We start from the raw sequence: 57671 nt of genomic DNA, 5'->3' as shown, positions 1-57671 counted from the left end.
ACAACAGGTGGGCGTTCTTGAACGAGGCCGGCAACAGCGCGGCAATCGTCGCGACGCCGTCTGCCAGGGCGAAGTTCTTGGTGATATCGCGGGTCTTGTAGCGGTAGACAAAGGACAGGCACGCCTGCTCCTTGACCGTCACTGCCTTGATGATCAGGCGTTGCAGCTCAACTTCATCGCCCACGTACTTGGCCAGCACCAGCTTGATAAAGGCATTCTGCTCGAGGCTTGCGCGCAGCAATTCGATGAACTGGGCGTGATGATCCGGCGCGGGGCTGGCAGGTTTAGCGGTGACAGACATGAACAAAAACGCCTCGGGCAGGGAATGCCGGGCATTTTAGGGGGGATGGCGCGCCAGGGCACGGAGTTATTTGCCCAACGGTCAGTGCGATTGAAAATGCCGCTTGTGTAGGAGCTGGCTTGCCTGCGATGCGGGCACCTCGGTCTATCAGTCACACCGGGTTGATGCTATCGCAGGCAAGCCAGCTCCCACACAAGCCAGCTCCTACAGGTTATTTCAGGACGACCAGGCGGTTGGGCAGTTCATTGCGCGTGTGGGTCTGGGGCACATGCACCTTGAGCAGTTCGCCGCAGGCCTCAATGCATGTGATAAACCCCGCCAATGTCTGCCCCTGTTTCACCTGCTGGGTAAACGTCTTGACGATAGCGTCCCAACTGCTGTCATCCAGCCGCTTGGAAATCCCGTCGTCCACCAGGATCTCCACATAGCGCTCGGCCTCACTGACAAAAATCAACACCCCGGTGCTGCCCAGGGTGTGGTGCAGGTTCTGCTCCAGGAACTGCCGGCGCGCCAGGTTCGATGCGCGCCAATGCCGCACCGAGCGCGGGATCAGGCGAGTGGTGATGGCCGGCAGGCGGAACACCAGGCACAGCACAATGAACGTCGCCCATTGCGCCAGCAGCAAGGTGTGCATGGTCAACCAGCCCGACAGGTAATGCACGATCCCCGGCACCACCAACGCCACCACACTGGCCCACAGCAGCGGGATGTAGGCGTAGTCGTCGGCGCGGGCGGCGAGTACGGTCACCAGTTCGGCGTCGGTCTGTTGCTCGACCCTGGCGATCGCTTCGGCGACCTGGCGCTGCTCGTGTTCTGTCAGTAAAGCCATGGTTGTAGATGCTCTTTAGTTATTGTCATTACCAGCCACCCGAAGCCCCGCCGCCGCCAAAACCGCCACCGCCGCCCCTGAAGCCACCGCCCCCGCCGCCACCGCCGCCACGCCCGCTGCTGCTGAGAATCGCCAGCAGGATAGCGCCCACTGGCAGGCCCATGCGGTTGCACAGCCACAACACCACCAGCAACAGGATGAACAGGCCGATGGAAAACACCGGGTTGTCCTTGGCAAAGTTGGGGTCCGCCACATGGGCAGGCACCGCCAACGGCTCGCCGCCGACCACCTGGATCATGGCCGCCACGCCGTCGCTGATGCCCTGGGTGAAATTGCCCGCCTTGAACTTGGGCGCAATCACCTGGTTGATGATCACCCACGACTGCGCATCGGTGAGCACGCCCTCCAGGCCGTAGCCCACTTCGATGCGCAACTGACGCTCGTCCCGGGCCACGATCAACAGCGCGCCGTTGTCCTTGCCCTTCTGGCCGATGCCCCAGTGCCGGCCCAGTTGATAACCGTAGTCTTCAATGGGCAGGCCTTGCAGGTCGGGCACCGTGACGACCACGATCTGGTCGCCGCTGGTTTGCTCCAGCGCCTGCAATTGCTGGCTCAGTTGCGCACGCACCGGCGGGTCGATCATCTGCGCGTTGTCGACCACCCGCCCAGTCAGCGCCGGGAAGTCCGGCGCCGCCTGGGCAGTCAGGCTAAAGGCCAGCAGCAGCGCCGCCAGCCACCCAGCACGCCAGGTCATCAGAATTTCACTTGCGGCGCTTTATCGGCATCGGCACTGGTGGCCTCGAAGTTGGCGCGCACCGGCAGATCGCTGTACATCACGCTGTGCCACAGGCGGCCTGGGAAGGTACGGATCTCGGTGTTGAAGGCCTGCACGGCGGCGATAAAGTCGCGACGGGCCACGCTGATGCGGTTTTCGGTGCCTTCAAGCTGCGATTGCAGGGCCAGGAAGTTCTGGTTGGCCTTGAGGTCCGGATAGCGCTCGGACACCACCATCAGGCGGCTGAGGGCACCGCTCAGGCCTTCCTGGGCCTGCTGGAACTGCTTGAGTTTTTCCGGGTTGTCGAGGGTGCTGGCATCGACCTGGATCGAGGTCGCCTTGGCTCGCGCCTCGATCACCGCGGTGAGGGTGTCCTGCTCATGGGCTGCATAGCCCTTGACCACTTCCACCAGGTTGGGGATCAGGTCGGCACGCCGTTGATACTGGTTCTGCACCTGGGCCCAGGCCGCCTTGACCTGTTCGTCCAGGGTCGGGATCTTGTTGATGCCGCAACCGCTCAGCACGCTGCTGATCAGTAGCAGGGCCGCGGCTTTCCAGCCCCATCGAATAGTCTGTGCTGCTTGCATGGTGTGTCTCCTGACCAACCTTATGGAATTTGACGACTGACCCTATACATCACGCGCTTGGGGCATAATCCGCCACTACTGGATTACAGCGAGCCAATCAGCTAAAAGATGCCCTTCTTTATGGATAGTTCATAAAGAGCTGAGAAGTGTGCGGTATTTATCCACACAACACCCGAACAACAATAGTCGCTCCCCACATTTTGGCCGAGCCGTGTTTTTTACCTGAACACTGCGCAGTTCGCCGAAAAAGGATATTCATGAAAAAGCTGTGTTTGCTGGGCCTTGTTGCCACTCTGGCCAGTCAATCCGTCGTTGCCGAGACCAAGCCCGCTGCGCTTAAGGACAAGGACGCGTTCGTCAGCGACCTGCTCGGGCAGATGACCCTGGATGAAAAGATCGGCCAGTTGCGCCTGATCAGCATCGGCCCGGAAATGCCGCGCGAGATGATCCGCAAGGAAATCGCCGCCGGGCGCATTGGTGGCACGTTCAACTCCATCACCCGCCCGGAAAACCGTCCGATGCAGGACGCGGCGATGCGCAGCCGCTTGAAGATCCCGATGTTCTTCGCCTATGACGTGATCCACGGCCACCGCACTATTTTCCCGATCAGCCTGGCCCTGGCCTCGAGCTGGGACATGGACGCCATCAGCCGCTCCGGGCGCATTGCCGCCAAGGAAGCCGCCGCCGACAGCCTCGACATCACCTTCGCGCCGATGGTCGATATTTCCCGCGACGCGCGCTGGGGTCGGACATCCGAAGGGTTTGGCGAAGACACCTACCTGGTGTCGCGCATCAGCGAAGTGATGGTCAAGGCCTTCCAGGGCCCGAGCCCGGCCCAGGCCGACAGCATCATGGCCAGCGTCAAGCACTTCGCCCTGTACGGCGCGGTGGAAGGCGGGCGCGACTACAACGTGGTCGACATGAGCCCGGTCAAGATGTACCAGGACTACCTGCCGCCCTACCACGCGGCAATCAAGGCCGGCGCCGGCGGGGTGATGGTGGCGTTGAACTCGATCAACGGCGTGCCTGCGACCGCCAACACCTGGCTGATGAACGACCTGTTGCGCAAGGAGTGGGGCTTCAAGGGCCTGACGGTGAGCGACCACGGTGCGATCTTCGAGCTGATCAAGCACGGCGTGGCCAAGGACGGTCGCGAAGCGGCCAAGCTGGCAATCAAGGCCGGCATCGACATGAGCATGAACGACCAGCTCTACGGCAAGGAACTGCCAGGGCTGCTGAAATCCGGCGAGATCGAGCAAAGCGACATCGACAACGCGGTGCGTGAAGTGCTCGGTGCCAAGTACGACATGGGCCTGTTTGCCGACCCATACCTGCGTATCGGCAAGGCCGAGGATGATCCGGCCGACACCTATGCCGAAAGCCGCCTGCACCGCAGCGAAGCCCGCGACATCGCGCGGCGCAGCCTGGTGTTGCTGAAAAACCACAACGACACCCTGCCGCTGAAGAAATCCGCGACCATCGCCCTGGTCGGCCCGCTGGCCAAGGCCCCCATCGACATGATGGGCAGTTGGGCCGCCGCCGGTAAGCCCGCGCAATCGGTGACCCTGCTGGACGGCATGAACGCGGTGATCGGCGAAAAGGGCCAGGTGATCTACGCCCGTGGCGCCAACATCACCAGTGACAAGGCGGTGGTGGACTACCTGAACTTCCTCAACTTCGATGCCCCGGAAGTGGTGGATGACCCGCGCTCGGCCCAGGTGCTGATCGACGAAGCGGTCAAGGCCGCGAAAAGCGCCGATGTGGTGGTGGCCGCCGTGGGCGAGTCCCGTGGCATGTCCCACGAATCCTCGAGCCGTACCGATCTGAACATCCCGCAAAGCCAGCGCGACCTGATCAAGGCCCTGAAAGCCACGGGCAAGCCGCTGGTGCTGGTGTTGATGAACGGCCGGCCACTGTCGATCCTCGAAGAGCACCAGCAAGCCGACGCGATCCTGGAAACCTGGTTCGCCGGCACCGAAGGCGGCAACGCGATTGCCGATGTGCTGTTCGGTGACTACAACCCGTCGGGCAAGCTGCCAATCACCTTCCCACGCTCCGTGGGGCAGATTCCGACCTACTACAACCACCTGACCATTGGCCGGCCGTTCACCCCGGGCAAACCGGGCAACTACACCTCGCAGTACTTCGACGACACCACTGGTCCCCTGTATCCGTTCGGTTATGGCCTGAGCTACACCCGTTTCAGCCTGTCGGACATGGCGCTGTCGTCCACCACCCTGAACAAGACCGGCAAGCTCGACGCCAGCGTCACCCTGAAAAACACCGGCAAGCTCGACGGCGAGACCGTGGTGCAGCTGTACATCCAGGACGTGGCCGGCTCGATGATCCGCCCGATCAAGGAACTGAAGAACTTCCAGAAGATCCTGCTCAAGGCCGGTGAATCGAAGGTGGTGCACTTCAGCATTACCGAGGATGACTTGAAGTTCTACAACACCCAGCTCAAGTTCGCCGCCGAACCTGGCCAGTTCAATGTGCAGATCGGGCTGGACTCCCAGGATGTGCAGCAGCAGAGCTTTGAACTGCTCTGATTGAAGCTGTAAACACGGTCAATGTAGGAGCTGGCTTGCCTGCGATGCAGGCACCTCGGTCTATCAGTTACACCGAGGTGCTGCCATCGCTGGCAAGCCAGCTCCTACAGTTGATTGCGGTGTGTTCCCTACCCTCTTCGATCCAGCAGATTGACCACCAACCGATCGATCCACCCCCACACCCGCTGCTTGACCCGCCGCCACAACGGTCGGGCCTTCCACGCCTCCAGGCTGACCGCCTGGCTCTGGGCGAAATCACGCTCGAAACTGCCCGCCACCGCCAGCGTCAACTCAGGGTCCAGCGCTTCCAGGTTGGCCTCCAGGTTGAAACGCAGGTTCCAGTGATCGAAATTGCACGAGCCGACGCTCACCCAATCGTCCACCAGCACCATCTTCAGGTGCAGGAAACACGGCTGGTATTCAAAGATCTTCACCCCCGACTTGAGCAGGCGTGGGTAGTAGCGGTGGCCGGCGTAGCGCACCGAAGGATGGTCGGTGCGCGGCCCGGTGAGCAGCAGGCGCACGTCCACACCACGCCCGGCCGCCCGGCGCAGGGCCCGGCGTACGCCCCAGGTGGGCAGGAAGTACGGCGTGGCCAGCCAGATACGGCGCTGGCCGCTGTTCAAGGCGCGGATCAGCGATTGCAAAATGTCCCGGTGTTGGCCGGCGTCGGCATACGCCACCCGCCCCAGGCCGGGGCCGGTCGCCGGCACTTTGGGCAGGCGCGGCAAGCCAAAATGCGTCGCCGGCTTCCAGGCGCGACGGTGGTCGTTGACCCGCCATTGGCGGTCGAACAGGGCTTGCCAGTCCTGCACCAGCGGGCCGCTGATTTGCACCATGACCTCGTGCCACTCACAGGTGTCCTGCCCAGGGGTCCAGAACTCATCGGTGACCCCAGTGCCGCCCACCACGGCGATGCTCTGGTCGACCAACAACAGCTTGCGGTGGTCGCGGTAGAGGTTGCGCATCCAGCGGCGCCAGCGCAGGCGATTGTAAAAGCGCAACTGCACCCCGGCCTCGAGCAAGCGGCGCCGCAGGCTGAGGGTAAATGCCAGGCTGCCGTAGTCATCGAACAGGCAACGCACCTGCACCCCGCGCTCGGCCGCCTGCACCAGGGCCTTGACCATCTCTTCGGCGCAGGCGCCCGCCTCCACCAGATACAGCTCAAGCTCTACCTGGCGCTCGGCACGGGCGATCGCCACGAGCATCTGCGGGAAAAAATTCGGGCCGTCGATCAGCAATTCGAAGCGGTTGGCGCTGCGCCAGGGGAACACCGCGCCGCTCATGTCAGCGCGCCGTGAAAATCAGCACCGCACCCACCGGCACCGACAGGCTAATCGCGTCCAGGCCAGCGGCCTTGCGCAGAGTCTCGACACCGGTGAGCAAGTCAAAATCCTTGGCGTGCAGCACCAGTGGTTCCAGGGTCACCACCTGGAACCGCCGGTCATCCAGGCGCGTTGCCAGCAGTTCGGCGTTGTAGGTCTGGGTCTTGCCATGCAGGGTGACCGACAGCGGCAGGCGCAACTCCAGTTGTGCGCCGGTAGCCAGGTCGTTGATCGGCTGCAGATTGATTTGCGCGTTGATCAGCGCATCGGGGTAGGTCTTGATCTGGAACAGGTCGTTGCGCATGCGCTCATCGCGCAGCGGGATGCCGCTGTTGACCGACTCCAGTTCAACCTGCAACTGCGCCGCGCCGTTCTCTTCGACCTTGCCATGCAGCACCAAGAAGCGCTGGACTTCGGAGATATCGGTGTTTTTGGTGGTGACGAACGACAGCCGTGAGGATTCGTTATCCAGGTACCACGCAGCCTGCGCGGGCATGGCGGCAGCGGCCAGCAGCAAGAGGGCCAGGGGTTTGAGGATGGATGTGTTGAACATTAAACACTCGCGCGCAGAAAAACCTGCTCGAACATTAACTGGCCGGCCTGCTGCACGCAATGTAACGGTCCCGGCAATTTAACTGTGGGAGCGGGCTTGCTCGCGATAGCGGTGGGTCAGTTAATGGATATTTGACTGACCCACCGCTATCGCGAGCAAGCCCGCTCCCACACAAACCAGCTTGCACCTTAGGCCAGTGCCTGCTGCACGCCTTGCACGGTGGCCTCAAGGCTCGCCAGATGCAAACTCAGCACCCGCTCCACCGGCGCCTGGTGCATCGGCCAGTGCAACGCCATGCTCCCTACCAATCGGCCATTGGCCCGCACCGGCAGCGCCACCGCGCGGATCAGGAACGGCAGGCGCACCGGGTATTCCCAGTACCCTTCGGTACGCTGGCCAAACCCCTGGTGCTGGGATTGCTCGCAGGCGCGGTATTGATCATCGGCCGCCACATGCTCGCGGCTGGCCAGGCGCTGCACTTCTTCTGCGGCAAGTTCAGCCAGGCATGCCTTGCCCATGGCCGAATGAAACAGGCTGGCATGCTGGCCAACGATCTGGCAGTTGTTCGGGTACAGCTTGCGCAACACCGTGGGGATCGCGCTTTCCATGACTTCCAGGCGTTCACCGTCAAAGTTCGACAAGTCCGCCACCAGCCCGGTGCGTTCGCTGAGTTCCAGCAGCCAGGGCGCCGCGCACTCCACCAGGCGCCGCTTGAAGCGTTGCTGGGTATCGCCGAACAAGCGCTGGGCGCTGAGACGGTAGCGCCGGTCGCTCAGGCCGCGATAGATCCAGCCCTGTTCTTGTAGGGTCAGCAGCATGCGCGAGACCGTGGCCTTGGGCAGGCGTGTCAGGTAATGCAGTTCCTCAAGCCCCAGGGCCTGGTGTTCACCGAGCAACTCGATGATGGCCAGTGCCCGCTCCACGGAGCGCACAGTCCCTGTGTCGACGTTGCTGCCCATGGCTGACCTCCCGGTTGCTGATGGTTGAGCGAATTTCACAGCAAGATACAGGCCGTCACCCGCTCAAGCATTCCGGAGGGCGACGCTGCACCCAGTGCGTCAGTTGTTCGTGGGCATACGCCAGTTGCAGCACCGCGCGATCCGCCTGGGCCGGGCCGATGATTTGCAGGCCCATGGGCAAGCCTTGCGGGTTGAAGCCCACCGGCACACTCATGCTCGGCAGGCCAGCCAATGTGGGGCCGATCACCACCTCCATCCAGCGGTGATAAGTGTCCATGGCCTGCCCCCCGACGACGCGTGGCCAGGGCTGTTGTGCATCGAAAGGGAACACTTGTGCCGTGGGCAGCAGCAGGAAATCGTAACGTTCGAACAACTGGGCCAGGGCGCGGTACCAGTCACTGCGCGCCAGCGACGCCTGATACACATCCGCCGCCCTCAGGCCCAGGCCGCCCTCGACTTCCCACTGCGCTTCAGGCTTGAGCAACGCACGTTTTTGCGGATCGGCATACGCCGCCCCCAGCGTGCCCTGCACCAGCCAATGGCGATGGACCAGCCAGGTTTGCCACAGGCGCTCCATGGAGAAATCCGGCTGGCAGCTTTCCACCTCGCAACCCAACGCGCTGAAGTCGCCGAGGGCCGATTCACACAGCGCCATTACGCCGTCGTCCATCGGCAGATAGCCGTTGTAGTCACCCAGCCAACCCAGACGCGCGCCCTTGAAATCACGGGCCAACGGCGCGCCGAATACGCTGGGGTCGTCCTTGAGCGACAACGGCACCCGCGGGTCATAACCGGCCTGGGTGCCCAACAGCCGCGCCACGTCCGCCACACTGCGCCCCATCGGGCCTTCGGTGGCCAATTGCTGGACAAACACCTCCGGCGCCGGGCCATGGGGCACGCGGCCCTGGGACGGGCGCAGGCCGAATACGTTGTTGAACGCCGCCGGGTTGCGCAGCGAGCCCATCATGTCGCTGCCATCGGCCACCGGCAGCATGCGCAGCGCCAGGGCCACCGCCGCCCCGCCGCTGCTGCCGCCCGCGACCAGGGTCGGGTCGTAGGCATTGCCGGTGGTGCCGAACACCCGGTTGTAAGTCTGCGAGCCGAGGCCGAACTCCGGCACGTTGCTCTTGCCGATGATAATCGCGCCGCTGGCCCGCACCCGTGCCACGGCGATCGCGTCTTCAGTGGGAATCTGTTCGGCGAACAGTGGCGAACCCAGGGTGGTGCGCAGGCCCTGGGTCGCCGCCAGGTCCTTGATGGCCTGGGGCATGCCGTGCATCCAGCCGCGGGAACGGCCCTGCTTGAGCTCAAGATCACAGGCGCGGGCTTCGGCCAGCACATCGGCTTCGTCGCGCAGCGACACCAGGGCATTGACCAATGGATTGAAGCGCGCGATCTGCGCCAGATAGGCCTGCATCACTTCGTGGCAGGACACCTGCCGGGCATGGATCGCCTGGGACAGCTCCAGCGCATCCAGTTCAACGATGTTCAAGGTTTCACCCCCTTGGCAAACCGCGCCGGCGCTGCAGCCCTTGGCGCCTCATGCATGCAGTAAGTGCCCAGCAGCGTCAGGACGCAAGCGAACAGCACATAAAACGCCGGAGCTACCGGTGTCTCCAACACCTTGCTCAGCCACGTCACAATCAGCGGGGCAAAACCGCCGAACAACATCACCGCCACGTTGTAGGCCACCGACACGCCGGTGGAGCGCACCTCGATGGGAAACTGCTCGGCCAGGGCCGTCGGCGCCGGGCCGAAGAAGCCGCCGATGGCGATGCACAGCATCACCTGCATCACCAGCAAGCGCTCGATGGACGGCGCCGCCGCGACCCATACATACAGCGGGTAGACCATCACGAAAAACGCCAGGGTGAAGGCCATCAGCACCGGCCGCCGGCCCAATCGGTCAGAGAGCAGGCCCGACAAAGGGATGACCACGGTCATCAGCGCCACGGCGAACATCTGCACCATCAACACCTGGTCCAGAGGCAGGCCGAGGTTCTTGTGGGCGAAGGTCGGCATATTCACCAGCACCACGTAGAACGACACCGTCGCACCACAGGCCAGGCCCATGCTCACCAGAATGCTGCGCCGATGCTCACGCAGCACTGTCATCAGGCTTGGCGCCGGGCCGGTGGCCTGTTTGCGTGCTTCGATAAATTCCTCGGGGTCTTCCATGTGCCGGCGAATCCACAAGCCCACCGGGCCGATCAGCAGGCCGAACACAAACGGCAGGCGCCAGCCCCACAGGTCGAGGGTCTCTGGGGAAAAGAAATGGGTGACCAACGCCACCATCGCCGCGCCACCAAACACTGCCAAACACTGCCCGACCAATTGCCAGGAGCCGTACAGGCCCTTGCGATGGGCCGGTGCGCTTTCCACCAGGAACGCCGTGGCGCTGGCATATTCGCCGCCGGTGGCAAAGCCCTGGAGCATCCGCGCCACCACGATCAACAGCGGCGCGCCCATGCCGATGGCAGCGTAGTTGGGCGCAAACACGATCAGCGCGATAGACACGGTCATCAAGCGGATAATCAACTGCATGGCGGCCTTGCGGCCTTTGCGGTCGGCATACATACCGAGCAGGATGCCGCCCACCGGGCGCATGAAAAAGCCCACGCCGAAGGTGGCCAGGGCCATCAGCAGCGACGCGTATTCATCATCCGAGGGGAAAAACTGCCGGGCGATGATGCTGGCAAGAAAGCCATAGACGATGAAGTCGTACCACTCCAGCGCGTTGCCGACCACCGCCGCTACCACTTGCCGGGTGCGGGACACGCCTTTTATTGAAGTCTGCATGAGAACACTCCATTCAACCTGTTGAGGAAAGGTCCAGCGGCAGGAAAAAGGCAGGTGGTCAGGCCGGCTTGAGCCAGCTCTCGGCCAGGGCGCCCCAGTAGGCGGCACCGGTCAGCAGGATCTCGTCGTTGAAGTCATAGGCGGGGTTGTGGACCATCGGCCGCGACACGCCGTTGCCGATAAACAGGTAGCTGCCGGGGCAGCGTTGGAGCATCCAGGCGAAGTCTTCGCTGCCCATCAGCTTGGGCGTGTTGGCGTCAACCGCCGCTTCACCGAGCAAGGCAACGCCGACCTGGCGGGCGAACTCGGTTTCATCGGCATGGTTGACCAGCACCGGATAGGCCGGGCGGTGTTGGATCTGCGCGGTGCAGCCAAAGCTGGCGGCCTGGGTCTGGATGATCGCCTTGACCCGCTCCAGCATCTGCTCGCGCACCGGCGCATTGAGGGCGCGCAGGCTCAGGCGCAGGATGGCCTGCTGGGGAATCACGTTGGCGGCCTGCCCTGCTTGCAGGGCGCCGACCGTGACTACCGCCGCTTCTTGGGCATTGATGTTGCGCGCGACCACCGTCTGCAAGGCCATCACCGTACTGGCGGCGGCCACCAGCGGGTCCACGGTCAGGTGCGGCATGGAGCCGTGGCCGCCGACGCCTTCGAGGGTCACGGTGAGCAGGTCCTGGGAAGCCATCATCGGCCCGGTCCGCAGGCCCAGGTGGCCGGCAGGCAAGCCGGGCATGTTGTGCATGCCGAACAGGGCGTCACAGGGGAAGCGCTCCAGCAAGCCATCGGCGAGCATCGCTTCAGCGCCGCCCTGGCCTTCTTCGGCCGGCTGGAAAATCAGGTTGAGGGTGCCGTCGAACCGGCGCGTCGCCGCCAGGTAACGCGCGGCGCCCAGCAGCATGGCGGTGTGACCGTCGTGACCGCAGGCATGCATGCAGCCGGCGTGCTGGCTGCTGTAGGCGACGCCGGTGTTTTCAATAATCGGCAAGGCGTCCATGTCGGCGCGAATCCCCAGGGTACGCGGGCTGCTGCCATTGCGCAGCACGCCCACCACGCCGGTGTGGCCGATGCCGGTATGTACTTCAAACCCCCAGTTCTTCAGGGATTGGGCGACCAGGGCCGAGGTGCGGTTTTCTTCGAACCCAAGTTCAGGGTGGGCGTGGATGTCCTGGCGTACGGCGTGCAGGTCGCTGGCGACATCGCTCAGCCAATCCAGGATGTGCTGGTGTGGGCGCATGGTGACTCTCCTCGCAGGCGGGTATTCCCGTTCTTTTTTGTGGCACCGCCACAGATAACCGCGATGGGCGGGCGAGGACAATCAAAGGTGGTTCCACCCTGTGGAACCTTGTGGCAATAGGTGAGCACGCTTGCTTGAACTGAACTACGAACTGCCCCCAACAGGCTCATCCCTCACAGCGGAATCGCCTATCAGAGTGATAAAGAGCCAGTTTATTCACGTAGCAACATCTACACCATGAGTTCTGGGCACCAAACAACCAGGAGCGATGGGCACGTGGAGGAAAGTTATCCAAATCTCTCAAGCAAAAAACTCTAAAGGTTCAAGAGAAAACAAAAAAACAATATAAAAAACTGTCACTTTTCACAGTATTCAAAATACGCACAAAAAAATAAAACTACCTTCGAGCCACAACATCACAACCCACACCTAGGAAAAATCATCATGAAAAACTTCAGCACAGAAAAATGCCTATTGGCTTGCTTCGTAGTTTTGACTGCAATCACAAACGCCAATGCAGCACTAGACCCGAAATGTTACGACAACATCCAGGTCGCCAAAGGTATCAGCGACACCCCGCTAAAAAACCCCGATGGCAGCGATAAGATGGTAGGTACCAAAAAACCCATCAGCATCGATATTGCGTTTCCAAATCCCTTACCCGCAGGCGGCACCGCCACTTTTGACCTTTCTAAATCAAAAGTACCTAGTGTGGAAATGGAAACCCCTGCCCCAGTGCTTCATCCAGAGTTCACACTAATCTCTTCCACCAAATACACCTACACTTACAAAATCCCCATCCGTGCAAGTGACTATCACGGAAAGTTTACGGTAATAGACACTTACTGCGGCTTTTCAAACTCACAAACCAAGTTGCTCATGCCTGTCAGGTAAATCACCACATCACATATTTGGAAGTGCGGGTTTATGACCGATATTGAGAACCTTCTATCGGACAATCACATCATCGATTTACGATCCTGTCCGCCAATCTGCTTCCCTTGGCTGTTGGTCAGCGCCGAGCCTGCAGTTCTTTACCTTGCGCAGTGGTGAGCTAAACATCACAACAATCGACACCCCTGCCGTTCCCCTATCCACCGCGCCGTATGCGTGCGCCCCAACCCACTCGCCGTCACTTCACTGCGTTCCGGCGTGTCGACCAACGCACTGGTCGGCACGTACTGCTTCACATACCCCAGGCAATAGTCAGCAGGATTGCCCGCCACATACCGACACGAGCAATACTCCTTGGCCGTATACGCCGCGATGATGTCGGGGAACGCTTGCAGGTTGACGCGCTCATGCCAGGCCCACCCCAGCAAGGCGAGCAACAGCAGGAGAAACAGGCTGATAAACGGACGGCGCCGGATCATGGTTGCACCGCCGCGAGCACGCGCTTGAGCAGTTCGTTGTGGCGGTAGCTGCCGTCGCGGTCATCGCCATAGCGCACGATCACCAGCCTTGCCTCGGGCAACACATACAACGCCTGGCCCCAGTGACCCAGGGCCGCGAAGGTATCGTCGGGCGCATCCGGCCAGGGTCGGGCTGCGCCCTGCACTTGACGGTTGAGCCACCAGTGGCCGCCGGGCACCGCTTCGTCCTGACCCGCGATGTACTGCGCCAGGGGTTGGCGATTGAAGTCGACCCAGGCCTTGGGTAGCAACTGCCGCTCGCCCCAGCGCCCGTCCCGCGCCATCAACAAGCCAATTCGTGCCAGGTCGCGGGCGGTCATATAGGCATAGGACGAGGCAACAAAGGTTTCATTGGCGTCGCTTTCCCAGGTGGCGCTGCGAATGCCCAGGGGCGTGAACAGCGCGGTCCACGGGTAATCGACATAAGCCTTGTGGCCGAGCATGCCCTTGAGGGCGGCGGACGCCAGATTGCTGTCGCCGCTGGAGTAGCGAAACGCCTGGCCCGCAGCGCTGAAGGCGTGGGTGTCGGCGGCAAACTCTGCCATGTCGGCACGGCCACGGGTGTAGAGCATGGCCACCACCGAGGATTTCAGCGGCGCGTATTCGTAGTCTTCCTGCCAGTCCAGGCCCGAGGTCCAGTTCAGCAGGTGCGCCAGGGTGATGTTCGGGTGCTGTTTCATCGGTGGATAAAAGCGCGCGACCGGGTCGCTGAGCTTGAAGCGGTTTTCGCCGTAGGCAACGCCAAGCACCGTGGCCAGCAGGCTCTTGCTGATGGACCAGGTCAGGTGCGGCGTGCTTGCGCTAGTGGGTGCGGCGTAGCGTTCATAAATGACTTCGCCGTCGCGGATCACCAACAGTGCGTCGGTGCGGATGCCTTCGCGGGTGATGTCATTGCGGGCCGGAAACGCATAGTCCTCCAGCGCCTTGACGGCGGGACCGGCCAACTGTGGGCCCAGGGACCACTCCCGCACCGGCCAGGCCTGGGCATGTGCGGTAGCGGTGAACAGCAGCAAGGCGACGCACAACAGGCCTTTGACCATGGACTAGCACTCGGGGGCATTCAGGCCCGCGAGCCTAATGCAGATAAATGACGGTTTGGCGACAGGCCTGGGAGCCACTATATAGCTCCTGTGGGAGCGGGCTTGCCCGCGATGACCATAGGTATCTACACAACTCTCTTCTCGGTCTGTGTACATATCCATTGCTGCGGTAACGGCCACTTGGGGTTCCGCCCTGACGGCGGCTCACTTTGGAGAAGCGCCAAAGTAAGCAAAACGCTCTTGCCCCACCACTCGGCACCTCGCCTAGGCTCGGCATGCCCGCAGTCAGGCATTGCTCCGTGGGCCCGCCGCGATCGGCCATCCATGGCCGTGTCGCGGCTACCCCGGCATCCATGCCGGGGTGCCCACTGCGCAATACCTGCCTGCGGCCATCGTGGTTTAACGGGGCGCTTAAGATCAAAAGCCAGATCAAAAGCAGAGCAACAGCAAAGCCGGGACGCGAAGCTGCATTCCCCTGTAGGAGCTGGCTTGCCTGCGATGGCGGTGTATCAGTCGATAAATGTATTGGCTGATGCACCGTCATCGCAGGCAAGCCAGCTCCTACAGAGTCCGCGCACGCTTCGATGATCAGGTCGGCTGTCAGGCCGCCTCGCTTTGCTTTTGATCTTAGGCGCCCCGTTAAACCACGCTGGCCTTCAGGGCGGAACCCCAAGTGGCCATGACCGCAGCAATGGATATGTACACAAACCTAAGAATCACTAAAGAGGTGTGTAGATACCTATGCCCCGATGGCGGTATATCAGTCACCGCCTGTATTGCCTGTCCCCCTGCTATCGCGGGCAAGCCCGCTCCCACACACGCTCATCCCACAGTCAGCGAGGTGCTGGGTTCAGGGCTTTTTCCAGGCGTTTGGCCCGGGCGCTGGCGGCGAGGTCCAGCACAGCTTGGTCGCGCTGCCACATGGCGGCCCACGCCCCTTGAGCCATCGCTTGATTGACCTGCGGCTTCAGCGCTTCGAACTGCGCAAACAATCCTCCCAACAACACATGCCCCGCCGCCGATGCGCTGGGCTGGCGAATGACCTCGGCGCAGCCGGCCAGCAGCGCCAATAACTGCAGGCGCAGGGCCTGGGGCCAGTCGCACTCCTGGCCGATGCCATGTAGCCAGGCGGTCATCGCGCTCAGTACATAGCTGTCCTCCAGGGTGCGGAAGGGTTTGACGTAATTGTCCCAACCATCCCCCGGCAAGCGCTCGCAGGCGGCGTGGTCGAGGTGGACGCGGCCGTGGCTGATGTCGGGCATCAAGGCGATCGCGGGCAAGGGTTCTACGCGTACGCCGGGCTCGCCGGCCAGCACCACGGCCAGGGTCAGGCGTGGCTTTTCATCGGCGGCCTCGCAGCGGGCGGCGATCAACAGCCAGTCGGCCGCATCGCCGGCGGTGACGAAGTCTTTGCGCCCGCTCAGGCGCAGGTCGTCCAGGCGCGTTTGCATGTCCAGCGGGCGCAGGCTGCGCTGTTCGGTCGCACACAAGGCGCCCAGGCTGTGGGGCGCGCTGGGCCATAACGCACGCAACGCCGCTTGATAGCCCACCAGGAACGCCAGGCCGGGCGTGGACACCAGGCGCGCACCCTGGGTTGCCAACTCGAAAGGGGTGACAGGCCCCAGGCGTTGCAATAAAACGCTGTAGCCCTCGGCCAGGTTGGCGTGGACGGGCAGTCGGTCGGGTCGATCGAGCAAAGCGTGCCAGGGCATGGAGGGCTCCTTGGGGGCTGTCATCTAAGCGTCACCGTAGATTCATGGAGATGACACCGGGGGTACATAGCCTGACTTTGCACAACAAAGTCGACTGGCCGCAACCCTGGCCGGCACCTGGAGACTCGCCATGACTCAGATCGCCCGCATCAGTGACACCGGCAATGAACGCCGTCTGCAAGCCGAACGCCTGATCGGCGCCCAGGCTTTGCAGGAAGCCCAGGCCTTGCGTTTCAGCGTTTTCAGCGGCGAGTTCAATGCCAAGCTCAAAGGCGCAGAACTGGGCTTGGACATGGATGACTATGATGTTCACTGCAGCCACATTGGCGTACGGGACTTGAACACCGGGCGACTGGTTGCCACCACCCGGCTGCTGGATCACCAGGCGGCCAGCACCCTGGGCCGGTTCTACAGCGAAGAAGAATTCAGCCTCCACGGCCTGTTGCATTTGCAGGGGCCGATCCTGGAAATCGGCCGTACCTGTGTCGACCCAGCCTACCGCAACGGCGGCACTATCGCGGTGCTTTGGGGCGAGTTGGCCGAAGTCCTCAACCAGGGCGGCTACAGCTACCTGATGGGCTGCGCGAGCATCCCGATGCATGACGGTGGCATCCAGGCCCACGCAATCATGCAGCGCCTGCGCGAACGCTACTTGTGCAACGAACACCTGCGCGCCGAGCCGAAAAAGCCCCTGCCGAGCCTGGATTTGCCGTCCAACGTCATCGCCGAAATGCCGCCGCTGCTCAAGGCCTACATGCGCCTGGGCGCTAAGATCTGCGGCGAGCCGTGCTGGGACGAGGATTTCCAGGTGGCCGACGTGTTCATCCTGCTCAAGCGCGACGAGTTGTGCCCGCGTTATGCCCGTCACTTCAAGGCGGCCATGTGATGGGCCGCCTGCGGGTCTACGGGCGGATCGCCCGCGTGCTGCTGGTGGTGGCGCTGGGCTTGAGCATGGCCGGGGTGTTTGGCCTGTTCGAACGCTTGGGCGTGGCCAATTCCATGGTGCGGCGCCAGCGCTGGTCGCGGTTTTTCATGGCGCGCCTGAGCAATGCCCTGCCCTTTCGCGTGAGCGTGCACGGTGAGTTACCGCAACAGCCCATGCTGTGGGTCAGCAACCATGTGTCCTGGACCGATATCCCGCTGCTGGGGATGGTGGCGCCGCTGTCTTTCCTGTCCAAGGCCGAAGTGCGCACCTGGCCAGTGGCGGGTTGGTTGGCCGCCAAGGCCGGCAGCCTGTTTATCCGCCGGGGCTCGGGGGACAGCCAATTGATCCGCAAGCAGATGACCCGGCATCTAGAGCAAAAACACCCGCTGCTGATGTTCCCCGAAGGCACCACCACTGATGGCCGCAGCCTGCGCACCTTTCATGGCCGGCTGCTGGCCAGTGCGATTGATGCCGATGTGGCGCTGCAACCAGTGGCGATCCGCTATCTGCGCGATGGGCAGATTGATCCGCTCGCGCCGTTTATTGGTGACGATGATTTGCTCTCGCACCTGATGCGTCTGTTTGGCAACGATCAGGGCGACGTTGAGATTCATCTGCTCAAACCCATTGCCTGCGCCGGGCAGGAGCGTGCGGCGCTGGCGTACCAGGCGCAGCAGGCGGTGCAGAAGGCGTTGTTTGGAGCGGTGCCGCAAAGCGAGCAAGTGCCGGTTCGGCCGGCGTACGCGGCCTGAGGCAAACACGCAAAAAATGTAGGCGCTGGCTTGCCTGCGATAGCAGTGGCGACTGATACACCGCTATCGCAGGCAAGCCAGCTCCCACATTAGATCGGCGTGGATATTTGACTATCTGCATAGGCCTGCAACTGGGGATAGAACACCCGGAAATCCTCGCTCAACGGCTCATACAGCACCCGCAGTTCCTGCATCGCCCGGTCCAGTTCCTGAGGTTGGCTCAGGCGCCGGGCAATCCCCCGCAGTACGTGCTCCATTACCGCGAACTCGCGGTAAGAACCCAGCCAGTCATCGGCCGCCATATACGGTGCAATCTGCGCCAGGCGCCCTGGCAGCTGCGGTTCGGCCGCCAGCACCCGGTACACCTGGGAGGTAAAGCGTTCCAGCGGCTGGTCGGCATACTGTGCCCAATCGCGCGCCAGGCAATGGTCGAAGAACACGTCGAGGACGATCCCCGCATAGCGGCGCCGGGTCAGGGTGAACCGTGACAACGCCTGCCCGACCAACGGGTGGCTGTCGGTGAAACGGTCAATGGAGCGATGCAGCTGGATCGCCGCCTCGATTTGCGGGTGGTACTGGCCCTGCAGGCGGCCTTTGACGAAATCGCCATAGAGGCTGCCCAGCAGTTGTGCAGGAAGTTGGCCGCCGAGGTGTAGATGTGCGAGATAATTCATGACGCGCAGTTTAGCACTGCCGCCAACGTATCGTTATAACCCGATATACCGATTTATCTGGTAACAAGATCAAAATCGTATTGGTATATCGGGATACAGCGATTTAAAGTTCGCCTCATCGCGATATAACGTTTTACCCACACCGAGCCCTGCCATGTCCATTGACCTCGACGAAATAATAAAAGCCCTGGCACACCCAGTACGGCGAGACATTCTCAACTGGCTGAAAGACCCGAAAGTGCAGTTCCCCGAACAAGTGCACAACCACGAGTACGGCATCTGCGCCGGCCAGATCGATCAACGCTGCGGCCTGTCGCAGTCTACCGTCTCGGCGCACCTGGCCACCCTGCAACGGGCGGGCTTGATCAGCAGCCAGAAAGCCGGGCAGTGGCACTTTTTCCGCCGCAATGAAGACGTGATCCAAGCGTTTATCCAAGCCATCACCGAAGAACTCAGCCCACCGCTGTAAAGGACCCCACAATGCCTCTCTCGCTACTCATACTGGCCTTAAGCGCCTTCGCCATCGGTACCACCGAATTCGTCATCATGGGCCTGTTGCCCGATGTGGCGGCCGACCTCGGTGTGTCGATTCCAGGCGCCGGCTGGCTGGTGACCGGCTATGCCCTGGGCGTGGCCATCGGTGCCCCCTTCATGGCACTGGCCACCGCCAAGCTGCCGCGCAAGGCTGCCCTGGTAGCGCTGATGGGCATTTTCATCATCGGCAACCTGCTCTGCGCCCTGGCCATTGACTACAACGTGCTGATGTTTGCCCGTGTGGTGACCGCGCTGTGCCACGGTGCCTTCTTCGGCATCGGCTCGGTGGTGGCCGCCAACCTGGTGCCGGCCAACAAGCGTGCTTCGGCGGTGGCCCTGATGTTTACCGGCCTGACCCTGGCCAATGTGCTCGGCGTGCCCCTGGGCACCGCGCTGGGCCAGGAAGCCGGCTGGCGCTCGACCTTCTGGGCGGTGACGGTGATTGGTGTGATTGCGCTGATCGGCCTGATCCGCTTCCTGCCGGCCAAGCGTGATGAAGAGAAACTCGATATGCGCGCCGAACTGGCGGCCCTCAAGGGTGCCGGGATCTGGTTGTCGCTGAGCATGACCGCGCTGTTTGCCGCGTCGATGTTCACCCTCTTCACCTACGTCGCACCGCTGCTCGGCGATGTCACCGGCATCTCGCCCAAGGGTGTGACCTGGACCCTGCTGCTGATCGGCCTGGGCCTGACCGTGGGCAACATCATCGGTGGCAAGCTGGCGGACAAGCGCCTGGCGGCCACCCTGATCGGCGTGTTCATCAGCATGGCCGTGGTGTCCACCGCACTGACCTGGACCAGCGTCGCCATCATCCCCACCGAAATCACCTTGTTCCTCTGGGCCACCGCGTCGTTTGCCGCCGTGCCGGCATTGCAGATCAACGTGGTGACCTTCGGCAAGGCCGCGCCCAACCTGGTGTCGACCCTCAATATCGGCGCGTTCAACATCGGCAACGCCCTGGGCGCCTGGGTTGGCGGCAGTGTGATTGCCCATGGTTTCGGCCTGACCAGCGTGCCATTGGCCGCTGCCGCCCTGGCGATCCTGGCGCTGCTGGTCACGCTGATCACGTTCCGCCAGAGCGGCGATGCCGACCTGGCCCCCGCCACTAATTAACCACTTAGAACAGACGAGTGTTTGCGATGACGACTATTTTCGATCCAATCAAACTGGGTGATGTGCAGCTGTCGAACCGCATCATCATGGCGCCGCTGACCCGCTGCCGTGCCGATGCCGGCCGCGTGCCGAATGCGCTGATGGCTGAATACTATGTGCAGCGGGCCTCTGCCGGGCTGATCCTCAGCGAGGCCACCTCGGTGACGCCGATGGGCGTGGGCTACCCGGACACCCCGGGCATCTGGTCCAACGACCAGGTGCGCGGCTGGACCAACATCACCAAGGCCGTGCACGGCGCCGGCGGCAAGATCTTCCTGCAACTGTGGCATGTGGGGCGGATCTCCCACCCGTCGTACCTGAACGGCGAGACCCCGGTAGCACCGAGCGCCATCCAGCCTGCCGGCCACGTCAGCCTGGTGCGCCCGCTGGCCGACTATCCGACCCCGCGCGCCCTGGAAACCGCAGAAATCGCCGATATCGTCGACGCTTACCGCGTGGGTGCCGAGAACGCCAAGGCCGCCGGCTTTGACGGGGTACAAGTGCATGGGGCCAATGGCTACCTGCTCGACCAGTTCCTGCAAAGCAGCACCAACCAGCGCACCGACGAGTACGGCGGTTCTGTGGAAAATCGCGCACGGCTGTTACTGGAAGTGACCGATGCAGTGATCGAGGTCTGGGGCGCTGGCCGTGTGGGGATGCATTTGTCGCCACGGGCCGACCTCCATGACATGGGCGATGCCAACCTGGCAGAAACCTTTACCTACGTCGCCCGTGAATTGGGCAAGCGTGGCATCGCCTTTATCAGCGCCCGCGAGAAAGACGCCGACGACAGCCTGGGCCCGCACTTGAAAGCTGCGTTCGGTGGCCCGTTTATCGCCAACGAGCGCTTCACCAAGGACAGCGCCAATGCCTGGCTGGCAGCGGGCAAGGCCGATGCGGTAGCCTTCGGCGTTCCGTTTATCGCCAACCCGGACCTGCCGGCGCGCCTCAAAGCCGATACACCGCTGAACGAAGCCATTGCGCAAACCTTCTACACCCCAGGCCCGGTCGGCTATATCGACTACCCGACCCTGGCGCTCTGACCCGCAACAACGCAAAAGCCCCGGCTCACAAGAGCCGGGGCTTTTTATTGGATCTTCAAAACACCGCTGCCCAATGTCGAAGCGGGCTTGCCCGCGATAGCGGTGGGCCAGCCAGCACATCACCTAGCGATAGTTCGCTCCCACAGGTTCGGTAACATTCCTTCACAGCAATGCAACAATATCGCTACAAAATACTTAGCCGGCTACCTTTCAACCTGGCGCCAGCGCGTATATAAAGTCACCCCACAAATAAGCCGGAAGGACGATTGACCGTCCTTGGGCTTTACTATTGACACAAACAGACGTAATTACGCATTTTGTATCAATTGCGCAGGCTGGGGCTCAAGCGCAGCATGTCCAGCCCGATATCCACCAGGCGCTCGGCCTGCTGATACAGCTCGAAACTGTCAGGCACCAGAAGCCACTGGCCAACAAGCCCGTTGATGTAGGCATGAATGCACACCGCCCCACGAGCGGTGTCGAGGTTTTCCGGAAGTTGCCCGCGGTGGACTGCATTGCGCAGCGTCAGGCCGATACGCAGGTTGCACTCAAGGCTATGGGTCTGGCGTTGACGGCGCATGTCGCACATTTCGTCGGTAAATTCGCACTTATGGAACAGGATCTCATTAATGCGCCGAGTCTTCGGGTCCAGGGCCACCTGATGAAAAAGATGGATCAGCAGCTTGCGCATGCAGCCCAGCGGATCTACCTCATCCTCGCTTTCACTGGCCCTGGCCAATTCGTCCAGGGGTTCGTGCAGCGTGTCGAGCAGTGCCTGCAACAGGTCCGACTTGTTGCTGAAGTGCCAATAGATCGCGCCCCGCGTCACGCCCGCCCGCGCCGCGATATCCGCCAGCGTAGTGCGCGCAACACCGCGCTCATAAAAGGCTTGCTCGGCGGCTTCAAGTATCTGGCTGCGCGTTTCCTGAGCTTCCTCTTTGGTACGACGAACCATGGCAGTAACACCTCAATCAGGACACGGGCGGTGGTGGATAACCACCTTCTGAATAATTATGGGACGACGCCTTCATGGGCATCGAACGTACTAGAATCGAGGCTTTGGGCATTGCTTTGTAAGGAATCCGCGAAGCCTGTCAAGAGTTTACAAACAACCATGAACGTAAGTATATTGCCTAGCAAGCTACTTATCTACTCACTGTCTGTTTTTTACCCTTCCACACTTCTTGTGCGCATCAAGCGCGCCTGACCCGAGGATCTTCATGCAACTTAAGCCAGCTGTTACCGCTCTGGTCACTGCCGTCGCCCTGGCATCGCTGCTCAGCGGATGTAAAAAGGAAGAAGCGGCGCCGCCCGCTCAAACCCCTCAGGTCGGCGTGGTCACCCTTCAACCTCAAGCCTATACCCTGACCTCCGAATTGCCGGGCCGCACCACTGCGTTCCGCATCGCGGAAGTCCGCCCCCAGGTCAATGGCATCATTCTCAAGCGCCTGTTCAAGGAAGGCGGCGACGTCAAGGAAGGCCAGCAGCTCTATCAGATCGATCCGTCGGTGTATGAGGCGACCCTGAAAAGCGCCCAGGCCAACCTGCAACAGACCAAGTCGATTGCCGACCGCTACAAACAACTGGTCAACGAGCAGGCGGTCAGCCGCCAGGAATACGACACCGCCGTATCCAACCGCATGACTTCCGAAGCCAACCTGCAGACGGCTCAGATCAACGTGCGCTACACCAAGGTGTTCGCCCCGATCTCCGGGCGTATCGGGCGTTCCTCGGTCACCGAAGGCGCATTGGTCAGCAATGGCCAGGCAGACGCCATGGCCGTGATCCAGCAACTGGACCCGATCTACGTCGACGTCACGCAATCCTCCGCCGAGATGCTGAAACTGCGTCGCGACCTGGAAAGCGGCCAACTGCAGAAAGCCGGTGAAAACGCGGCCATGGTCAAGCTGACCCTGGAAGACGGCAGCGAATACACCCAGCAAGGCCGCCTGGAATTTTCCGAAGTGTCGGTCGACCAGACCACGGGCTCGGTAACCCTGCGCGCTGTGTTCCCCAACCCTGATCACACCCTGTTGCCGGGCATGTTTGTCCACGCACAATTGCAGGCCGGCGTGAACAGCAAGGCGATCCTCGCCCCACAACAAGGCGTGACCCGCGACATCCGGGGCATCCCGACTGCGCTGGTCGTCACCGCCGACAACAAGGTCGAACAGCGCGTGCTGGTGGCCAACCGTACCGCCGGCGCCTACTGGCTGGTGGAAAAGGGCCTGAATGCCGGTGACCGTGTGATCACCGAAGGCTTGCAGTTCATCAAGCCGGGCATCACGGTTGAAGCGAAGGAAGCCACCAACGCCAAGCCCGCCGGTTCTGCTCCTGCCGCCGCCGCTGGCAAAGGGGAGTAATACATGTCGAAATTTTTTATCGACCGTCCCATTTTCGCCTGGGTAATAGCCCTGGTGATCATGCTGGTCGGGGCACTGTCGATCCTGAAGTTGCCCATCAACCAATACCCGGCCATCGCGCCAACCGCCATTGATATCCAGGTGACCTACCCAGGCGCGTCCGCACAAACCGTGCAGGACACCGTGGTGCAGGTGATCGAGCAGCAGCTCAACGGTATCGACAACCTGCGTTATGTCGCCTCGGACAGTAACTCCGACGGCAGCATGACCATCACCGCGACGTTCAACCAGGGTACCAACCCGGACATCGCCCAGGTTCAGGTGCAGAACAAGCTGAACCTGGCGACCCCATTGCTGCCGCAAGAAGTGCAGCAGCAGGGGATCCGCGTAACCAAGTCGGTGAAGAACTTCCTGATGGTGATCGGCCTGGTGTCCGAAGACGGCACCATGAGCAAGGATGACCTGTCCAACTACATCGTTTCCAACATCCAGGACCCGATTTCGCGGACATCTGGGGTGGGTGACTTCCAGGTCTTCGGTTCCCAGTACGCCATGCGTATCTGGCTGGACCCGGCCAAGTTGAACAACTTCCAGATGACCCCGGTGGATGTCAGCAGTGCCATTGCGGCGCAGAACGTCCAGGTGGCCACCGGCCAGTTGGGTGGCCTGCCAGCCCTGCCCGGCACTCAGTTGAACGCCACCATCATCGGCAAGACTCGCCTGCAAAGCGCCGAGCAGTTTGAAAAGATCCTCCTGCGCGTGAACAGCGATGGTTCCCAAGTGCGCCTGGGCGATGTCGCCCGTGTCGAGCTGGGTGGCCAGAACTACAGCATCAGCGCCCAGTTCAACGGCAAGCCGGCTTCCGGCATGGCGATCAAACTGGCATCGGGCGCCAACGCCCTGGACACCGCCAAGGCCATCCGTGCCACGGTCGCGTCCCTGGAGCCGTTCTTCCCGCCAGGCATGAAAGCCGTGGTTCCGTATGACACCACACCGGTGGTGACCGAATCGATTTCCGGGGTAGTCGATACCCTGGTCGAGGCGATCATCCTGGTGTTCCTGGTGATGTACCTGTTCCTGCAAAACTTCCGCGCCACTATCATCACCACCATGACGGTACCGGTGGTGTTGCTGGGTACGTTCGGCATCCTCGCGGCCTTTGGCTTCACCATCAACACCTTGACCATGTTCGGCATGATCCTGGCCATCGGCTTGCTGGTGGACGATGCGATCGTGGTAGTGGAAAACGTCGAGCGGGTGATGGCCGAGGAGCACCTGTCGCCCAAGGAGGCGACGGTCAAGTCCATGAGCCAGATCCAGGGCGCCCTGGTGGGTATTGCCCTGGTCCTGTCGGCGGTATTGCTGCCGATGGCGTTCTTCGGCGGCTCCACCGGCGTGATCTATAAACAGTTCTCCATCACCATTGTGTCGGCGATGGCCCTGTCGGTGCTGGTTGCACTGATCTTCACCCCGGCCTTGTGCGCCACCATGCTCAAGCCGATCGACCCCGAGAAACACGGCCAACCCAAGCGTGGTTTCTTCGGCTGGTTCAACCGCACCTTCGACCGTGGCGTACTGAGCTACGAGCGTGGCGTGGGCAACATGATCAAGCACAAGGCGCCTTCGTTCCTGGTGTACCTGATCATCTTCGCCGGCATGATCTGGCTGTTCACCCGTATTCCAAGCGCGTTCCTGCCCGAGGAAGACCAGGGTGTGATCTTCGCCCAGGTGCAGACACCGGTTGGTTCTTCGGCCGAACGCACCCAGACCGTTATCGACGACATGCGTGCCTTCCTGTTGAACGACAAGGAAGGTGAGCCCGGTGAAGGCAAGGCCGTGCAATCGGTATTTACCGTAAACGGCTTCAACTTTGCCGGTCGTGGCCAAAGCTCGGGCCTGGCATTCGTCATGCTCAAGCCATGGGACCAGCGCGACGCATCGATGTCGGTGTTCGAAGTGGCCAAGCGTGCCCAGGGTTACTTCTTCCAGACCTTCAAGGACGCCATGGTGTTTGCCATCGTGCCCCCATCGGTACTGGAGTTGGGTAACGCCACCGGTTTCGACGTGTTCCTGCAGGACCAGGGCGGTGTGGGTCACGATGCCTTGATGAACGCACGTAACCAGTTCCTCGGTATGGCCGCGCAGAGCAAGATCCTGGCCGGCGTACGTCCCAACGGCGTCAACGATGAGCCGCAGTACGAGCTGACCATTGATGACGAGAAGGCCAGTGCCCAGGGCATCAGCCTGTCGAGCATCAACCAGACCCTGGCGATTGCCTTGGGTGGCAGCTACGTCAATGACTTCATCGACCGCGGTCGAGTGAAGAAGGTCTACATCCAGGGTGAGGCCGCTGGCCGGATGTCCCCTGAAGACCTGAACAAATGGTTCGTGCGCGCCAACGACGGGAAGATGGTGCCATTATCAGCAATTGCCTCTGGTAACTGGATCTTCGGCTCGCCGAAACTGTCGCGGTACAACGGCGTAGCGGCGATGGAAGTCCTCGGGACCCCGGCGCCTGGCTACAGCACCGGTGACGCGATGGCGGAAGTCGAGCGCATCGCCAAGCAATTGCCGGCGGGTGTGGGCTATGCCTGGACCGGTCTGTCGTATGAAGAACGCTTGTCCGGCTCCCAGGCGCCTGCGCTGTATGCCCTGTCGTTGCTGGTGGTGTTCCTCTGCCTGGCAGCGCTGTACGAAAGCTGGTCGATCCCGATTGCGGTGGTGTTGGTAGTCCCGCTGGGCGTGATCGGTGCACTGATGGCCACCAGCCTGCGAGGACTGTCCAACGACGTGTTCTTCCAGGTGGGGTTGTTGGTGACCGTGGGCCTGGCCTCGAAGAACGCCATCCTGATCGTGGAATTTGCCAAGGAGCTGCATGAGCAGGGCAAGGGCATCGTCGAGGCGGCCATCGAGGCGTCCCGCATGCGTCTGCGTCCGATCATCATGACGTCCATGGCGTTCGTCCTCGGCGTACTGCCGCTGGCGATCTCCTCGGGCGCAGGTTCAGGCAGCCAACACGCAATCGGTACCGGGGTGATTGGCGGTATGATCACTGCCACCGTCCTGGCGATCTTCTGGGTGCCACTGTTCTTCGTGACCGTGTCCGCCATGGGTAGCCGGAAAAAAACTGACAAGTCCGATACACCGAATACTCCTAAAGAGGCTGGCTAATGCGCAAGTCGCTACTCTCCCTGGCAGTCACGGCATTCGTGCTCAGTGGCTGCTCGCTGATCCCTGATTATCAGCAGCCTGAAGCGCCGGTTGCCGCCCAGTTCCCGCAGGGGCCGGCGTACTCGTCGGCCCAGGCGCCGAGCCAGGCCGCTGCCGAGCAAGGCTGGAAGCAGTTTTTCCACGATCCTGCCCTGCAGCAACTGATCCAGGTCGCACTGGTCAACAACCGTGACCTGCGTGTCGCGGCGCTGAACATCGACGCCTTTGCCGCGCAGTACCGCATCCAGCGTGCCGACCTGTTCCCGGCCGTCGGCGCCAATGGCAGCGGCAGCCGCCAGCGCGTTCCGGCACGGGCCTCGCAAACCGGCGAATCGAACATCACCAGTTCCTACTCGGCGACCCTCGGGATCAACGCCTACGAACTGGACCTGTTCGGCCGGGTGCGCAGCCTGAGCGAAGAAGCGTTGCAGAAATACTTCGCCACTGAAGAAGCACGCCGCAGCACGCAGATCAGCCTGGTGGCCAGCGTGGCCAATGCCTACCTGACCTGGCAAGCGGACAAGGAACTGCTCAAGCTGACCCAGGACACCCTGGCCGCCTACGAGCAGAGCTTCAAGCTCACCTCGCGCAGCAACGAAGTCGGCGTGGCCTCGGCCCTGGACTTGAGCCAGGCGCGCACCTCGGTTGAAAGCGCCCGTGTGCAACTGGCCCGCTACACCCGCCAGGTGGCCCAGGACGAAAACAACCTGACCCTGCTGCTGGGCACCGGCCTGCCGGCGAATCTCGCCACTCAGCCGCTGTCCGACGACCTGTTGAGCGAAGTACCGGCCGGCCTGCCCTCAGACCTGCTGCAACGTCGCCCCGACATCCTGCAGGCCGAGCACAACCTCAAGGCTGCCAACGCCAACATCGGCGCGGCACGGGCTGCGTTCTTCCCGAGCATCAGCCTGACCGCCAATGCCGGGACCTTGAGCCCGGACCTCGGTGGCCTGTTCAAGGGCGGCTCGGGTACCTGGTCGTTCGCGCCGCAGATCAACATCCCGATCTTCAACGCCGGTAGCCTGCGCGCCAGCCTGGACTACTCGAAGATCCAGAAAGAGATCAACGTCGCGACCTACGAGAAGTCGATCCAGACCGCGTTCCAGGAAGTCTCCGACGGCCTGGCGGCACGTGCGACCTACAACCAACAGTTGCAGGCCCAGCGTGATTTCGTCGCGGCCAACCAGGACTACTACCGCCTGGCCGAGCGTCGCTACCGCATTGGGGTTGATAGCAACCTGACCTTCCTCGACGCCCAACGCCAGCTGTTCGCTGCCCAGCAAACGCTGATCACCGACCGCCTGGCCCAACTGACCAGCGAAGTGACCTTGTACAAGGCCCTCGGTGGCGGTTGGAACGAACAGACGGCGAAGAATGAGCCGGTGAAAGAAGAAGCGCCGAAGCTCAAGTTGTTCTGATCGGCGTAGCAACACATGAAGCCCACCCTTTGGTGGGCTTTTTCATGGGCGCACAGTTTCGTGCGATCACCGCCCAAAACCCGCCCTCCCCCAATTGAACCGCCCCACACACGCCCCGCACCATGGCCCACACCTGAAAACCACCAATAACAACAGGTCCCATGCCATGAGCACCTTGCACCCTCGCCGGCTATTGCTGGCTACCGCTGTCGCCAGCCTTGCCCTCCCAGTTGTTGCCCAGGAACACGGCTTTCTGGAAGATGCCAGCGCCAACCTCAACCTGCGCAATTTCTTCTTCAACCGCAATTTCACCAACCCGACCAAGGCCCAGGGCAGCGCGCAGGAGTGGACGCAGAGTTTCATCCTTGATGCCAAGTCCGGTTTCACCCAGGGCACCGTGGGGTTCGGGGTGGATGTGCTGGGCATGTATTCGCAAAAGCTCGACGGCGGCGGCGGCTCCGGCGGCACCCAATTGCTGCCCCTGGACCACGATGGCAAGCCGGCCGATAACTTCGGGCGCCTGGGGGTGGCGTTCAAGGCACGGATTTCCCAGACCGAGTTGAAAGTCGGCGAGTGGATGCCGGTACTGCCGATCCTGCGTTCGGACGATGGCCGCTCCCTGCCGCAAACCCTGCGCGGCGGGCAGATCACCTCCAAAGAGATCGCCGGCCTGACCCTGTATGGCGGCCAGTTCCGCGCCAACAGCCCGCGTGACGACAGCAGCATGACGGACATGTCGATGTTCGGGAAAACCGCGTTCACCTCCGATCGCTTCAACTTCCAGGGCGCCGAATACGCGTTCAACGACAAACGTACCCAGGTCGGCGTGTGGAATGCCCAGCTCAAGGACATCTACCGCCAGCAATACCTCAACCTGACCCACAGCCAGCCCCTGGGCGACTGGACCCTGGGGGCCAACCTCGGCTTCTTCTACGGCCAGGACGACGGCAGCGCCCGGGCCGGCAACCTGGACAACAAGACCTGGTCCGGCCTGTTCTCCGCCAGGTACGGTGGCAACACCTTCTACGTCGGCCTGCAAAAACTCAGCGGCAACAGCGCGTGGATGCGAGTCAATGGCACCAGCGGCGGCACCCTGGCCAACGACAGCTTCAATGCCAGCTATGACAACGCCGAGGAAAAATCCTGGCAGGTACGCCATGACTACAACTTCGCCGCCCTGGGCGTGCCCGGCCTGACCTTGATGAACCGCTACATCAGCGGCAGCAACGTGCACACCGCCACTGTCAACGATGGCAAGGAATGGGGCCGGGAAAGCGAAGTGGGCTACACCGTACAAAGCGGCAGCCTGAAAAATCTTACAATGCGCTGGCGCAATTCCAGCATGCGCCGCGACTACAGCAACAATGAGTTTGATGAGAACCGGTTGATCGTCAGCTATCCAATCAGCTTGTTGTAGTGACAGGGCGAACGGCAAAAAGCCCGCGCCGTCCGACGACTTTTCTGCACCGGGTGCGCCTACTTTATTACGCCCGGTAACAAAGGATCGACGGCGGCGACGGAACACTTTCATTCAATCGCACGACATACCTACCGCCCCTCCCCCCCCTGGAGGGGCGTTTGCGTTGAACTGAAAGGTACTGACCATGAACACGATCGCGCCACATCACGCCATGCCTGCCCTCCCCCCTCACACGCCGCAGGCCGAGCCCGCCGCCGTGCCAGGCAAAGGCCAACACCAGCCGTTTCCTTCTGCGCGAACCCCTTCACAGGCGCAACCGGAGCTTCCGAATTTCTCCTCGCAGGACAAGCAACTGACGTTGGTCGATGACGGCAACCTCAGAGTCCGCCAGTCCCTGAGCGAAGTACCTCTGGCGCCGGGAAAATCGATCATTGTGAGCGACGCCCTGACATTTGAAACCGGCAACAGCGCCGACACTATTCATCTGAGCAACCACCCTGATGGCCGACTCAAGGTCGAGGTCAACGGTAAGCCCTACCTGTTTAATGTCAGAGACCCCAAGGACAGTGCGCCCACCAGCCTGCATATCAAAAGCCATGGTGGTGACGACAAGATAAAAATCGACCCCGGCGTCATGCTCCCGGTCAAGGTCGAAGCCGGCGATGGCGACGATGACGTGCAAGCGGGCGGCGGCCCCACCCAGCTGTTTGGCGGCAAGGGCAACGACACCCTGCGCCTGGGCAGCGGCAACGGGTATGCCGAAGGCAACGAAGGTGATGACACGATAGTGGGAGGCACGGGCTCCAACGTCATGTACGGCAATAACGGCAATGACCGGCTGTACGCAGGTGCCGGGGCCGCCCAGAAGCAAAGCTACCTGGATGGCGGCAACGGTGACGACCAGCTATACGCTGGCGATGGGCATACGGTGATAAACGGCGGCCAAGGTGACGATGTGCTGGTGGGGCACGACCGCACGACCTTCTACAGCGGCAAAGGCCACGACACGATCTGGTCCAACCGGCCGGACAACCGCATCTATGCAAAACCCACTGATCGGCTCTTGGGCGGGTCTGATGCAACGATCACCCCGGTGACGCCAAGCAACGCCGGTAAAGAAGGGTTCCAGGCCCAGGGCACGCAGGCGTTCAAGCAACGGGTCGAAGATGACCTTGAATTGCTGCGCGGCTCGCCCGTGGGCCAGCAAATGCTCGCGGGGATGGACGCCGTGGCTCGACAAAACGGCGCGCCGTTGCCGATTATCGAAGGTTCCAGCAGTCATTTTGACGACCATCTGTCGCCAGAACAGACAAAACAAAGCCATATCAAAGAAGGGGCTGCAGGTCGCCGAATCAACAGCGGCACCCTGCAGTACAATCCGTTCGATATCTACGCCGACCCCAATGTCCCTGCCGCACCCATCGTCACCCTGCAACATGAATCGGCCCATGCCTGGAACGCCGGCACGGGCACCTTTTTCAGCGGCCACACCCAAGAGCAGGTAGGCGCAAACCCTCCAGTGGATACACCCAATGTAGAGCGCCAGGCCGTTGGCCTGCCGACTACTGCCGCACCGTTCGACTTTGACAACGACCCACTCACGCCGCCTACTTCAACCAATCCCAAGCCGTTCACCGAGAACGGCTTGCGTGAGGAAATGGGCTATGGCCCGCGTGAGCACTACGCAGACTGACAGTGAACGGGGTACGCGCTTGCTGTATGTTGCCGGCCTCCATACCCCGATCACAAGGATGTGCATCATTGACCCCAGAGCCCCATGAAACTCATTGCCCTCTTGCTTGCCACACTATTGATCAGCCTCAGCGGCTGCATCGGCGCGCCCGTGGCATTGACCCCGCAGACCGCACAACGCCTGCAAAGCCAGGCGCCGATCCGTTTCCTGCTGACGTTCGATGATGGCCCCAGCGCCTCGGGCTACGCCAATCCCAGCCGCTCGGTAATCCAGGACCTGGCTCAAAACCCGGTGCTGCCGGGGATCAAGGCAATTTTCTTTTTGCAGACCCAGGCCTGGCGTTCCGGCGGCAGCCCGCGCGGGCGCAAGACCATGGAACGCGAACACGCCGCCGGGCATATCCTGGCCTTCCACACCGCCACCCGCTGGCATAGCAACCATCGCCTGATGAACGACGAAGACCTGGCACAGACCCTGAGCCTGGGCGCCGCAAGCATTGCCTCGATCACTGGCACCGCCCCCAGCCTGGTGCGCCCGCCCTTCTGGAACTATGACAAGCGCACCTTCGCCGCCTATCAGCACCACGGCATGCAAATCCTGCTGACCGACTTGAGTGCCAATGACGGCAAGATCTGGGGCTTCAATGCCAGCCCGAGGCGGCGGGCCAACCTGCTGCGGCAACTATCGCTGGTGCGCGAACGCATTGCGCTGGGCGAACTGCCGACCGTGGACGGGGTGATTCCGGTCGTGGTGACCTTTCACGACATCAACCGCTACACCGCCCGGCACCTGCCGGAATACCTGCAGATCCTGATGGACAGTGCCCAGGCCAATGGCCTGAAGACTGCCGCCGCTCCCTTCTACACCGACCGCGCGAGCCTGGAACGCGCAGCCCTGGCGCGCACGGTGAAGGATACCAACGAGGTGGTGCACTTGCCGGGAGTGTGGAACTGGGTGTGGGACGCCGACGCTCACTGAACGCCACCCTGCTACGGGTCCCGAAAAAACCGGCATCGGTTCCCTTGGGAATCCTTGGCCACCGCTCAGCCACTAGTACTCAACGCACACACTAAAGCGAGAGTACGTAATGGCAATATCAACTGGCTTACAACCGTTAAATCTACCGCCACCAAGCACGCACCCGGTAACACTGGCGGGTAACTCCGTATCGAACCCCATTACGATTCAAAGCCCGCCATTGAAAAAATCACATACGCTCTTTACGCCACATTCAACATTGACAATCGATCAGAACTACGTTGAAAAATATCCCGTCTATACAAACGCATTCGCCCTATTTAGCGACAACACTATAAAAATAACCCATCAAGTCACATGGGAGAAATCCACGGATGATGGATATCTAAACAGAAGCAACGCGCTGCAAGTCGTTACAGGTAATCATTCAGACGTCATAAAGGTTAATCCCGCTTCAGGCGACAACATTCACTTGGAAGTCAATGGCATTCATTACCTATTAAAAATCAACAACCACGAAGATTACCCTGAAGAACTGCACATCAAGTCCAAAGGCGGTGATGATCACATCAGGGTTGATCCTCGCGTCACTATGCCGATTGTCATTGAGGGCGGCAGGGGGCGAGACAGGATTGAAGCCCTTGGCAGTGGTGAAACCCGTGTCTATGGCGGTGCGGGCGATGACGATATCACTCTGGGCAGCGCCAACAGCTACGCCGAAGGCAATAGCGGCAATGACACAATGCGCGGCGGCACAGGTAAGACCGTCATGTATGGCAACAACGGCAATGACCTGATGCTCTCCGGCCCCGGCAGCAAGGGAACGTTCAGTTACATGGATGGTGGCAAGGGCAACGACACCATGATCGGCGCCAGCCCGATTAACCTGATGCATGGCGGCCCCGGTGAAGACGTGATGTACAGCACAAGGCCGACCACCTTCTACACCGGCCGAGGCCGGGACATCGTCCTGGCAAACCATGCAAGCGACCAGATCTACGCCGACGCGGGGGATCGGGTTGCCAGGGTTGCCGGCTCAACCCTAAGACAAGTGCGCATAAGCGACGCCGGGCACAAAGCCTTTAAAGTCGAAGGTTCAGACAAGTTCAAGCAACACACCCAAGACAATCTTGAATTTTTCAGAAACTCGCCGACCGCACAAAATATGCTCTCTGAACTAGACCAGGCAGCCGAACTCAATGGTTCCCCCGTTACTATTCGAGAGACCACCGGCAACACTAGTTATTCATACGGCAACAACTTCACGAGAGAGCATGACAAACAACTAAAAGAATATGACGACCTCGCAGAGTCACCCTTGATAGGTTACATCCAAGGTAATACCAAAGGCTCGGTAGCAACTAGCGCAGCAATCAACAGCAACCCTGGTTTTATCTTCCGAGAGCCGCCGGTCGTTATCCTCTACCATGAAATGGCCCATGCCTATAACGGCGCCCACGGCACCTTCCTCCCAGGCAAAACCGATGGCGAGTCCAATATGGAGCGCCAAGCTGTTGGGTTGCAGACCACTGCTCCCGCCTTTGATTTTGACAACGACCCCACGACGCCCCCCACTCCCACCAACCCCAAGACCTTTACCGAAAATGCGCTTCGTGAAGAAACCGGTTTTCCACGGCGTAACACCTACATTCCAGCGGCTGAAGAGTGACTTGGCATAAGGGCGGGCAAATTGTCGTCAGTCCCGCGACTCCACCCCCAACTCGTCCCACACCGACTCTGCCAGGTGAAACGTCGCATTGGCCGCCGGGATCCCGCAGTAGATCGCACTTTGCATCAGCACTTCCTTGATCTCGGCGCGGGTCACGCCATTGCTGGCGGCGGCGCGCAGGTGCAATTTCAGCTCTTCGCTGCGGTTCATGCCGATCAGCATGGCGATGGTGATCAGGCTGCGGGTGTGCCTGGGCAAGCCCGGGCGGGTCCAGATATCGCCCCAGGCATGACGGGTGATCATTTCCTGGAACTCGCTGTTGAACTCGGTCAGGGCATTGAGACTGCGATCGACATGGGCATCGCCCAGCACTGCACGCCGCACCTCGAGCCCCTCGGCATAACGTTGTTTCTCGTCCACAAAAACGCCCTCAGCGATCCAGCAGGAAGGTCAGTACCCGGTCGCTGAACGCAGCCCCGGCTTGTACGTTGGATAGATGCGCCGCGTAGAACTCGGCGTATTCGGCGCCCGCTACACGCGCCTGGATAAAGTGCCCGCCCGCCGGGGGTGTGACGGCATCTTCAGTGCCGGCAATCACCAACGTCGGCACCTTGATGGACGCCAGTTGCTCGCGCAGATCCGCATCGCGCACCGCGCCACAGTTGGCGGCATAGCCCTGGGGCGATGTGGCCGCGAGCATGTCGGTGATGCGCTTGGCCTGGTCGGGATGAGCCTGGGCAAAATCGGCAGTGAACCAGCGGGCAATCGATGCATCACGCAAGCCCACCATTGCCGCCTGGCCATCGCGCAGGACCATGTCGATCCGCGGGTTCCAGATTTCAGGGGTGCCGATCTTGGCCGCCGTGTTGCACAGCACCAGTTTGAGCAAGCGCTCACCGGCGTTGATGCCCAGCCACTGGCCAATCAACCCGCCCATGGACAGGCCACAGAAATGCGCACGCTGGATATCCAGGGCGTCCAGCAACGCCAGCACGTCACGGCCCAGTTGTTCAATGCTGTAGGGGCCCTCGGTGACCAGGGATTTGCCGTGGCCACGGGTGTCCAGGCGCAGCACCCGAAAATGCTCGGTGAAGGCCGGCATCTGGGTATCCCACATCTGCAGGTCGGTGCCCAATGAGTTGGACAGCACCAGCACCGGTGCGCCTTCAGGGCCTTCCAGTTGGTAGTTCAGTTCGCCATCGGCGAGTCGTACAAATCCCACAGCAGTCTCCTCAGGCAGACAATGCAAAGTGCTCGGCCACGGCGCGGCTGACCCAGGTCTGTGCCAGGCCCAGGTAATGCGCCGGGTCCAGCAGGCGATCCAATTCCAGCGCCGACAGCTCGGCGGTGACTTGCGGCTCATCGGCCAACACTGCGCGCAAATGGCGCTGCTCGGCGACCGCGCGTTTACAGCACTGTTGCAGCAAGTGATGGGCGGTTTCACGGCCCAAACGCTGGGCCAAGACGATGCTTACGGCTTCGGCCAGCACCAGGCCCTGGGTCAGGTCGAGATTGCGCGCCATGCGCTGCGCATCGACTTCCAGGCCTTCGCCCAGCAGCAGCGCCTGATGCAACGCCCCGGACACCAGGCGGCAGATCTCGGGCAGGGTTTCCCATTCGGCATGCCACAGGCCCAGGCTGCGCTCGTGCTCCTGGGGCATGGCGCTGAACATCGTCGCCACCAGGCCCGGCACGCGCGTGGCAGCGCTGATCAGCACCGCCGCGCCAACCGGGTTGCGCTTGTGCGGCATGGTCGAGGAGCCGCCCTTGCCCGGCGCCGAAGGTTCGAACACTTCCCCCGCTTCGGTCTGCATCAACAGGCTGATATCCCGCCCGAGCTTGCCCAGGCTGCCGGCGATCAGGCCCAGCACGGCGGCAAATTCCACCAAACGGTCACGCTGGGTGTGCCAGGGTTGCTCGGGCAGCGTCAGTTGCAACTCTGCCGCAAGGGCTTGCGCCACCGGCATGGCGTGTTCGCCCAGTGCAGCCAAGGTGCCGGATGCGCCACCAAACTGCAGGACCAGCAAGCGCGGCTTCAACTCCAGCAGCCGTTGGCGATTGCGTGTCACCGCCCCCAGCCAACCGGCGATTTTCATCCCCAGGGTGACCGGCGTTGCGTGCTGCAACCAGGTGCGCCCGGCCAATGGCACATCGGCATAGCGCTGCGCCTGGGCCGCGAGCACCGTGCCCAGGCGGGCCAGGTCCGTATCGAGCAGCTCCAGCGCCCGCCGCAGTTGCAGGACCAGGCCAGTGTCCATCACGTCCTGGCTGGTGGCGCCCAGATGCACATAGCGCTCGGCGCCAGCGTCTTCACTGGCAATCAACTTGCCCAGGGCCTTGACCAGCGGGATCGCCGAATTGCCCGCCGTGGCAATCGCCGCGCCGAGGGCGTCCACGTCGTACAACGAGGCCAGGCACGCCTGGGCAATCGGCGCCACGGCGGCCTGAGGAATCAACCCGACCCCGGCCTGCACCCGGGCCAATCCGGCTTCGAAATCCAGCATGCCCTGCAAGCGTCCCTGGTCACAGAACACCTCGGCCATGCTGTCGGCGGTGAAGTAAGCGTCGAACAATTGGTTGCTCGTGCGCAGTGTCATAACTCATCCCTTACAGATCGTGGTGCAGGTACTCCGCCTGTTTCGGCAGGCGCAGGCTGAACAGGAACGCGATGGCCATCATGCCGGTCACGTACCAGTAAAAGGTGTTTTCCAGGCCGATGGATTTCAGGCCCAGGGCCACGTATTCCGCCGAACCACCGAAGATCGCGTTGGCCACCGCATAGGCCAGGCCCACACCGAGGGCGCGCACTTGTGGCGGGAACATTTCCGCTTTTACCAGGCCGCTGATGGAGGTGTAGAAACTCACAATCGCCAGCGCCAGGGTAATCAGCACAAAGGCCAGGAACGGGCTGGTCACGGTTTTCAGGGTCAGCAGGATCGGCACCGTGCACAGGGTACCGAGGGCGCCGAACCAGAGCATCGAGTTACGGCGGCCGATCTTGTCCGAGAGCATGCCGAACAGTGGCTGCATGCACATGTAGAGGAACAGCGCGCCGGTCATGATGTAGCTGGCGGTCTTGGCGTGCATGCCGGCGGTGTTCACCAGGTACTTCTGCATGTAGGTGGTAAAGGTGTAGAAAATCAGCGAGCCGCCAGCGGTGTAGCCGAGCACGGTGATAAACGCAGCCTTGTGATCGCGAAACAGCGCGGCAATGCTGCCGGCGTCCTTGTTTTCACGCATTTCCTTGCTGGTGGTTTCTTTCAGGGAGCGGCGCAGCAGCAGCGAAATCACCGCCGCCACGGCCCCGATCACAAACGGAATGCGCCAGCCCCAGGCCCGCAGTTCGTCTTCGGTGAGCAGTTGTTGCAGGATCACCACCACCGACACCGCCAGCAGTTGCCCGCCGATCAGGGTCACGTACTGGAACGAGGCAAAGAAGCCGCGCTGGCCCTTGAGCGCGACTTCGCTCATGTAGGTTGCCGTGGTGCCGTACTCGCCGCCCACCGACAGGCCCTGGAACAGTCGCGCCATCAGCAGCAGGGCCGGGGCCCAGGCGCCGATGTCCTTGTAGGTGGGCAGAAAGGCGATGACCAGGGAGCCGGCACACATCATCAGCACCGAGATCATCATCGAATTCTTGCGCCCATGCTTGTCGGCGACCCGGCCAAACAGCCAGCCGCCGATGGGGCGCATCAAAAAGCCTGCGGCGAACACGCCAGCGGTGTTGAGCAGTTGCACCGTGGGGTCGTCGGAGGGGAAAAACGCCGGAGCGAAGTAGATGGCGCAGAAGGCGTAGACGTAGAAGTCGAACCATTCGACAAGGTTGCCGGAAGAGGCCCCGACAATCGCAAAAATCCGTTTGCTGCGTTCTTCTCCGGTGTAGTGACTGGTATTGGTTGTCATGTTGTTTTCACTCGTGGGGAACGGGTTAGAGTCTAGACATACTTTGCAACAACCTCGTTCCGCAAGCAGACCTTTGGATAGCAGTTGCCTGTGCCGGCCCTATCGCAGGCAAGCCAGCTGCCACAGGTGAACGCATTCCACTGTGGGAGCGGGCTTGCCCGCGATGGCGCCCTTGCAGCCAACTCAGTAATCGAAAAACACCGTTTCTTCATCGGTGCCCTGAAGAATCACATTCCACTGATACACCCCCGACGCATCCGCCTTGGCAACCAAGGTGCGGCGCCGCTCTGCTGGCACACACGCCAGCAACGGGTCATCGCCATTGGCTGCCTCGCCGTCGAAATAGATCCGCGTCAGCAAGTGCTTGACCAAACCACGGGCAAACACCAGCACCACCAGATGTGGCGCCTGGGTCGTGCCCTTGAGGCCCGGCACACTGCCCGGCTTGATGGTGCTGAAACGAAAGCGCCCTTGCGCGTCCACCGGCACCCGGCCAAAGCCTTCGAAGTTAGGGTCCAGGGCTTTGTCCTGGTCATCCTCGGGGTGGTCATATTTGCCTGCAGCGTTGGCCTGCCAGACTTCGAGCATGGCATCGTTGACCACCTCGCCATTGCCATCGAGCACTTGCCCGGTGATGGCCACGCGCTCGCCAAGGGTGCCCGTATTCGCCAGGTCTTCGCGGTTCAGCCAGGTCAGGCCGATGTGGTAATACGGCCCGACGGTGTGGGACGTGGTTGCGTTGAGGGTCATGTCATTTCTCCATCGGCGTGGCGTCGCGGCCGCGCAGGACGATGTCCCAGCGGTAGCCGAGGGCGTAATGCGGCACGGTCTTTTCCAGGTCGAAACGGGCGATCAGGCGTTCCTTGGCCGAGGTGTCCGGCACACAGTTGTAGATCGGGTCGTAGGCCAGCAGCGGGTCGCCGGGAAAGTACATCTGGGTCACCAGGCGCGTCAGCACACTGGGGCCGAACAGCGAAAAGTGGATATGCGCCGGGCGCCACGCGTTGTGGTGGTTGCCCCACGGATAAGCGCCGGGCTTGATGGTCTGGAACTGGTACCAGCCATCGGCATCGGTGACGGTGCGACCGGTGCCGGTGAAGTTCGGGTCCAGGGGCGCGTCGTGCTGGTCGCGCTTGTGGTTGTAGCGCCCGGCGGCGTTGGCCTGCCAGATCTCCACCAGGATGCCCGGCACAGGCAGGCCGTTTTCATCCAGGACCCGACCGTGAATGATGATGCGCTCGCCTTGCGGCTCGCCATCGTGCTGGGCAGTCAGGTCGTTGTCGTGCTCGGCAATGCGCTCGGCGCCGATAGTCGGGCCGGTGATTTCCGACAGCGAATGGGGCAAAAACACCAGCGGCTTGGACGGCGAACGCAGGTTCGTCGACTGGTATGCCGGGTGCAGGTAATCAGGCTGAGTACCCGCTTGCGGGCGCCGGTATCCGGGCTTGTCACTCATGGAGCAATCCTCTTTATTCTTGTAGGTCTCAAACGCGTTCGATCGCCAGCGCCAGGCCTTGGCCGACGCCGACACACATGGTCGCCAGGCCTTTGCTGCCGCCGGTTTTTTCCAGTTGATGCAGTGCGGTCAACACCAGGCGCGCACCGCTCATGCCCAACGGGTGGCCCAAGGCAATGGCGCCACCGTTCGGGTTGACCTGCGGCGCATCGTCCGCCAGGCCCAGTTCACGCAGCACCGCCAAGCCCTGGCTGGCGAAGGCTTCGTTGAGTTCGATCACATCAAAGTCGCTGACCGCCAGGCCCAGGCGCTCCACCAATTTGCGCACCGCAGGCACCGGGCCGATGCCCATCACCCGGGGTTCGACCCCGGCACTGGCCATGCCCAACACCCGGGCGCGGGCGGTCAGGCCGTGTTTTTTCACCGCTTCAGCACTGGCCAAAATCAAGGCGGCCGCACCGTCGTTGACCCCGGAAGCGTTGCCGGCAGTGACGGTCTTGTCCGGGCCGTTGACCGGTTTGAGCTTGGCCAGGGCTTCAAGGGTGGTGTCGGCACGCGGGTGTTCGTCGTGCTCCACCAGGGTCTCGCCTTTTTTATGGGCGACCCGCACCGGTACGATTTCTTCGGCAAAAAAGCCAGCGGCCTGGGCCGCGGCAGTGCGCTGCTGGCTGCGCAAGGCAAAGGCGTCCTGGTCGGCGCGCGAGACGCTGTAGTCATCCGCCACGTTGTCAGCGGTCTGCGGCATGGCATCCACGCCGTACTGCGCCTTCATCAATGGGTTGATAAAGCGCCAGCCGATGGTGGTGTCTTCCAGCTTCATGTTGCGCGAGAACGCCGCATCCGCCTTGCCCATTACGAACGGCGCCCGGGACATCGATTCGACGCCACCGGCAATCGCCAACTCCATTTCGCCACTGGCGATGGCGCGAAAGGCGGTGCCGATGGCGTCCATGCCCGAGGCGCACAAACGGTTGAGCGTGACACCAGGGATGCTCGGCGGCAGGCCGGCCAGCAGCGCGGCCATGCGCGCCACGTTGCGGTTGTCTTCGCCGGCCTGGTTGGCGCAGCCGAGGAACACTTCGTCGACCACGGTCCAGTCTACCGACGGGTTGCGCGCCATCAGTGCCTTGATCGGCAAGGCCGCCAGGTCGTCGGCGCGCACCGTGGACAGGCCACCGCCAAAGCGGCCGATGGGGGTGCGGATGGCATCACAGATAAACACGTCGCGCATCAGGCTTCTCCTGGGGTTTGGCCATGGGCGGCGGCCGTACGGGCTTCTAGGTCGCGCAAGGCGTTCAGTTCGATGTCGGTGGGTTCGGCGCTGATGCTGAGCTGGTCGGCAAAGCGGATCGCCCAACCAGTGGCGGCGACCACTTGCTCGCGAGTAACGCCGGGATGCAGGGCGGTGACCACGAATTCGTGGGTGCCCTCCTCCGGCTCCATGATGCACAGGTCGGTAATGATTCCTACGGGGCCTGCGCCCGGCAGGCCGAGGCGCTTGCGCGAATCGCCGCCTTCGCCATGACCGACCGAGGTGATGAAGTCCAGTTTGTCGACAAACGAACGGGACGACTGCTTGAGGATGATCAGCACGCTCTTGGCAGAACCGGCGATTTCCGGCGCGCCACCGGCACCCGGCAGGCGCACCTTGGGCTGGTGATAGTCACCGACCACGGTGGTGTTGATATTGCCGAAGCGGTCGACCTGGGCTGCGCCGAGAAACCCGACGTCGATGCGCCCGCCTTGCAGCCAGTAGCGAAAAATCTCACCGGTGGGGACTACCGTGTCAGCGGTTTCCGCCAACTCGCCATCACCAATGGACAGCGGCAATACCGAGGGCTTGGCGCCAATCGGACCGGACTCGTAGATCAACACCACATCCGGCGAAGACGTCAGGCGTGCCAGGTTGGCGGCCTTGGACGGCAGGCCAATACCGACGAAGCATACCGAGCCGTTTTTCAGGCGGCGCGCGGCGGCGACGGTCATCATTTCATTGGTCGAGTAAGTCATTACTTGGCCTCCTGCGCGGCCGCCAGCTTGGCCTGGAATTGACTGAAGTCAGCGGTGCCATGGATGTATTCATCGATCCAGGCGGTAAACGTCCCACGGTCCCGAGCGATTGGGTCCCAGGCTTGATAGAAGCGATTGTCACGCTCGGTGTAACCGTGGGCGTAGGACGGATGCGCGCCACCCGGGACATGGCACACCGCGGTCAGGGCCCAGGTCGGCAGCACGCAGGCGTTCATCGGGGCGTTGAGGTCATCGACGATTTCTTCGACGGTGACGATGCAACGCTTGGCCGCCAATGCCGCCTCTTTCTGCACCCCGAGGATCCCCCACAACAGCACGTTGCCCTTGCGGTCGGCCTTTTGCGCATGGATCACGGTGATGTCCGGGCGCACCGACGGCACCGCCGCCAGCACTTCGCCAGTGAAGGGACAGGTCACGGTCTTGATCAGCGGGTTGACCTTGGGCAAGTCGGAACCGGCATACGCCCGCAGCACAGCAAACGGCAGGCCGGATGCGCCGGCCACATAGGCGTTGGCCAGGTCCGCATGGCTGTGTTCTTCGATCTCCAACGGTTGCGGCCATTGCTTCTCGACCGCGTCCCGCAGGCGGTGCAGGGACCCTACGCCAGGGTTGCCGCCCCAGGAGAAAATCAACTTGCGCGCACAGCCGGCCCCGATCAGTTGGTCGTAGATCAGGTCGGGCGTCATGCGTACCAGCGTCAGGTCTTTCTTGCCCTGACGAATGATTTCATGACCTGCCGCTGTAGGGATCAGGTGGGTAAAGCCTTCGAGCGCGACGGTGTCGCCATCATTGACGAACTGCTTTACCGCATCAGCCAGCGAAAGGATTTCAGCCATGGGGTTGGGCTCCCGATGTAGGTCGAAAAAGGCGCTGGAGGCAGCGCCGAAGTGCTTGAAGAGTAAGCCGGGGTCAGGGGCCAAACAATCCGATAATCGACTAACCGTTCGATAATCGAACAGATTGTTGCCTGGCTATCAATCACCTCAAATCCCCTGTAGGAGCCGGCTTGCCGGCGATGGCGATCCTGAAATCACTGCAAGGCTCCAAGGCCTCATCGCCGGCAAGCCGGCTCCTACATCAGGTGGCGTCGGCGTGGCTGACGAAGCCCTTGATCAGCACCGCCGTGGTGGCCAATGCAGCGGGAATCACCAACGCCGTCAGTACCTGCTCGAAATTCCAACCCAACCCCAACAGCGTGGCGCCCATCCACGCGCCGAGGATCGCGCCAAAACGCCCAATCCCCAGCATCCAGGACACCCCGGTCGCCCGCCCCTGGGTCGGGTAAAACCGCGCAGCCAGCGAAGGCATGGCCGATTGCGCGCCGTTGACACACATCCCGGCGATCAACACCAGGGTGGCCAGGAGAGTGATGTTGCCCAGGCTCTGGCCCACCGCGTAGGCAAACACCCCCGCCAGTAAGTAGAAAGTACCGATGACCTTGTGCGGATTGAACCGATCCATGGCCCAACCCACGCCCACAGCGCTGAGCACGCCACCAAACTGGAACAGCGCTCCGATGAACGCTGCCTGTTCCATGCTGGCGCCGCTGTCGCGCATCAGGGTCGGCAACCAACTGGTCAACAGGTACACAATCACCAGGCCCATGAAGTAAGTCAGCCACAGCAACAGGGTGCCGGCGCTGTAGGTGCCGGAGAAGATCACCGCGAACACATTGCGCGCCTTGACGGTTTTCTGTTCCGGGACACTGAAGCTGGCGGCCTGGGCGACGGTGACCGGATCGATGGGTGCCAGGGCCTTGCGCACCTTGTCCGTGCCACGATTGCGCACCACCAGGTAGCGCGCCGATTCCGGCAACCACAGCACCAGTACGCCTACCAGGATCAATGGCAGGATGCCGCCGAGCAGCAGCAGGCTGTGCCAGCCGAACATCGGGATCAGCTTGGCCGAGATAAACCCGCCACCGGCCATGCCCAGGTTGAAGCCGCAGAACATGCTGGTCACCAGCAACGATTTATGACGCTCCGGGGTGTATTCGGACAGCAGGGTCGTCGCATTCGGCATACCGGCGCCAAGGCCCAGGCCGGTCAGGAACCGCAACACCAGCAGTTGATCAACGTTGCTGCTGTAGGCCGAAGCCAGGCTGAACGCGCCGAACACCAGCACCGCGCCCACCAGCACCACCTTGCGCCCGAAACGGTCGGCCAAGGGCCCGGAGCCCAGGGCACCAAACACCATGCCGATCAACGCGGCGCTCATCACCGGGCCGAGGCTGGCACGGTCGATGCCCCAATCCTGGGACAGCGCCGGCGCAATAAAGCCCATGGCCGCGGTGTCCAGGCCGTCGAGAAAGACAATCAGGAAACACAGGATCACCACCCGCCATTGATAGCGGGACAGCGGTTGCGCATTGATAAAGGACTGCACGTCCAGACACGTACCAACAGAAGGCGAAGGCTGATTCATTATTTTTATTTCCACACCGATGGCGGGCGGACGACGGTGAGTCGTCATTATTATTGGGGCGAAACCAGAACTGCGGCGGTAGGCGCCGTCGCGGTCAATCACGCTGCCGCGACATTAATAAGCCAGGGCAAACACCGTCAATTCGTCAAACCGGGATCTGTGCGGTCACCGAACAGCTTAAGCAAACAGCTGGGCGCTCAGCTCCTGGCTAGCAGAGAGCATGCTCGGCAGGAAGCGCTGCTCTAGTTCGCTACGGCTGACCCGCCCGGCGTGGGTGCTGACGTTCAGCGCGGCCAGCACCTGGCCAGACGCGTCATACACCGGCACGGCAATGGAACGCAGGCCCTGCTCCAGTTCCTGGTCGACAATGCACCAGCCTTGCTGGCGCACTTGCTGCAGGCATTCAAGCAAGGCTTCGGGGGTGGTCAAGGTGCGGCTGGTCTTGGTTTGCAGGTCGGCATGGTCGAGGTAGTCCTGCAACGACGCATCATCCAGGGCGGCCAGCAGTATCCGGCCCATGGAGGTGCAATAGGCCGGCAGCCGGCCACCGACCGACAGATCCACCGAGATCAGGCGCTGGGTCGTGGCGGAACGGGCGATGTAAAGGATGTCGTCACCTTCCAGGGTCGCCATGTTGCAGGCTTCGTGCAGTTGCTCGCTCATGCGGTCCAGGTAAGGCTGGGCCGAAACCGCCAGGGGCGTGGAAGACAGATAGGCATGCCCCAGGGTCAAGACCTTGGGCAATAGGGAATAGGTGCGCCCGTCCGTGGTGGCGTAGCCGAGCTTGATCAAGGTGTGCAGGCAACGTCTGACGGCAGCGCGGGGGATTTCCGTGCGGTGGCTGATCTGCGCGATGGTCAAGTGGCGCTTGCGCTCTTGGAATGCCTGGACCACCGCCAATCCGCGGGCCAGGGAGGTCATGAAATCCGGATCGCCGGTAAACGCCTGGATGCGCTTGCCCGGAGACGCAACGATCGGCGGCGCCACTGAGGCAAAGGAGTTGCGCAATTGATCGTTCATTTCAGGTCCTTTCTCTTATTTTCGACCGCCATTACAAGCCGGCAGGCCACGGATGTACAAGGCAAGGGCGCCAACATTGGGCGATTATCGGACGGTGATTCGATAATCGCAATTTACAGCCAGGTTGCGCCGGGAATGCCGCTGCACTGAACAATTAATGCCAAGCTTAATTTCAACTGTCACATGCAGGTAATTAAGCAAGTGTGGCGCCAAGTTCTCGACACTATTGGTCTGATGTTTCAAAAGGCAAAGTTGACGATTTTTAACTTGTTGGCGATAGTCTTATCCAAATGCGCCGCTATAATGCACCCTGTGACAATGTAGAGCTGGCCTGACGCGTGATCTTCGATCCCGCCGAACCTGGCCTTTGCCTTGTCCAGGCCTTGGTCGCAAGTACCCAGCCCTGAAAATCAAAACTGTTGCTACGACAGTTGTTCTTCCCCCGGTGCCGTGGCCGCGTGTAATACAGAAGTGGTAGATCGTTGCCCTTTACTGATATCGCGCTTCACCGGAATCAAACTCAACTCAATTAGGTAACAATGTGACGAAAGACGAACTGCGCGCGGAACTTGAGCGCCAGGAACAACGTTACAAGGATGTTTACGGCGGGGAAGTCACCACCTACGCCGCCCAACCAGAGCCGGAGCGCAAACCATGGCGCAAACGAGCCAGCCTGCTCGACCAGGCGTTTGCCCAGGAAATCCAAAAGATCGAAAAGGACCTCAAGACCGAAGAGCCATAAGCCTGTCGGACTGAGCCTTCCTGGCAAGTCATTGCCCTGCCAGCACCTCCTGGCAGGGGCGCCTTGGGCATGCCCTCCAATCGTCAGTTTCGACGACCTTGCGAAATTTCATACAAGCGTTTCAGACACTTTACCCAAAGTGTCGCACCCCGCTCTGCCCCCTGTATTCTTTACAAATCAATGAGTTGCCAACCCCCCGAAATATCTGGTAGCCGCACCCCGCTGCCAAACTAATTCGTTGAAGAATGTTACCGGCGAGCAGCTAGTGCATAGATTACTGAGGTTTTCTGGCATAATCGCGCCCCCTTACGACCGGGTCATAAAACCTTCATGATCGATTTATTCAGCGGACTGGATGCCTGGGTTCTTGTGAGCCTATTGCTCGCCCTCGCCTTTGTCCTCGCCTTCGAGTTCATCAATGGCTTTCATGACACCGCTAACGCGGTGGCCACAGTCATCTATACCAAAGCGATGCCGCCGCACCTGGCCGTATTCTTTTCCGGGGTGTTCAACTTCCTTGGCGTGTTGCTCGGCGGGGTAGGCGTTGCCTATGCCATCGTGCATCTGCTGCCGGTGGAGTTGCTGATCAATGTCAACACCGGCCATGGCCTGGCCATGGTGTTTTCATTATTAGCCGCGGCCATCACCTGGAATCTCGGCACCTGGTACTTCGGGATCCCGGCATCCAGTTCCCACACCCTGATCGGTTCGATCCTCGGTGTTGGCCTGGCCAATGCCCTGATCAACGACATTCCGCTGGCAGACGGGGTCAACTGGCAGAAAGCCATTGATATCGGTGCCTCGCTGGTGTTCTCGCCCATGGCCGGCTTCCTGGTCGCAGCCCTGGTGTTGATTGGCCTTAAATGGTGGCGTCCGCTGTCCAAGATGCACAAGACTCCGGACCAGCGCCGCAAGCTCGACGACAAGAAACACCCGCCGTTCTGGAACCGCCTGGTACTGGTGATTTCCGCGATGGCCGTGAGTTTCGTGCATGGTTCCAACGACGGTCAGAAAGGTATCGGCCTGATCATGCTGGTGCTGATTGGTATCGTGCCCGCGCAGTTCGTACTCGATCTGGGCAGCACCACTTACCAGATCGAGCGAACCCGCGACGCCACCCTGCACCTCAACCAGTTCTACCAGCGCAACCACGAAACCCTCGGCGAATTCCTTGCCCTGGGCAAAAGTGTCAGAGACGACCTGCCCGGCAAGTTCCGTTGCAACCCGCAACAGACCGAACCGACCATCAACGCCCTCCTTGGCACATTGAAGGGTGTATCCGACTACCATTCCTTGACCTCCGAGCAGCGCATTGAAGTCCGTCGCTACCTGCTGTGCCTGGACGATACCGCGAAGAAAGTCGGCAAGCTGCCAGGCCTTGATTCCCGCGAGAAGTCGGACCTGGAAAAACTGCGTAAAGACCTGACTGCCACCACCGAATACGCCCCGTTCTGGGTGATCCTTGCCGTGGCCCTGGCCCTTGGCCTGGGTACCATGGTGGGCTGGAAGCGGGTGGTACTGACCATCGGCGAGAAAATCGGCAAGCAGGGCATGACCTATGCCCAGGGCATGTCGGCGCAAATCACCACCGCCACCATGATTGGTTTTGCCAATATCTTCGCCCTGCCGGTGTCCACCACCCACGTGCTGTCTTCGGGTGTGGCCGGGACCATGGTCGCGAACAAGAGCGGCCTGCAAGGCGGCACCGTGAAGACCATCCTGATGGCCTGGATCCTGACTCTGCCGGCCACGGTGAGCCTGTCGGCCGGGTTGTTCTGGCTGGCGTCCAAGGCGTTGGGCAGTTAACCGACAACGCAATTAAAAAAAGGCGTGACCTGCGAGGGTCACGCCTTTTTTTGTGCTTCTGTGGGACAGGGAGCTAAATACCGGGCAAAAAAAAGGGCGACCGAAGTCGCCCAAAATGCCTTGCGTGCTCATGTAACCCGGAAAAACCTATGGTTTTTTACGCTTGTTCGCGTCTTTCCAGATAAAAAATCCAAACCCTACAAAAAACAGCACCATGAGGCCGACAGTCAGCACCCCGGCAAAAACCACATTATCGAAAAACATGACCGGCCTCCTGCTCTTGCCCTGTTGCGATGGGGCTAAGTTAACCAAGAAGTCGGGGGGAGAAATTGACGGGGATCAATGTCGCCCGCAACGGGGCGTAAAGAAAGGAAATAACTGACCTGAATCAACAGATTCAGGGCATTTCAGCGCTTTTTGCCTTTGTTTTTCGACTTTTTCTTCGCCTTGCCCAACGGCATGGCCTGCTCGAACGCCTGGCGCACGTCATTAAGGCGCTTGTCATTGAGGTCATGGACCCGCTTGGCCCGCTCGGCATTCAGGTCGATCAGCTTGTCGTCACTCATGGCATGGCTTACGTGGTGGCTGGAGTGCCTCAATAATGCGGCCTGGCCCGCCCGGGGGTCAAACCTCGACGTCCACCCACAACCCCTGGCGGGGCGCGTCCTCGATCAGCGGCGCGACCGGTACCGTATTGTCGGCGTTGAGCTCATCACCCGGGATGGCCAAGTGCTGCTCGGGATCTTCGTCGGCCTCGCGCCGGCGTTTTTGCTGTTCCTGCTGGCGTCGTTGTTCCTCGCGCAGCATCAGGGTCGATTGCTCGGCGTCGCGGTGCTTGAGGTCGATGGTGCTTTCGTTGGAGCTCGGCTGCGCAGGCACCACCGGCGGGATATCGGGCTTTGGGCGCACGGGGTCGAGTTGTGACGTGACCGGCACAACACTCAAGGGCAAGATCGGTGGCAGCATAATTATTAGTCTCCTGTCAGCAGGCTGTCGGCTGGTGCACTGGCGACTTGAGCCTGGGGCCGCCAACTTGTGACCCAGTCGTCAGTTACCCGTGCCCTGCCACCCGTCGAATCGCCCTCTTTGATCCCTGCAAGCGGAGTAGTTTTTGTCAGAGTCCTTTGGCTGGGGGCCTTGTTCCGTTAGAATAGTCGGCTTTTTCACGGCGGGAGTCAGGCAGCATGGCGCAGCAGTATCAACCGGGGCAACGCTGGATTAGTGACAGCGAAGCAGAGCTGGGGTTAGGCACCGTTCTCGCACAGGACGGCCGCTTGTTGACCGTGCTCTATCCGGCCACTGGCGACACCCGCCAGTATGCGCTACGGAATGCGCCCCTCACTCGCGTGAGGTTTTCGCCGGGTGACACCATCACCCACTTCGAAGGCTGGAAAATGACCGTGCGCGAGGTCGACGATGTCGACGGCCTGCTGGTCTACCACGGCCTCAATGGGCAGAACGAGCAGGTCACCCTGCCGGAAACCCAACTGTCGAACTTCATCCAGTTCCGCCTCGCCAGCGACCGTCTGTTCGCCGGCCAGATCGATCCGCTGGCCTGGTTCTCCCTGCGCTACCACACCCTGGAACACACCAGCCGCCAATTGCAGTCCGCGCTCTGGGGCCTGGGCGGCGTGCGTGCGCAGCCGATTGCACACCAATTGCACATTGCCCGCGAAGTCGCTGACCGTATCGCGCCACGGGTGCTGCTGGCCGACGAAGTGGGCCTGGGCAAGACCATCGAAGCCGGCCTGGTGATCCATCGCCAACTGCTGTCCGGGCGCGCCAATCGCGTGCTGATCCTGGTCCCGGAAAACCTGCAGCACCAATGGCTGGTAGAGATGCGCCGGCGTTTCAACCTGCAGGTCGCGCTGTTCGACGAAGAACGTTTTATCGAGAGCGATGCCAGCAACCCGTTCGAAGACACCCAGCTCGCGCTGGTGGCGCTGGAGTGGCTGGTGGACGACGAAAAAGCCCAGGACGCGCTGTTCGCCGCCGGCTGGGACTTGATGGTGGTCGACGAAGCGCACCACCTGGTCTGGCACGAAGAAAAAGCCAGCGCTGAATACCAACTGGTCGAGCAACTGGCCGAGACCATTCCCGGCGTGCTGCTGCTGACCGCAACCCCGGAACAACTGGGCCAGGACAGCCACTTCGCCCGTCTGCGCCTGCTGGACCCGAACCGTTTCCACGACGTCAAAGCCTTCCGCGCCGAGAGCGAGAACTATCGCCCGGTGGCCGAAGCGGTCCAGGAATTGATGGACAAGGGCCGCCTCTCGCCGGCCGCGCACAAGACTATCCAAGGGTTCCTCGGCAACGAAGGCGAAGCGCTGCTGGCTGCCGTCAACGATGGCGACACCGAAGCCAGTGCGCGCCTGGTGCGTGAGCTGCTGGATCGTCACGGCACCGGCCGCGTGCTGTTCCGTAACACCCGCGCCGCGGTGCAAGGCTTCCCTGAGCGCAAGCTGCACGCCTACCCGTTGCCGTGCCCGGACGAGTACCTGGAACTGCCGTTGGGCGAGCATGCCGAGCTGTACCCGGAAGTCAGCTTCCAGTCGCAGCCCGATATCGAAGAAGAAAACCGCTGGTGGCGCTTCGATCCGCGCGTCGAGTGGTTGATCGACCAGTTGAAGATGCTCAAGCGCACCAAGGTCCTGGTGATCTGCGCCCACGCCGAAACCGCCATGGACCTGGAAGACGCCCTGCGCGTGCGTTCCGGCATCCCGGCCACGGTGTTCCACGAGGGCATGAACATCCTCGAGCGGGACCGCGCCGCTGCCTACTTCGCCGATGAAGAGTTCGGCGCCCAGGTGCTGATCTGTTCGGAAATCGGCAGTGAAGGCCGCAACTTCCAGTTCGCCCACCACCTGGTGCTGTTCGACCTGCCATCGCACCCGGACTTGCTGGAGCAACGCATCGGGCGTCTGGACCGGATCGGCCAGAAGCATGTGATCGAACTGCACGTGCCGTACCTGGAAACCAGCCCGCAAGAGCGGCTGTTCCAGTGGTACCACGAAGCCCTGAACGCCTTCCTCAATACCTGCCCGACCGGCAACGCCTTGCAGCACCAGTTCGGCCCGCGCCTGCTGCCGCTGCTGGAAAATGCCGACGACGGCGAATGGCAAGCGCTGATCGACGAAGCCCGCGCCGAACGCGAGCGTCTGGAAGCCGAGCTGCACACTGGCCGCGACCGTTTGCTGGAGCTCAACTCCGGTGGCGCTGGCGAAGGTGACGCACTGGTCGAGGATATCCTGGAGCAAGACGACCAGTTCACCCTGCCGATCTACATGGAAACCCTGTTCGATGCGTTTGGCATCGACAGCGAAGACCATTCGGAAAACGCGCTGATCCTCAAGCCCAGCGAAAAAATGCTCGACGCCAGCTTCCCCCTTGGCGACGACGAAGGCGTGACCATCACCTACGACCGCAACCAGGCGCTGTCGCGCGAAGACATGCAGTTCATTACCTGGGAGCACCCGATGGTCCAGGGCGGCATGGATCTGGTGCTGTCCGGCTCCATGGGCAACACCGCCGTGGCGCTGATCAAGAACAAGGCGCTCAAGCCGGGCACCGTGTTGCTGGAGCTGCTCTACGTCAGCGAAGTAGTGGCGCCGCGTTCGCTGCAACTGGGTCGCTACCTGCCGCCGGCAGCACTGCGCTGCCTGCTGGATGCCAATGGCAATGACCTGTCGGGCCGGGTGTCCTTCACCACTCTGAACGACCAGCTGGAAAGCGTGCCCCGGGCCAGCGCCAACAAGTTCGTACAGGCCCAGCGCGACCAACTGACGCCTCGGATCAACGCCGGCGAAGAGAAAATCGCCCCGCGCCACGCCGAACGTGTGGCCGAGGCGCAACGCCGCCTGGCAGCGGACACCGACGAAGAGCTGGCGCGCCTGACCGCCCTGCAAGCCGTCAACCCGACCGTGCGCGACAGCGAACTGGTTGCCCTGCGCCAACAGCGCGAGCAAGGCCTGGCCATGCTCGACAAGGCGGCGCTGCGGTTGGAGGCGATTCGGGTGTTGGTCGCCGGTTGATCCGCGCCCTGCCCTGATGAACAAAAAGGCCCGCGCAATGCGGGCCTTTTTTATGGGGTTTTGCGGGCCTCATCGCAGGCAAGCCAGCTCTCACAGTGATCGGTGCGCTAACTGACAACTCGGTTAACTGTGGGAGCTGGCTTGCCTGCGATGGCATCACCTCGGTTTCAAGCTGTAGCCGCCGCTGCCGGCACCTCAACCCTCCCCAACCCATCCTTCATCCGCTTGGCATCGCGCACAAAACACCGTGAAGCCTGGAACAGAAACAGCATGGTCAGGAACAACGCTACCGGAATCAGGTACATAGCGTCATGCAGGCCCACGGCCTTGAACGCCTCGGTCATTTGCTCGGCACCCGCTGCGTACATCGCCGCATGGGCAAAGTGATCAGACAGAGCGCCCACCACCACCGGCCCCATGCCACCGCCCAGCAGATACAGGCCGGCGAAGAACAACGCCATGGCCGTCGCCCGCAGGCGTGGCTCCACCACGTCCTGGATCGCCGTGTACACACAGGTGTAGAAGTTATAGGCGAACAGCCAGCCCACACTGAACACCGCGACAAACACCCCTATCTCGATGCGCCCCGCATGCAGGGCCCAGGCCGTGCATACCGTGGAGATAATCAGGCTGAAGGCGGCAAACAGCAGCCGACCGTTGGCAATGCGCTGGTGAATCTTGTCCGCCACCAGGCCGCCCAGGGTCAGGCCGAACAGGCCCGTCACGCCGACAATCACCCCGGTCGCCACGGCCGCTTCTTGCAGCGGCATCAAAAAGTACCGTTGCAGCATCGGCACCAGGAACGAGTTGCAGGCATAGGTCGCAAAGTTGAAACACAGCCCCGCCAGCACCAGCCACAGGAAGGTGGGTACCGCCAACACGCGGCGGATCGGCCGGTCGACTTTCTCCTGGGAAACCTGCACGGTTTCGGCCGCACCGCGCTTGGGTTCCTTGATGTAAAACATGAACACCGCGAGGATCAGCCCCGGGATGGCCGCAATAAAGAACGGCGCTCGCCAGCTGTCGAACGCCTTGACCATCGCGCCGATGGTGAAGAACGCCAGCAACAGCCCCAGGGGCAGGCCCAGCATGAAAATCCCCATGGCCCGGGCGCGACGGTGGGCCGGGAACAGGTCGCCGATCAGCGAGTTGGCGGCCGGCGCATAACTGGCTTCGCCAATGCCGATGCCCATGCGCACCAGCAGGAAGGTCCAGAAGCTGCCGACCATGCCGTTGACTGCCGTCAACGCGCTCCAACTCGCCAGGCCCCAGCCCATCAGCTTGCTGCGCGAACCGGTATCGGCCAGGCGCCCCAGGGGCAAGCCGGCAATGGCGTAGACGATGGTGAACGCGGTGCCGATGATGCCGAGCTGGAAGTCACTGAGGTGCCATTCCATGCGGATCGGCTCGATGATGATCGCCGGGATCGTGCGATCAAAGAAGTTGAACAGGTTGGCCAGGAACAGCAGGAACAGAATGCGCCAGGCATTCGCCGCTTGGGTCGAGTTCTGCATGGGTCCGTCTCTTTTATTGTTATAGAGGCTCGATGCCGACGCATCCTGCCCGGAACCTGCAATCTAGTCAGGCACGGCGCGGTTGTCTGTAATGATTCGTAAAGCTGATAGGGCGTAATTTCATCCTGGACAGCGGGGTTTTGCCCGGCAAAAAAATAAGCACCCGCCCCCCTTCCCAAGCGCCTTGGCAGGAATAGAATAGCGAGCCTTCCGCAGTTCCCCCCTTACCTCTTATTGATGACGTGCCATGTCCGATGCCAGTCCGTGTCTGAATTGCGGTGCCTGCTGTTCACACTTTCGCGTGTCTTTCTTTTGGGGCGAATGCGCCTCATCAGGCGGCACCGTGCCCGATGAACGGGTGGTACAGATCAACCCCAGCCGGGTGGCGATGATCGGCACCGACCAGAAACCGGCACGCTGTTGCAGCCTGGAGGGCGAAGTGGGCAGCGGCACCCGCTGTTCAATCTATGAGCAGCGTTCCAGCGTGTGCCGGGAGTTCGAGGCGTCGTGGAGCCAGGGTGAAGTCAACGTCGACTGCGACGCCGCACGCGCGGCATTTGGCCTGGCGCCGCTGGAACAGCCGCCTTACGAGTTTGAGCTGCCCATCAGCGCTTAGCACCATTGGCTATGGCCAGCATGCCAAAATCGAAGAAATCAAAATGCCATTACGGCTTGCGATTCCGTTGAGCCTTCTATACTCGATTCCATAGGTCATCGCCGCGCGCAGTGACACGAGATGACTCTGTAACGGGACATGCTATGGAATGGCTGGGTCTGCATTTTTTTACCCCCCTTCCCGAGAGCGGGCATTTATTAATCGATTGCACCCATAACCCCTTCCTGGTGCTACTGGCGTACCTGGTTGCCTGCGCAGCGGGCTTCGGCACCCTGGACATGGCCGAACGGGTCGGCCACGTCGACAACCTGACGGCAAAACGCCGCTGGCGCTGGATCGGCGCCGGTTGCCTGGCTGGCGGGATCTGGTCGACGCACTTCATCAGCATGCTGGCGTTCCAGGCGCCCATCGCCATCCATTACGAACTGTTCATGACCTTTGCTTCGTTGCTGATCGCCATGATCGCGGCGATGTTCGCCATGCAAACCCTCAGTCATGCACAACTGCGCTTTCATCAGTACCTGGTGGCGTCCATCTGGATGGGCCTGGGCATCGCCCTGATGCATTACGTGGGCATGTCCGCCATGCGCTCCGAGGCCCAGGTGTATTTCTCCAGCGGGCTGTTCGGGTTGTCGATAGCAATCGCCATTGGCGCTAGCCTTGCGGCCTTGCTGCTGTCCCGCTACCTGCGCAATGGCAGCGGGATGTTCCACCAATTGCTCAAGTACGGTGCCAGCCTGGTGCTGGGCGCCGGCATTATCAGCATGCACTTCACCGGCATGGCCGCCATGCAATTGCTGGTGCCCACCGGGGCCGCGCCGTCGTTGCCGATCGATAACAACCCCACGCAGCTGGGGCTGTCGGTGGCTGTCATTACGTTGCTGGTGATCGGCAGCAGCATCAGCGCGGCCCTCGCCGACAAGAAACTGCAGCACAAGGAGCGCGACCTGCGGCGAGTCAATGCCTTGCTGAGCGAGCTGGACCAGGCGCGGGCGTCCCTGCAGCAAGTGGCCCATTACGACGCCTTGACCAGCCTGCTCAATCGCCGGGGCTTCAACCAGATCTTCGCTGAAAAACTCGCGCAGAAAACCCAGGCCGGAGGCATGCTGGCGGTGATCTTCCTCGACATCGACCACTTTAAGCGGATCAACGACAGCCTGGGCCACGACGCCGGCGACGAACTGCTGACGGTGCTGGCTGGCCATATCAAGAGTTCGGTGCGCAGCCACAATGATGTGGTGGCGCGGTTCGGCGGCGATGAGTTCTGCATCCTGATCAACATCCATCATCGCGATGAAGCGCGGCACATGGCCCAGCGCATCATGCAAAAAATGAAAGAGCCCATCGAACTGGCCGGTCGACGCATGGTGATGACCACCAGCATCGGCATCAGTGTATTTCCCGAGGACGGGACCACCAGCGAGGAACTGCTGAAAACTGCCGACCTGGCGCTGTACCAGTCCAAGGATGGCGGGCGCAACAGCCTCAACTTCTTCAGTTCCAACCTCAAAACCCGGGCCTCTCTTGAACTGCAGTTGGAAGAGGAGCTGCGAAACGCGTTACGCAGCCAAAAAGAACTGGTCCTGCACTACCAACCCATCCTGGACCTGCGCAAAGGCAAGGTCACCCGGCTCGAAGCCCTGGTGCGCTGGCAACATCCCCTGCATGGCTTGCTGGCGCCAGACCGGTTTATCGGCATTGCCGAAAACAACGGCCTGATCGCCGAGCTGGACAACTGGGTACTGCGCCAGGCCTGTGCCGACCTGGGCTGGCTGACGGACCAGGGCCACCCGGACCTGACCATGGCCGTCAACTGTTCGGCCCTGAACCTGGCCCGTGACGAGTTGGCCGATGAGATCGAATACGCCTTGCGCAGCAGTGGCATCGCCGCCAGCCGCCTGGAGCTGGAAGTCACGGAAAATGCCTTGATGGGCAACATCAGCAGCACCCTGGTCCTGCTGCGGCAAATCCGCGCGCTGGGTGTCGCGCTGTCCATCGATGACTTCGGCACCGGCTATTCCTCGCTCTCCTACCTCAAGCGCCTGCCCCTCAATACACTGAAGATCGATCGCTCCTTTATCCAGGACATCCCCAAGTCCACCACCGATATGGAAATTGTCCAGGCGATCATCGGCATGGCCCACACCCTGCATTTGCAGGTGATCACCGAAGGCGTGGAAACCCCGCAGCAACTGGAGCTGCTGGTCAAGCATGGCTGCGATTACGTGCAGGGCTACCTGCTCAGCGCGGCGGTGCCGGCCAGTGAAGTCAGCGCTGTGATTACCGCGCTTGACCAGCACAACCCGCTCACACCGCTAAGCCTGGCAGGCGGCAAGGACGCCTCTTCGGTTGTACGTCCCATCCGCTGAAGCGCAGCAGCCTTGGCATATCGCCATCATTTTGATTAAAGAACGCCGACGAACGGCCGATTCATGAGAGTCCGGCGTCGCTTTTCCCTAGAAACAATAGGGTTAAGACTGATCGCCGAGACCTAAAACGCACTGTAAAAGTCGCGAACTCTCACTCGGTGATGGCTCTTTAATGCTTTCCAGCCATCCGTCCAGGCACATGGCGCACAATGACTTCTAAAAATAACCCTGTTACTGCGGTATCCGACGTGTTGCTCACAGCTCCTGCGGAAAAACCCTCAGGCTCAAAGTCATTGCACAGTCAACGTGCGCTGGGCACCCAGCAATACCTGTACTTCACCGAGACCAACACCGACCGCATCCTCGACAACCTCGACGGCCTGCGCGACATGGTCTTCCCGCGCCCGCCGCACCTTGAGGGTGACAGCGAGTTGCGCAGCGAGCAGGAGTTTCCCTCGGTCTGCCTGATCGGCCTGGGGCGCTGCGGTTCCAACATCGCCCTGGATGTGGCGGAGTTGGTGTACAACGCCCGCAAGTTCTACCTGAACGAGTTCAGCACCGAAGACAAATCCTACGTTGAAAAGGGCTACAGCCCAGCCCAATGGATCCGCAACAACCTGCGCCTGGGCGCCAGCAAGGCCAGCAAGCCGGTGTTCCTGGTAGAACCATTGGTGATGCTCGGCGACCTGGATAAGGACATTGCCGGGCGCATCCGCTTCTCGCGCAAGGGCGAGAAAAGCGGCTTTTTGCGCGACTACAGCAAGATGAAGATCATGGACCTGTCGGAAGTGCATGCCGGCGGCGCCGGTAACGCCCCGATCCTGGGCCAGTACCTGGCCAAGATCATCCTCAATAAGGATACCCAGCGGTTTTCCAGCCCCGACTGGAAGATGATCCACTCGTACCTGATCGACTCCTGCGGGATCAAGGCCAACCAGTCGCGCCTGTATTTCTCGATTTTCAGCGCCGGCGGTGGCACCGGCTCGGGCATGGCCTCGGAGTTTGGCCTGGCCCAGCAACACTCGTACATGAACAAGACCTTCGACACCAAGCCCGCCGACGAGCACGACAGCAAGAGCGGCCATGCCTTCGTGTTCGAGCCGATCTTCACCAGCGGCATCTGTGTGCTGCCGAACATCTCCGATCACCGCAGCGAAATGTCCGAGGCGCTGCATATCAACGCCGGTCGGCTGCTGTGCAAGTACCTGTCGGAGGAATGGGACTTCTCGTACAACTTCGACAATGAAGACAGCAGCGAGGCCAGCGTCAAAGGCCGTATCCGCCCGTGGAACGCGATGATGCTGATCTCCAACGACATCATGCGTTACGCCGAAGAAAGCGACGACGGCAACATCCAGAACATTGACGTCAATGCCATGGAAAAACACGCCAACCAGTACATCTCACAGCAGATCTTCAACATTCTGACGGCCCAGGCGGTGACGACCGACTACGACCAGAACTATTTCCGCCGTGCCGGCATCGATATCGGTGAAACCATTCGCCTGGACGCCAACGACCTGTTCATGAGCCTGGCCGGGCCGGTGGCAATTGCCTATGCCGAGTCGGTCGTGCCGGAAACCCCGGCGCCGAGCAACGACAAGTTCAAGGTGTTTGAAAAAGAACCCCAGCGCCTGAACATCGATGACTTGTTCTTCCGCTCCATCGACCTGCCTCACTTCAATAAGGTCACCCAGGCCATTGAAGGCATCAGCCTGTTGCCGATCGAATCCAAGCGCTACAAGGCGTCCCTGGAGCAATACAAGAATTCCGGCTATGACGCGGCGGCCCTGCATGACCTGCACTTCTTCAAGAACTGCTCGTCGGTGGTGTCTATCGTCTCCCTGCCCAAG

The 57671-nt window shown here is 61.4% G+C and carries 50 protein-coding genes (2 of these 50 only partly in view); 20 read left to right on the top strand and 30 right to left on the bottom strand.

What is annotated here, in order from left to right; translation table 11 throughout:
* From ACSSVH_RS06330 to ACSSVH_RS06315, 4 genes are all read right to left on the bottom strand, one after another.
* A protein-coding gene (locus tag ACSSVH_RS06330) for a class I SAM-dependent methyltransferase (RefSeq protein WP_492634234.1) crosses the window boundary here: on the bottom strand, positions 1–301 show its start. It extends 917 nt beyond the left edge of the window; 301 of the gene's 1218 nt are visible here — the first part of the coding sequence; it begins with the start codon at positions 299–301; its stop codon lies off the left edge, out of view.
* A gap of 211 nt (positions 302–512) precedes the next feature.
* Entirely contained in the window at positions 513–1130 is a 618-nt protein-coding gene (locus ACSSVH_RS06325) for a TPM domain-containing protein (protein ID WP_169956789.1), read from the bottom strand.
* A gap of 28 nt (positions 1131–1158) precedes the next feature.
* Positions 1159–1884, bottom strand: a complete 726-nt coding sequence (locus ACSSVH_RS06320; RefSeq protein WP_169956791.1) for a TPM domain-containing protein — start codon at positions 1882–1884, stop codon at positions 1159–1161.
* Complete coding sequence (locus ACSSVH_RS06315; RefSeq protein WP_029297013.1) at positions 1884–2492, bottom strand: LemA family protein; 609 nt, start codon at positions 2490–2492, stop codon at positions 1884–1886. The genes ACSSVH_RS06320 and ACSSVH_RS06315 overlap by 1 nt, the downstream gene beginning before the upstream one ends.
* Before the next feature lie 257 nt (positions 2493–2749).
* Here ACSSVH_RS06315 and bglX point away from each other — a divergent pair, with 257 nt between their 5' ends.
* Positions 2750–5041 carry a beta-glucosidase BglX gene (gene bglX / locus ACSSVH_RS06310; protein ID WP_172314802.1) on the top strand — a complete coding sequence of 764 codons (2292 nt, stop codon included), beginning with the start codon at positions 2750–2752 and terminating at the stop codon, positions 5039–5041.
* Between the two features lie 128 nt (positions 5042–5169).
* Here bglX and ACSSVH_RS06305 read toward each other — a convergent pair whose 3' ends face one another.
* From ACSSVH_RS06305 to ACSSVH_RS06280, 6 genes are all read right to left on the bottom strand, one after another.
* On the bottom strand, positions 5170–6327 hold the full coding sequence (locus tag ACSSVH_RS06305; protein WP_169956795.1) for a phospholipase D-like domain-containing protein: 1158 nt from the start codon (positions 6325–6327) through the stop codon (positions 5170–5172).
* Between the two features lies 1 nt (position 6328).
* Entirely contained in the window at positions 6329–6919 is a 591-nt protein-coding gene (locus ACSSVH_RS06300) for a YceI family protein (protein WP_169956797.1), read from the bottom strand.
* Between the two features lie 188 nt (positions 6920–7107).
* Entirely contained in the window at positions 7108–7878 is a 771-nt protein-coding gene (locus ACSSVH_RS06295) for an IclR family transcriptional regulator (RefSeq protein WP_169955539.1), read from the bottom strand.
* Between the two features lie 55 nt (positions 7879–7933).
* Positions 7934–9370 (bottom strand): amidase, encoded by a 1437-nt coding sequence (locus tag ACSSVH_RS06290; RefSeq protein ID WP_492634233.1) that lies wholly within the window; start codon positions 9368–9370, stop codon positions 7934–7936.
* A complete protein-coding gene (locus tag ACSSVH_RS06285) occupies positions 9367–10677 on the bottom strand; it encodes a citrate-proton symporter (protein ID WP_169955537.1) in 1311 nt (436 codons plus the stop codon). Before ACSSVH_RS06285 ends, ACSSVH_RS06290 begins: the two co-directional genes overlap by 4 nt.
* 58 nt (positions 10678–10735) lie before the next feature.
* Positions 10736–11911: a M20 aminoacylase family protein gene (locus tag ACSSVH_RS06280; protein ID WP_170042888.1), complete on the bottom strand. Its 1176-nt coding sequence runs from the start codon at positions 11909–11911 to the stop codon at positions 10736–10738.
* 444 nt (positions 11912–12355) lie between these two features.
* Here ACSSVH_RS06280 and ACSSVH_RS06275 point away from each other — a divergent pair, with 444 nt between their 5' ends.
* Complete coding sequence (locus ACSSVH_RS06275; RefSeq protein WP_169955535.1) at positions 12356–12805, top strand: hypothetical protein; 450 nt, start codon at positions 12356–12358, stop codon at positions 12803–12805.
* Positions 12806–12972: 167 nt separating this feature from the next.
* On the opposite strand, the gene ACSSVH_RS06270 is transcribed toward ACSSVH_RS06275, so the two are convergent.
* The 3 genes from ACSSVH_RS06270 to ACSSVH_RS06260 form a co-directional block, all read right to left on the bottom strand.
* A complete protein-coding gene (locus tag ACSSVH_RS06270) occupies positions 12973–13284 on the bottom strand; it encodes an amidase (RefSeq protein WP_169955534.1) in 312 nt (103 codons plus the stop codon).
* Positions 13281–14363, bottom strand: a complete 1083-nt coding sequence (locus ACSSVH_RS06265; protein WP_170058360.1) for a serine hydrolase domain-containing protein — start codon at positions 14361–14363, stop codon at positions 13281–13283. Before ACSSVH_RS06265 ends, ACSSVH_RS06270 begins: the two co-directional genes overlap by 4 nt.
* An 833-nt stretch (positions 14364–15196) precedes the next feature.
* Positions 15197–16075, bottom strand: a complete 879-nt coding sequence (locus tag ACSSVH_RS06260; protein ID WP_492634232.1) for an acyl-CoA dehydrogenase middle domain-containing protein — start codon at positions 16073–16075, stop codon at positions 15197–15199.
* A 130-nt stretch (positions 16076–16205) separates the two neighbouring features.
* Here ACSSVH_RS06260 and olsB point away from each other — a divergent pair, with 130 nt between their 5' ends.
* Together olsB and ACSSVH_RS06250 are read left to right on the top strand one after the other, a co-directional pair.
* A complete protein-coding gene (gene olsB / locus ACSSVH_RS06255) occupies positions 16206–16961 on the top strand; it encodes an L-ornithine N(alpha)-acyltransferase (protein ID WP_057439788.1) in 756 nt (251 codons plus the stop codon).
* On the top strand, positions 16961–17752 hold the full coding sequence (locus tag ACSSVH_RS06250) for a lysophospholipid acyltransferase family protein (protein ID WP_170042891.1): 792 nt from the start codon (positions 16961–16963) through the stop codon (positions 17750–17752). Before olsB ends, ACSSVH_RS06250 begins: the two co-directional genes overlap by 1 nt.
* A gap of 89 nt (positions 17753–17841) precedes the next feature.
* On the opposite strand, the gene ACSSVH_RS06245 is transcribed toward ACSSVH_RS06250, so the two are convergent.
* Complete coding sequence (locus ACSSVH_RS06245; protein WP_169955530.1) at positions 17842–18426, bottom strand: acyl carrier protein phosphodiesterase; 585 nt, start codon at positions 18424–18426, stop codon at positions 17842–17844.
* A gap of 154 nt (positions 18427–18580) precedes the next feature.
* Here ACSSVH_RS06245 and ACSSVH_RS06240 point away from each other — a divergent pair, with 154 nt between their 5' ends.
* The 3 genes from ACSSVH_RS06240 to ACSSVH_RS06230 are packed head-to-tail and all read left to right on the top strand — an operon-like array spanning position 18581 to position 21155.
* Positions 18581–18895, top strand: a complete 315-nt coding sequence (locus ACSSVH_RS06240; protein WP_029297039.1) for an ArsR/SmtB family transcription factor — start codon at positions 18581–18583, stop codon at positions 18893–18895.
* A gap of 11 nt (positions 18896–18906) precedes the next feature.
* Entirely contained in the window at positions 18907–20073 is a 1167-nt protein-coding gene (locus tag ACSSVH_RS06235; RefSeq protein WP_492634231.1) for an MFS transporter, read from the top strand.
* Between the two features lie 26 nt (positions 20074–20099).
* A complete protein-coding gene (locus ACSSVH_RS06230) occupies positions 20100–21155 on the top strand; it encodes an alkene reductase (protein WP_432755164.1) in 1056 nt (351 codons plus the stop codon).
* A 322-nt stretch (positions 21156–21477) separates the two neighbouring features.
* Here the strand turns inward: ACSSVH_RS06230 and ACSSVH_RS06225 are convergent, their stop codons facing one another.
* A complete protein-coding gene (locus ACSSVH_RS06225; protein WP_032858025.1) occupies positions 21478–22110 on the bottom strand; it encodes a TetR family transcriptional regulator in 633 nt (210 codons plus the stop codon).
* A 265-nt stretch (positions 22111–22375) separates the two neighbouring features.
* On the opposite strand from ACSSVH_RS06225, the gene ACSSVH_RS06220 reads away from it, so the two are divergent.
* From ACSSVH_RS06220 to ACSSVH_RS06190, 7 genes are all read left to right on the top strand, one after another.
* Positions 22376–23518 carry an efflux RND transporter periplasmic adaptor subunit gene (locus ACSSVH_RS06220; RefSeq protein WP_169955527.1) on the top strand — a complete coding sequence of 381 codons (1143 nt, stop codon included), beginning with the start codon at positions 22376–22378 and terminating at the stop codon, positions 23516–23518.
* Positions 23519–23521: 3 nt separating this feature from the next.
* Positions 23522–26689 carry an efflux RND transporter permease subunit gene (locus ACSSVH_RS06215; protein WP_169955526.1) on the top strand — a complete coding sequence of 1056 codons (3168 nt, stop codon included), beginning with the start codon at positions 23522–23524 and terminating at the stop codon, positions 26687–26689.
* On the top strand, positions 26689–28146 hold the full coding sequence (gene adeC, locus ACSSVH_RS06210; protein ID WP_170042893.1) for an AdeC/AdeK/OprM family multidrug efflux complex outer membrane factor: 1458 nt from the start codon (positions 26689–26691) through the stop codon (positions 28144–28146). The genes ACSSVH_RS06215 and adeC overlap by 1 nt, the downstream gene beginning before the upstream one ends.
* A 166-nt stretch (positions 28147–28312) precedes the next feature.
* The gene (locus ACSSVH_RS06205; protein ID WP_492634230.1) at positions 28313–29563 is read left to right on the top strand and encodes an OprD family porin; all 1251 of its coding nucleotides are present in this window, start codon (positions 28313–28315) and stop codon (positions 29561–29563) included.
* A gap of 187 nt (positions 29564–29750) precedes the next feature.
* Entirely contained in the window at positions 29751–31259 is a 1509-nt protein-coding gene (locus ACSSVH_RS06200) for a M91 family zinc metallopeptidase (protein WP_492634229.1), read from the top strand.
* Positions 31260–31343: 84 nt separating this feature from the next.
* A complete protein-coding gene (locus ACSSVH_RS06195; protein WP_432755161.1) occupies positions 31344–32237 on the top strand; it encodes a polysaccharide deacetylase family protein in 894 nt (297 codons plus the stop codon).
* 109 nt (positions 32238–32346) lie between these two features.
* Complete coding sequence (locus tag ACSSVH_RS06190; RefSeq protein WP_432755160.1) at positions 32347–33906, top strand: M91 family zinc metallopeptidase; 1560 nt, start codon at positions 32347–32349, stop codon at positions 33904–33906.
* 27 nt (positions 33907–33933) lie between these two features.
* Here ACSSVH_RS06190 and pcaC read toward each other — a convergent pair whose 3' ends face one another.
* From pcaC to pcaR, 11 genes are all read right to left on the bottom strand, one after another.
* Positions 33934–34326 (bottom strand): 4-carboxymuconolactone decarboxylase, encoded by a 393-nt coding sequence (pcaC, locus tag ACSSVH_RS06185; protein ID WP_169955521.1) that lies wholly within the window; start codon positions 34324–34326, stop codon positions 33934–33936.
* 10 nt (positions 34327–34336) lie between these two features.
* Positions 34337–35128: a 3-oxoadipate enol-lactonase gene (gene pcaD, locus ACSSVH_RS06180; protein ID WP_169955520.1), complete on the bottom strand. Its 792-nt coding sequence runs from the start codon at positions 35126–35128 to the stop codon at positions 34337–34339.
* A 10-nt stretch (positions 35129–35138) separates the two neighbouring features.
* On the bottom strand, positions 35139–36503 hold the full coding sequence (locus tag ACSSVH_RS06175; protein WP_432755159.1) for a 3-carboxy-cis,cis-muconate cycloisomerase: 1365 nt from the start codon (positions 36501–36503) through the stop codon (positions 35139–35141).
* A 10-nt stretch (positions 36504–36513) separates the two neighbouring features.
* A complete protein-coding gene (locus tag ACSSVH_RS06170) occupies positions 36514–37809 on the bottom strand; it encodes an MFS family transporter (protein WP_169955518.1) in 1296 nt (431 codons plus the stop codon).
* 183 nt (positions 37810–37992) lie between these two features.
* Complete coding sequence (pcaG, locus tag ACSSVH_RS06165) at positions 37993–38559, bottom strand: protocatechuate 3,4-dioxygenase subunit alpha (protein ID WP_492634228.1); 567 nt, start codon at positions 38557–38559, stop codon at positions 37993–37995.
* 1 nt (position 38560) lies between these two features.
* Positions 38561–39265: a protocatechuate 3,4-dioxygenase subunit beta gene (gene pcaH, locus ACSSVH_RS06160; RefSeq protein ID WP_169955516.1), complete on the bottom strand. Its 705-nt coding sequence runs from the start codon at positions 39263–39265 to the stop codon at positions 38561–38563.
* Positions 39266–39293: 28 nt separating this feature from the next.
* Entirely contained in the window at positions 39294–40499 is a 1206-nt protein-coding gene (gene pcaF, locus ACSSVH_RS06155; protein ID WP_492634698.1) for a 3-oxoadipyl-CoA thiolase, read from the bottom strand.
* The gene (locus ACSSVH_RS06150; RefSeq protein WP_169955515.1) at positions 40496–41275 is read right to left on the bottom strand and encodes a CoA-transferase subunit beta; all 780 of its coding nucleotides are present in this window, start codon (positions 41273–41275) and stop codon (positions 40496–40498) included. Before ACSSVH_RS06150 ends, pcaF begins: the two co-directional genes overlap by 4 nt.
* Positions 41275–42132: a CoA transferase subunit A gene (locus ACSSVH_RS06145; protein WP_029297076.1), complete on the bottom strand. Its 858-nt coding sequence runs from the start codon at positions 42130–42132 to the stop codon at positions 41275–41277. Before ACSSVH_RS06145 ends, ACSSVH_RS06150 begins: the two co-directional genes overlap by 1 nt.
* A 241-nt stretch (positions 42133–42373) precedes the next feature.
* Positions 42374–43720 carry a 4-hydroxybenzoate transporter PcaK gene (pcaK, locus tag ACSSVH_RS06140; protein ID WP_170042899.1) on the bottom strand — a complete coding sequence of 449 codons (1347 nt, stop codon included), beginning with the start codon at positions 43718–43720 and terminating at the stop codon, positions 42374–42376.
* A gap of 177 nt (positions 43721–43897) precedes the next feature.
* Positions 43898–44740: a pca regulon transcriptional regulator PcaR gene (pcaR, locus tag ACSSVH_RS06135; RefSeq protein ID WP_492634227.1), complete on the bottom strand. Its 843-nt coding sequence runs from the start codon at positions 44738–44740 to the stop codon at positions 43898–43900.
* Between the two features lie 541 nt (positions 44741–45281).
* On the opposite strand from pcaR, the gene ACSSVH_RS06130 reads away from it, so the two are divergent.
* Both ACSSVH_RS06130 and ACSSVH_RS06125 read left to right on the top strand, forming a co-directional pair.
* A complete protein-coding gene (locus ACSSVH_RS06130) occupies positions 45282–45482 on the top strand; it encodes a hypothetical protein (protein WP_169955512.1) in 201 nt (66 codons plus the stop codon).
* A 330-nt stretch (positions 45483–45812) separates the two neighbouring features.
* Positions 45813–47288 carry an inorganic phosphate transporter gene (locus ACSSVH_RS06125; RefSeq protein ID WP_115127556.1) on the top strand — a complete coding sequence of 492 codons (1476 nt, stop codon included), beginning with the start codon at positions 45813–45815 and terminating at the stop codon, positions 47286–47288.
* Between the two features lie 147 nt (positions 47289–47435).
* Here ACSSVH_RS06125 and ccoM read toward each other — a convergent pair whose 3' ends face one another.
* From ccoM to ACSSVH_RS06110, 3 genes are all read right to left on the bottom strand, one after another.
* Positions 47436–47552 carry a cytochrome c oxidase subunit CcoM gene (ccoM, locus tag ACSSVH_RS06120; protein WP_029297086.1) on the bottom strand — a complete coding sequence of 39 codons (117 nt, stop codon included), beginning with the start codon at positions 47550–47552 and terminating at the stop codon, positions 47436–47438.
* Between the two features lie 143 nt (positions 47553–47695).
* Complete coding sequence (locus ACSSVH_RS06115; protein ID WP_170058354.1) at positions 47696–47854, bottom strand: hypothetical protein; 159 nt, start codon at positions 47852–47854, stop codon at positions 47696–47698.
* 58 nt (positions 47855–47912) lie between these two features.
* Positions 47913–48254 (bottom strand): hypothetical protein, encoded by a 342-nt coding sequence (locus tag ACSSVH_RS06110; protein WP_029297088.1) that lies wholly within the window; start codon positions 48252–48254, stop codon positions 47913–47915.
* Between the two features lie 218 nt (positions 48255–48472).
* Between ACSSVH_RS06110 and rapA the strand changes: the two genes are divergently transcribed.
* The gene (rapA, locus tag ACSSVH_RS06105; RefSeq protein ID WP_169955510.1) at positions 48473–51319 is read left to right on the top strand and encodes an RNA polymerase-associated protein RapA; all 2847 of its coding nucleotides are present in this window, start codon (positions 48473–48475) and stop codon (positions 51317–51319) included.
* A 167-nt stretch (positions 51320–51486) separates the two neighbouring features.
* Here the strand turns inward: rapA and ACSSVH_RS06100 are convergent, their stop codons facing one another.
* Positions 51487–52833: an MFS transporter gene (locus tag ACSSVH_RS06100; RefSeq protein WP_115127555.1), complete on the bottom strand. Its 1347-nt coding sequence runs from the start codon at positions 52831–52833 to the stop codon at positions 51487–51489.
* 247 nt (positions 52834–53080) lie between these two features.
* Between ACSSVH_RS06100 and ACSSVH_RS06095 the strand changes: the two genes are divergently transcribed.
* The 3 genes from ACSSVH_RS06095 to ACSSVH_RS06085 all read left to right on the top strand — a co-directional run.
* A complete protein-coding gene (locus ACSSVH_RS06095) occupies positions 53081–53449 on the top strand; it encodes a YkgJ family cysteine cluster protein (protein WP_169955508.1) in 369 nt (122 codons plus the stop codon).
* A gap of 143 nt (positions 53450–53592) precedes the next feature.
* Positions 53593–55818, top strand: coding sequence for a putative bifunctional diguanylate cyclase/phosphodiesterase (locus ACSSVH_RS06090; protein ID WP_170058353.1), 2226 nt, complete (start codon positions 53593–53595; stop codon positions 55816–55818).
* A 209-nt stretch (positions 55819–56027) separates the two neighbouring features.
* On the top strand, positions 56028–57671 hold the 5' portion of the coding sequence (locus tag ACSSVH_RS06085) for a hypothetical protein (RefSeq protein ID WP_169955506.1). It continues 537 nt past the right edge of the window; 1644 of the gene's 2181 nt are visible here — the first part of the coding sequence; the start codon lies at positions 56028–56030; its stop codon lies off the right edge, out of view.

Source organism: Pseudomonas sp. HC1(2025) (genome assembly GCF_058742075.1).
This window is presented reverse-complemented; position numbering and strand designations above follow the sequence as displayed.

What these genes read in the sequence shown, in the direction of transcription:
- ccoM (WP_029297086.1), bottom strand. Translation starts at nt 47,552, where the DNA reads ATGTTTTTCGATAATGTGGTTTTTGCCGGGGTGCTGACTGTCGGCCTC.
- ACSSVH_RS06175 (WP_432755159.1), bottom strand. Translation starts at nt 36,503, where the DNA reads ATGACACTGCGCACGAGCAACCAATTGTTCGACGCTTACTTCACCGCC.
- ACSSVH_RS06260 (WP_492634232.1), bottom strand. Translation starts at nt 16,075, where the DNA reads ATGCCCTGGCACGCTTTGCTCGATCGACCCGACCGACTGCCCGTCCAC.
- pcaK (WP_170042899.1), bottom strand. Translation starts at nt 43,720, where the DNA reads ATGAATCAGCCTTCGCCTTCTGTTGGTACGTGTCTGGACGTGCAGTCC.
- ACSSVH_RS06125 (WP_115127556.1), top strand. Translation starts at nt 45,813, where the DNA reads ATGATCGATTTATTCAGCGGACTGGATGCCTGGGTTCTTGTGAGCCTA.
- ACSSVH_RS06270 (WP_169955534.1), bottom strand. Translation starts at nt 13,284, where the DNA reads ATGATCCGGCGCCGTCCGTTTATCAGCCTGTTTCTCCTGCTGTTGCTC.
- ACSSVH_RS06215 (WP_169955526.1), top strand. Translation starts at nt 23,522, where the DNA reads ATGTCGAAATTTTTTATCGACCGTCCCATTTTCGCCTGGGTAATAGCC.
- ACSSVH_RS06300 (WP_169956797.1), bottom strand. Translation starts at nt 6,919, where the DNA reads ATGTTCAACACATCCATCCTCAAACCCCTGGCCCTCTTGCTGCTGGCC.
- ACSSVH_RS06235 (WP_492634231.1), top strand. Translation starts at nt 18,907, where the DNA reads ATGCCTCTCTCGCTACTCATACTGGCCTTAAGCGCCTTCGCCATCGGT.
- ACSSVH_RS06225 (WP_032858025.1), bottom strand. Translation starts at nt 22,110, where the DNA reads ATGGTTCGTCGTACCAAAGAGGAAGCTCAGGAAACGCGCAGCCAGATA.
- ACSSVH_RS06115 (WP_170058354.1), bottom strand. Translation starts at nt 47,854, where the DNA reads ATGAGTGACGACAAGCTGATCGACCTGAATGCCGAGCGGGCCAAGCGG.
- olsB (WP_057439788.1), top strand. Translation starts at nt 16,206, where the DNA reads ATGACTCAGATCGCCCGCATCAGTGACACCGGCAATGAACGCCGTCTG.
- ACSSVH_RS06220 (WP_169955527.1), top strand. Translation starts at nt 22,376, where the DNA reads ATGCAACTTAAGCCAGCTGTTACCGCTCTGGTCACTGCCGTCGCCCTG.
- ACSSVH_RS06090 (WP_170058353.1), top strand. Translation starts at nt 53,593, where the DNA reads ATGGAATGGCTGGGTCTGCATTTTTTTACCCCCCTTCCCGAGAGCGGG.
- pcaR (WP_492634227.1), bottom strand. Translation starts at nt 44,740, where the DNA reads ATGAACGATCAATTGCGCAACTCCTTTGCCTCAGTGGCGCCGCCGATC.
- ACSSVH_RS06205 (WP_492634230.1), top strand. Translation starts at nt 28,313, where the DNA reads ATGAGCACCTTGCACCCTCGCCGGCTATTGCTGGCTACCGCTGTCGCC.
- ACSSVH_RS06295 (WP_169955539.1), bottom strand. Translation starts at nt 7,878, where the DNA reads ATGGGCAGCAACGTCGACACAGGGACTGTGCGCTCCGTGGAGCGGGCA.
- ACSSVH_RS06275 (WP_169955535.1), top strand. Translation starts at nt 12,356, where the DNA reads ATGAAAAACTTCAGCACAGAAAAATGCCTATTGGCTTGCTTCGTAGTT.
- bglX (WP_172314802.1), top strand. Translation starts at nt 2,750, where the DNA reads ATGAAAAAGCTGTGTTTGCTGGGCCTTGTTGCCACTCTGGCCAGTCAA.
- ACSSVH_RS06100 (WP_115127555.1), bottom strand. Translation starts at nt 52,833, where the DNA reads ATGCAGAACTCGACCCAAGCGGCGAATGCCTGGCGCATTCTGTTCCTG.
- ACSSVH_RS06190 (WP_432755160.1), top strand. Translation starts at nt 32,347, where the DNA reads ATGGCAATATCAACTGGCTTACAACCGTTAAATCTACCGCCACCAAGC.
- ACSSVH_RS06315 (WP_029297013.1), bottom strand. Translation starts at nt 2,492, where the DNA reads ATGCAAGCAGCACAGACTATTCGATGGGGCTGGAAAGCCGCGGCCCTG.
- ACSSVH_RS06305 (WP_169956795.1), bottom strand. Translation starts at nt 6,327, where the DNA reads ATGAGCGGCGCGGTGTTCCCCTGGCGCAGCGCCAACCGCTTCGAATTG.
- ACSSVH_RS06265 (WP_170058360.1), bottom strand. Translation starts at nt 14,363, where the DNA reads ATGGTCAAAGGCCTGTTGTGCGTCGCCTTGCTGCTGTTCACCGCTACC.
- pcaG (WP_492634228.1), bottom strand. Translation starts at nt 38,559, where the DNA reads ATGACCCTCAACGCAACCACGTCCCACACCGTCGGGCCGTATTACCAC.
- rapA (WP_169955510.1), top strand. Translation starts at nt 48,473, where the DNA reads ATGGCGCAGCAGTATCAACCGGGGCAACGCTGGATTAGTGACAGCGAA.
- ACSSVH_RS06195 (WP_432755161.1), top strand. Translation starts at nt 31,344, where the DNA reads ATGAAACTCATTGCCCTCTTGCTTGCCACACTATTGATCAGCCTCAGC.
- ACSSVH_RS06150 (WP_169955515.1), bottom strand. Translation starts at nt 41,275, where the DNA reads ATGACTTACTCGACCAATGAAATGATGACCGTCGCCGCCGCGCGCCGC.
- ACSSVH_RS06145 (WP_029297076.1), bottom strand. Translation starts at nt 42,132, where the DNA reads ATGGCTGAAATCCTTTCGCTGGCTGATGCGGTAAAGCAGTTCGTCAAT.
- ACSSVH_RS06200 (WP_492634229.1), top strand. Translation starts at nt 29,751, where the DNA reads ATGAACACGATCGCGCCACATCACGCCATGCCTGCCCTCCCCCCTCAC.
- ACSSVH_RS06095 (WP_169955508.1), top strand. Translation starts at nt 53,081, where the DNA reads ATGTCCGATGCCAGTCCGTGTCTGAATTGCGGTGCCTGCTGTTCACAC.
- ACSSVH_RS06110 (WP_029297088.1), bottom strand. Translation starts at nt 48,254, where the DNA reads ATGCTGCCACCGATCTTGCCCTTGAGTGTTGTGCCGGTCACGTCACAA.
- ACSSVH_RS06230 (WP_432755164.1), top strand. Translation starts at nt 20,100, where the DNA reads ATGACGACTATTTTCGATCCAATCAAACTGGGTGATGTGCAGCTGTCG.
- ACSSVH_RS06320 (WP_169956791.1), bottom strand. Translation starts at nt 1,884, where the DNA reads ATGACCTGGCGTGCTGGGTGGCTGGCGGCGCTGCTGCTGGCCTTTAGC.
- ACSSVH_RS06285 (WP_169955537.1), bottom strand. Translation starts at nt 10,677, where the DNA reads ATGCAGACTTCAATAAAAGGCGTGTCCCGCACCCGGCAAGTGGTAGCG.
- ACSSVH_RS06250 (WP_170042891.1), top strand. Translation starts at nt 16,961, where the DNA reads ATGGGCCGCCTGCGGGTCTACGGGCGGATCGCCCGCGTGCTGCTGGTG.
- ACSSVH_RS06170 (WP_169955518.1), bottom strand. Translation starts at nt 37,809, where the DNA reads ATGACAACCAATACCAGTCACTACACCGGAGAAGAACGCAGCAAACGG.
- ACSSVH_RS06240 (WP_029297039.1), top strand. Translation starts at nt 18,581, where the DNA reads ATGTCCATTGACCTCGACGAAATAATAAAAGCCCTGGCACACCCAGTA.
- pcaH (WP_169955516.1), bottom strand. Translation starts at nt 39,265, where the DNA reads ATGAGTGACAAGCCCGGATACCGGCGCCCGCAAGCGGGTACTCAGCCT.
- ACSSVH_RS06245 (WP_169955530.1), bottom strand. Translation starts at nt 18,426, where the DNA reads ATGAATTATCTCGCACATCTACACCTCGGCGGCCAACTTCCTGCACAA.
- ACSSVH_RS06280 (WP_170042888.1), bottom strand. Translation starts at nt 11,911, where the DNA reads ATGCGCCCACACCAGCACATCCTGGATTGGCTGAGCGATGTCGCCAGC.
- ACSSVH_RS06325 (WP_169956789.1), bottom strand. Translation starts at nt 1,130, where the DNA reads ATGGCTTTACTGACAGAACACGAGCAGCGCCAGGTCGCCGAAGCGATC.
- adeC (WP_170042893.1), top strand. Translation starts at nt 26,689, where the DNA reads ATGCGCAAGTCGCTACTCTCCCTGGCAGTCACGGCATTCGTGCTCAGT.